This is a genomic window from Streptomyces sp. NPDC020801, assembly GCF_044334385.1.
In the GTDB taxonomy this organism is placed as follows: Bacteria; Actinomycetota; Actinomycetes; order Streptomycetales; family Streptomycetaceae; genus Streptomyces.
The window spans coordinates 112,673-170,343 of sequence record NZ_JBIRST010000018.1 but is presented as its reverse complement, the minus strand read 5'-3'; the positions used below and the strand labels follow the sequence as shown (position 1 = coordinate 170,343).

The 57,671-nt window shown below is 70.9% G+C and carries 45 protein-coding genes and 3 pseudogenes (2 of these 48 running past the window's edge); 21 read left to right on the top strand and 27 right to left on the bottom strand.

Features of this window, described 5'->3' with window-relative positions:
• A protein-coding gene (locus ACH4UM_RS31020) for a GH92 family glycosyl hydrolase (protein ID WP_398186465.1) crosses the window boundary here: on the top strand, positions 1-1,446 show its final stretch. 1,839 nt of this gene lie to the left of the window's left edge; the window shows 1,446 of its 3,285 coding nt (coding positions 1,840-3,285); the start codon falls outside the window, past its left edge; the stop codon is at positions 1,444-1,446.
• A 78-nt stretch (positions 1,447-1,524) separates the two neighbouring features.
• Here ACH4UM_RS31020 and ACH4UM_RS31015 read toward each other — a convergent pair whose 3' ends face one another.
• Positions 1,525-5,328 carry a GH92 family glycosyl hydrolase gene (locus ACH4UM_RS31015; RefSeq protein ID WP_398186463.1) on the bottom strand — a complete coding sequence of 1,268 codons (3,804 nt, stop codon included), beginning with the start codon at positions 5,326-5,328 and terminating at the stop codon, positions 1,525-1,527.
• A 467-nt stretch (positions 5,329-5,795) separates the two neighbouring features.
• Between ACH4UM_RS31015 and ngcE the strand changes: the two genes are divergently transcribed.
• The 9 genes from ngcE (at position 5,796) to ACH4UM_RS30970 (ending at position 18,068) form a co-directional block, all read left to right on the top strand.
• Positions 5,796-7,256: an N-acetylglucosamine/diacetylchitobiose ABC transporter substrate-binding protein gene (ngcE, locus tag ACH4UM_RS31010; protein ID WP_398186461.1), complete on the top strand. Its 1,461-nt coding sequence runs from the start codon at positions 5,796-5,798 to the stop codon at positions 7,254-7,256.
• Positions 7,257-7,383: 127 nt separating this feature from the next.
• On the top strand, positions 7,384-8,319 hold the full coding sequence (locus ACH4UM_RS31005) for a carbohydrate ABC transporter permease (protein ID WP_398186458.1): 936 nt from the start codon (positions 7,384-7,386) through the stop codon (positions 8,317-8,319).
• Between the two features lie 17 nt (positions 8,320-8,336).
• Complete coding sequence (locus ACH4UM_RS31000; protein WP_398186455.1) at positions 8,337-9,272, top strand: carbohydrate ABC transporter permease; 936 nt, start codon at positions 8,337-8,339, stop codon at positions 9,270-9,272.
• Between the two features lie 208 nt (positions 9,273-9,480).
• Positions 9,481-10,680 carry an ROK family transcriptional regulator gene (locus ACH4UM_RS30995; protein ID WP_398186452.1) on the top strand — a complete coding sequence of 400 codons (1,200 nt, stop codon included), beginning with the start codon at positions 9,481-9,483 and terminating at the stop codon, positions 10,678-10,680.
• A gap of 134 nt (positions 10,681-10,814) precedes the next feature.
• Positions 10,815-11,918 (top strand): substrate-binding domain-containing protein, encoded by a 1,104-nt coding sequence (locus ACH4UM_RS30990; protein ID WP_398186520.1) that lies wholly within the window; start codon positions 10,815-10,817, stop codon positions 11,916-11,918.
• Positions 11,919-12,109: 191 nt separating this feature from the next.
• Entirely contained in the window at positions 12,110-12,901 is a 792-nt protein-coding gene (locus ACH4UM_RS30985; protein WP_398186449.1) for an ATP-binding cassette domain-containing protein, read from the top strand.
• Positions 12,898-14,190: a sugar ABC transporter permease gene (locus tag ACH4UM_RS30980; RefSeq protein WP_398186446.1), complete on the top strand. Its 1,293-nt coding sequence runs from the start codon at positions 12,898-12,900 to the stop codon at positions 14,188-14,190. The genes ACH4UM_RS30985 and ACH4UM_RS30980 overlap by 4 nt, the downstream gene beginning before the upstream one ends.
• Positions 14,191-14,384: 194 nt before the next feature.
• Positions 14,385-16,349, top strand: a complete 1,965-nt coding sequence (gene dxs / locus ACH4UM_RS30975; RefSeq protein WP_398186443.1) for a 1-deoxy-D-xylulose-5-phosphate synthase — start codon at positions 14,385-14,387, stop codon at positions 16,347-16,349.
• Between the two features lie 192 nt (positions 16,350-16,541).
• Positions 16,542-18,068 (top strand): amino acid permease, encoded by a 1,527-nt coding sequence (locus ACH4UM_RS30970; protein ID WP_398186440.1) that lies wholly within the window; start codon positions 16,542-16,544, stop codon positions 18,066-18,068.
• Positions 18,069-18,086: 18 nt separating this feature from the next.
• Here ACH4UM_RS30970 and ACH4UM_RS30965 read toward each other — a convergent pair whose 3' ends face one another.
• Positions 18,087-18,461 (bottom strand): NTP pyrophosphohydrolase, encoded by a 375-nt coding sequence (locus tag ACH4UM_RS30965; protein ID WP_398186438.1) that lies wholly within the window; start codon positions 18,459-18,461, stop codon positions 18,087-18,089.
• Between the two features lie 299 nt (positions 18,462-18,760).
• Here ACH4UM_RS30965 and ACH4UM_RS30960 point away from each other — a divergent pair.
• Positions 18,761-19,495, top strand: a pseudogene (locus ACH4UM_RS30960) (NlpC/P60 family protein); the annotation flags it as partial.
• A 66-nt stretch (positions 19,496-19,561) separates the two neighbouring features.
• Positions 19,562-20,109 (top strand): annotated as a pseudogene (locus tag ACH4UM_RS30955) (hypothetical protein); the annotation flags it as partial.
• Between the two features lie 81 nt (positions 20,110-20,190).
• Here ACH4UM_RS30955 and ACH4UM_RS30950 read toward each other — a convergent pair.
• The 7 genes from ACH4UM_RS30950 to ACH4UM_RS30920 form a co-directional block, all read right to left on the bottom strand.
• A complete protein-coding gene (locus tag ACH4UM_RS30950; RefSeq protein ID WP_398186522.1) occupies positions 20,191-20,706 on the bottom strand; it encodes a hypothetical protein in 516 nt (171 codons plus the stop codon).
• A gap of 91 nt (positions 20,707-20,797) precedes the next feature.
• Positions 20,798-21,325: a hypothetical protein gene (locus tag ACH4UM_RS30945; RefSeq protein ID WP_398186435.1), complete on the bottom strand. Its 528-nt coding sequence runs from the start codon at positions 21,323-21,325 to the stop codon at positions 20,798-20,800.
• A 292-nt stretch (positions 21,326-21,617) separates the two neighbouring features.
• Positions 21,618-23,747, bottom strand: coding sequence for a 3-hydroxyacyl-CoA dehydrogenase NAD-binding domain-containing protein (locus ACH4UM_RS30940; protein ID WP_398186432.1), 2,130 nt, complete (start codon positions 23,745-23,747; stop codon positions 21,618-21,620).
• On the bottom strand, positions 23,744-24,964 hold the full coding sequence (locus ACH4UM_RS30935) for a thiolase family protein (RefSeq protein WP_398186429.1): 1,221 nt from the start codon (positions 24,962-24,964) through the stop codon (positions 23,744-23,746). Before ACH4UM_RS30935 ends, ACH4UM_RS30940 begins: the two co-directional genes overlap by 4 nt.
• Before the next feature lie 379 nt (positions 24,965-25,343).
• Complete coding sequence (locus ACH4UM_RS30930; protein ID WP_398186426.1) at positions 25,344-26,645, bottom strand: ribonuclease D; 1,302 nt, start codon at positions 26,643-26,645, stop codon at positions 25,344-25,346.
• Positions 26,646-26,906: 261 nt separating this feature from the next.
• A complete protein-coding gene (locus ACH4UM_RS30925; RefSeq protein ID WP_398186423.1) occupies positions 26,907-27,566 on the bottom strand; it encodes a LuxR C-terminal-related transcriptional regulator in 660 nt (219 codons plus the stop codon).
• 385 nt (positions 27,567-27,951) lie between these two features.
• On the bottom strand, positions 27,952-28,626 hold the full coding sequence (locus tag ACH4UM_RS30920) for a DUF3000 domain-containing protein (protein ID WP_398186421.1): 675 nt from the start codon (positions 28,624-28,626) through the stop codon (positions 27,952-27,954).
• A 126-nt stretch (positions 28,627-28,752) separates the two neighbouring features.
• Between ACH4UM_RS30920 and hemE the strand changes: the two genes are divergently transcribed.
• Complete coding sequence (gene hemE, locus ACH4UM_RS30915) at positions 28,753-29,823, top strand: uroporphyrinogen decarboxylase (RefSeq protein ID WP_398186418.1); 1,071 nt, start codon at positions 28,753-28,755, stop codon at positions 29,821-29,823.
• A 21-nt stretch (positions 29,824-29,844) separates the two neighbouring features.
• On the opposite strand, the gene ACH4UM_RS30910 is transcribed toward hemE, so the two are convergent.
• Positions 29,845-30,669 (bottom strand): rhomboid family intramembrane serine protease, encoded by an 825-nt coding sequence (locus tag ACH4UM_RS30910; RefSeq protein ID WP_398186415.1) that lies wholly within the window; start codon positions 30,667-30,669, stop codon positions 29,845-29,847.
• Positions 30,670-30,803: 134 nt separating this feature from the next.
• On the opposite strand from ACH4UM_RS30910, the gene ACH4UM_RS30905 reads away from it, so the two are divergent.
• Positions 30,804-31,118 carry a hypothetical protein gene (locus tag ACH4UM_RS30905; RefSeq protein WP_398186412.1) on the top strand — a complete coding sequence of 105 codons (315 nt, stop codon included), beginning with the start codon at positions 30,804-30,806 and terminating at the stop codon, positions 31,116-31,118.
• A gap of 13 nt (positions 31,119-31,131) precedes the next feature.
• On the opposite strand, the gene ACH4UM_RS30900 is transcribed toward ACH4UM_RS30905, so the two are convergent.
• Positions 31,132-32,559, bottom strand: coding sequence for an FAD-dependent oxidoreductase (locus ACH4UM_RS30900; RefSeq protein WP_398186410.1), 1,428 nt, complete (start codon positions 32,557-32,559; stop codon positions 31,132-31,134).
• 27 nt (positions 32,560-32,586) lie between these two features.
• Positions 32,587-33,582, bottom strand: coding sequence for a DUF4349 domain-containing protein (locus tag ACH4UM_RS30895; protein ID WP_398186407.1), 996 nt, complete (start codon positions 33,580-33,582; stop codon positions 32,587-32,589).
• A gap of 160 nt (positions 33,583-33,742) precedes the next feature.
• Here ACH4UM_RS30895 and hemG point away from each other — a divergent pair, with 160 nt between their 5' ends.
• Together hemG and hemQ are read left to right on the top strand one after the other, a co-directional pair.
• Positions 33,743-35,212, top strand: coding sequence for a protoporphyrinogen oxidase (hemG, locus tag ACH4UM_RS30890; protein ID WP_398186404.1), 1,470 nt, complete (start codon positions 33,743-33,745; stop codon positions 35,210-35,212).
• Positions 35,213-35,216: 4 nt separating this feature from the next.
• A complete protein-coding gene (gene hemQ, locus ACH4UM_RS30885) occupies positions 35,217-35,948 on the top strand; it encodes a hydrogen peroxide-dependent heme synthase (protein WP_398186402.1) in 732 nt (243 codons plus the stop codon).
• Here hemQ and ACH4UM_RS30880 read toward each other — a convergent pair whose 3' ends face one another.
• From ACH4UM_RS30880 to ACH4UM_RS30855, 6 genes are all read right to left on the bottom strand, one after another.
• Positions 35,949-37,628 (bottom strand): alpha/beta hydrolase, encoded by a 1,680-nt coding sequence (locus ACH4UM_RS30880; protein WP_398186399.1) that lies wholly within the window; start codon positions 37,626-37,628, stop codon positions 35,949-35,951.
• Between the two features lie 180 nt (positions 37,629-37,808).
• On the bottom strand, positions 37,809-38,594 hold the full coding sequence (locus ACH4UM_RS30875) for a TIGR04222 domain-containing membrane protein (protein WP_398186397.1): 786 nt from the start codon (positions 38,592-38,594) through the stop codon (positions 37,809-37,811).
• 97 nt (positions 38,595-38,691) lie between these two features.
• The gene (locus ACH4UM_RS30870; RefSeq protein WP_398186395.1) at positions 38,692-39,471 is read right to left on the bottom strand and encodes a DUF4142 domain-containing protein; all 780 of its coding nucleotides are present in this window, start codon (positions 39,469-39,471) and stop codon (positions 38,692-38,694) included.
• Positions 39,472-39,769: 298 nt separating this feature from the next.
• Positions 39,770-41,101 carry a DUF692 domain-containing protein gene (locus tag ACH4UM_RS30865; RefSeq protein WP_398186392.1) on the bottom strand — a complete coding sequence of 444 codons (1,332 nt, stop codon included), beginning with the start codon at positions 41,099-41,101 and terminating at the stop codon, positions 39,770-39,772.
• A gap of 135 nt (positions 41,102-41,236) precedes the next feature.
• Positions 41,237-41,974 (bottom strand): peptidyl-tRNA hydrolase, encoded by a 738-nt coding sequence (locus ACH4UM_RS30860; RefSeq protein ID WP_398186518.1) that lies wholly within the window; start codon positions 41,972-41,974, stop codon positions 41,237-41,239.
• A 420-nt stretch (positions 41,975-42,394) separates the two neighbouring features.
• Complete coding sequence (locus ACH4UM_RS30855) at positions 42,395-44,230, bottom strand: endonuclease/exonuclease/phosphatase family protein (RefSeq protein ID WP_398186389.1); 1,836 nt, start codon at positions 44,228-44,230, stop codon at positions 42,395-42,397.
• Between the two features lie 276 nt (positions 44,231-44,506).
• Here ACH4UM_RS30855 and ACH4UM_RS30850 point away from each other — a divergent pair, with 276 nt between their 5' ends.
• Positions 44,507-45,985 (top strand): hypothetical protein, encoded by a 1,479-nt coding sequence (locus tag ACH4UM_RS30850; protein WP_398186386.1) that lies wholly within the window; start codon positions 44,507-44,509, stop codon positions 45,983-45,985.
• Between the two features lie 81 nt (positions 45,986-46,066).
• Here the strand turns inward: ACH4UM_RS30850 and ACH4UM_RS30845 are convergent, their stop codons facing one another.
• The 3 genes from ACH4UM_RS30845 to ACH4UM_RS30835 all read right to left on the bottom strand — a co-directional run bounded on the left by ACH4UM_RS30845 (position 46,067) and on the right by ACH4UM_RS30835 (position 48,073).
• Complete coding sequence (locus ACH4UM_RS30845; protein WP_398186383.1) at positions 46,067-46,513, bottom strand: hypothetical protein; 447 nt, start codon at positions 46,511-46,513, stop codon at positions 46,067-46,069.
• Between the two features lie 111 nt (positions 46,514-46,624).
• Entirely contained in the window at positions 46,625-47,785 is a 1,161-nt protein-coding gene (locus ACH4UM_RS30840; protein ID WP_398186380.1) for a hypothetical protein, read from the bottom strand.
• Between the two features lie 57 nt (positions 47,786-47,842).
• Complete coding sequence (locus ACH4UM_RS30835) at positions 47,843-48,073, bottom strand: hypothetical protein (protein ID WP_398186378.1); 231 nt, start codon at positions 48,071-48,073, stop codon at positions 47,843-47,845.
• A gap of 316 nt (positions 48,074-48,389) precedes the next feature.
• Here ACH4UM_RS30835 and ACH4UM_RS30830 point away from each other — a divergent pair, with 316 nt between their 5' ends.
• The 4 genes and pseudogenes from ACH4UM_RS30830 (at position 48,390) to ACH4UM_RS30815 (ending at position 51,319) form a co-directional block, all read left to right on the top strand.
• Positions 48,390-49,832 carry an alkaline phosphatase PhoX gene (locus ACH4UM_RS30830; protein ID WP_398186375.1) on the top strand — a complete coding sequence of 481 codons (1,443 nt, stop codon included), beginning with the start codon at positions 48,390-48,392 and terminating at the stop codon, positions 49,830-49,832.
• A gap of 117 nt (positions 49,833-49,949) precedes the next feature.
• A pseudogene (locus ACH4UM_RS30825) lies at positions 49,950-50,399 on the top strand (GntR family transcriptional regulator); the annotation flags it as partial.
• A 13-nt stretch (positions 50,400-50,412) separates the two neighbouring features.
• On the top strand, positions 50,413-50,688 hold the full coding sequence (locus ACH4UM_RS30820; protein WP_398186372.1) for a hypothetical protein: 276 nt from the start codon (positions 50,413-50,415) through the stop codon (positions 50,686-50,688).
• 49 nt (positions 50,689-50,737) lie between these two features.
• On the top strand, positions 50,738-51,319 hold the full coding sequence (locus ACH4UM_RS30815; RefSeq protein WP_398186369.1) for a TetR/AcrR family transcriptional regulator: 582 nt from the start codon (positions 50,738-50,740) through the stop codon (positions 51,317-51,319).
• A gap of 55 nt (positions 51,320-51,374) precedes the next feature.
• On the opposite strand, the gene ACH4UM_RS30810 is transcribed toward ACH4UM_RS30815, so the two are convergent.
• The 6 genes from ACH4UM_RS30810 to ACH4UM_RS30785 all read right to left on the bottom strand — a co-directional run.
• Positions 51,375-52,619: a TerD family protein gene (locus tag ACH4UM_RS30810; RefSeq protein WP_398186516.1), complete on the bottom strand. Its 1,245-nt coding sequence runs from the start codon at positions 52,617-52,619 to the stop codon at positions 51,375-51,377.
• 82 nt (positions 52,620-52,701) lie between these two features.
• Positions 52,702-53,691, bottom strand: a complete 990-nt coding sequence (locus ACH4UM_RS30805; protein WP_398186366.1) for a zinc-dependent alcohol dehydrogenase family protein — start codon at positions 53,689-53,691, stop codon at positions 52,702-52,704.
• Positions 53,688-54,560: a carbohydrate ABC transporter permease gene (locus tag ACH4UM_RS30800; RefSeq protein ID WP_398186363.1), complete on the bottom strand. Its 873-nt coding sequence runs from the start codon at positions 54,558-54,560 to the stop codon at positions 53,688-53,690. The genes ACH4UM_RS30805 and ACH4UM_RS30800 overlap by 4 nt, the downstream gene beginning before the upstream one ends.
• On the bottom strand, positions 54,557-55,501 hold the full coding sequence (locus ACH4UM_RS30795; RefSeq protein WP_398186360.1) for a carbohydrate ABC transporter permease: 945 nt from the start codon (positions 55,499-55,501) through the stop codon (positions 54,557-54,559). Before ACH4UM_RS30795 ends, ACH4UM_RS30800 begins: the two co-directional genes overlap by 4 nt.
• Before the next feature lie 2 nt (positions 55,502-55,503).
• On the bottom strand, positions 55,504-56,871 hold the full coding sequence (locus tag ACH4UM_RS30790; protein ID WP_398186357.1) for an ABC transporter substrate-binding protein: 1,368 nt from the start codon (positions 56,869-56,871) through the stop codon (positions 55,504-55,506).
• A 197-nt stretch (positions 56,872-57,068) separates the two neighbouring features.
• Positions 57,069-57,671: the 3' portion of a DeoR/GlpR family DNA-binding transcription regulator gene (locus tag ACH4UM_RS30785; RefSeq protein ID WP_398186355.1), read on the bottom strand. The gene runs 168 nt beyond the window's last position; 603 of the gene's 771 nt are visible here — the last part of the coding sequence; the start codon falls outside the window, past its right edge; the stop codon is at positions 57,069-57,071.

Genomic DNA, 57,671 nt, shown 5'->3' with positions numbered 1-57,671 from the left:
CTGTTCGCGGCGATGGGCGGCCGCGAAAAGGCCCTCACCCGCCTCGACGCGTTCTTCCACAACGCCGACGGCAGCTGGGCCCTCACCGGCAGCGGCGGCGCCAAGTCCGAGCTCGACAACGAGCCCTCGATCAACGTTCCCTACCTGTACGACTACGCGGGCGCCCCCTGCAAGGCACAGGAGACGGTGCGCGCCGCCATGCGGCAGCTGTGGTCGACCAGCCCGGGCGGCATCCCGGGCAACGACGACCTCGGCGCCATGTCGTCCTGGTACGTCTTCTCCGCCCTCGGCATGTACCCGCAGGTCCCGTCCCGCGCCGAACTCGTCCTCGCCTCACCGCTGTTCGAGCGGGTCGAGATCCGCCGCCCGAACGGGAACGGCATCTCCATCCGCGCGACGGGAGCGGCGGCCGGATCGCCGTACGTACAGTCGCTGAAGGTGAACGGACACTCCAGCGACCGTCCCTGGCTCCCGTCCTCCTTCGTCCGTGACGGCGGCCGGCTCGACTACACCCTCTCCGGCACCCCCGACCGCACCTGGGGCAGCGACCCGTCCGCCGCCCCGCCCTCCTTCCGGCAGGGCGAACAGCCGTACCAGATCGGCGTCGGCCCGACCACGGCGACCCTCGCGCCCGGTGACAGCACGACGATCGGCATCCGCGCCGTGTCGCTGAACGGCGGCACCGGCCCGCAGGTGCGCTTCAAGGTGGAGACCCCGGCGGGCATCACGGCGACACCGGCCGAGGGCACGGTGGCCGGCGGCTCCCAGGAGATCACCCTCACCGCCGGCCGGAACACCGGGCAGGGCTTCCACGACGCCAAGGTCACCGTGACGTCCGGCGGCTCGTCGTACGAACAACCCGTGTCCCTGACGGTCGCGGCCCCCGGCACCCTGCTGGCCGCCTACGACAGCACCGGCATCTCCGACGACGAGGGCGGCCACGACGAGGCCGATTTCGACGGCGGCGGCTGGAGCTACTCCCGCCAGGCCCTCGCGGCGGCCGGCCTCACCCCCGGCGGCCGGGGCACGGTGGACGGCCTGGCCTTCACCTGGCCGGACTCGCCGGACGGCCGCCCGGACAACGCGTCGGCGAACGGCCGGACGATCACCCTGCCCGCACCCACGGCCGCACTCTCCTTCGTCGGCAGCGCGGTGGGCGGCAACCAGCAGACCCGGGCCACCGTCACCTACACCGACGGCACCACCGACACCGTCGACCTCTCCTTCACCGACTGGACCGTCGGCGGAGGCGGTGGCACAGTCCAGTACGGCAACGAGGTGGTCGCCAAGACCGCGTACCGCAACGTCGCGGGCGCCGACAAGGACCCGGTGACGACGTACGTCTTCGCCACCAGGCCGTACGAGGCCCCGGCCGGCAGACAGATCAGGTCGGTGAGGCTCCCGAACAACGCCGACCTGCACGTCTTCACCCTGGCGACGAGGTAGACGGCCGAGCAGCGGGAAGGGGCGGGCCCTCGGGCCCGCCCCTTGCTCATGCCGGGTGTGCCGGCCGCTGTCTGCGCGTCAGGCCAGCAGCTCCACCTCCGCCAGCGTCGAGGCGCCGTCCAGGACCAGCCGGTACTTCTGGTACGTGCCCGGAGAGGCGATCGTGAAGGGGCGGGTCTGCCTGTCCCAGGCGAAGGACTCGCCGGAGCGCTTGTCCACCGTCTTCCAGGTCGTGCCGTCGGTGGACGCCTCGAGGCTCCAGCCGGTCGGGGCCCTGGTGTGGTCGGCGGACGAGGTCAGGGTGTACTGGACGGCCTTGGCGGGGTCGGTGACCGGCAGGTCCACCGTCGTCACCGTGGCCTGCGTCGACGAGGTGTTGTCGAACAGCGCCCCGTCACCCTTCAGCACGTCCGCCTTCGGGCTCGGCACCTTGTCGTCGCTGGTGATCGACACCGGCGCCGCGTCCCTGCCCGTGCCCCACGACGACGGCCGCGGGCCCATGTCGAACTCCAGGACCCCGCCCTTCGACAGCAGGGAGTGGGGGAGGGAGGTCGAGTTCCACGCGCGGCCGTTGAAACGCACGCCCTGCACGTACACGTTCTTGGCGCTGTTCCCCGGGGCCTTGATCACCAGGTCCCGGCCGTTCTCCAGGTGCACCGTGGCCCGGGTGAACAACGGGGAGCCGATGGTGTACTCGCCACTGCCCATGACCAGTGGGTAGAAGCCGAGCGCCGAGAAGACGTACCAGGCCGACTGCTCGCCGTTGTCCTCGTCGCCGTGATAGCCCTGGCCGATCTCACTGCCGACGTAGAGCCGGGAGAGCACCTGACGGACCTTCGCCTGCGCCTGCCACGGTCGCCCGGCCGCGTCGTACATGTAGATGACGTGGTGCGCGACCTGGTTGGAGTGGCCGTACTGGCCCATGCGCACGTCCCGCGCCTCGGTCATCTCGTGGATGACACCGCCGTAGGAGCCGACGAACTCCGGGGACGCCGTCTCCGGGGTGGAGAAGTACTCGTCGAGCTTGTCGCCGAGCCCCTTGCGGCCGCCGTACAGGTTCGCCAGGCCCCGGCTGTCCTGAGGGGCGGTGAAGGCGTAGCCCCAGCCGTCCGTCTCCGTGTAGTCGTAGCCCCACACACGCGGATCGTACTTCGAGGGGTCCAGGCGCCAGTTGCCCTGGGCGTCACGGCCCTGGAAGAAGCCCGCCCTGTTGTCGAAGAGCCTGACGTAGTCCTGGGCGCGGTTGAGGAAGTACTGGGCCTCCTCCCGGTAGTGCCTCTGACCCGTCTTCCTGTACAGGGCCTCGCCCATCTTCGCGATGCCGTAGTCGTTGACGTAGCCCTCCATCGCCCACGACAGGCCTTCTCCGGTGTCCGTGCTGGTGTAGCCGAGGAAGGGTGAGGTGCTCATGCCCTTGCGGCCCACGCCGGAGGCCGGGGGTACGACGGTGGCGTTCTTCAGGGCCGCGTCGTACGCCGCCTTCGCGTCCATGTGCACGCCCTTGACGTAGGCGTCGGCGAAGGCCACGTCGGACGAGGTGCCGGTCATCAGGTCGGCGTAGCCGGGGGAGGACCACCGGGAGGTCCAGCCGCCGTCCTTGTACTGCTGCACGAACCCGTCGACCATCTCGCCGGCCTGGGACGGGGTCAGCAGGGAGTACGCGGGCCAGGTGGTCCGGTAGGTGTCCCAGAAGCCGTTGTTGACGTACACCTTGCCGTCGACGATCTTCGCACCGGTGTGCGTCGGGGTGTCCTGGCCGGGCATCGGCGAGAACGGGGAGGCGTACTGGTCCTTGCCGCCCACCTTCTCGAAGCCCGAGTTCGGGTACAGGTAGAGCCGGTACAGGCTGGAGTAGAGCGTGGTCAGCTGGTCGGGAGTGGCGCCCTGGACCTCGACCTTGCCGAGCAGTCCGTCCCAGGTCCGCTGGGCCCGCGCCTTCACGGTGTCGAAGGAGGTGCCGTCCGGGACCTCCTGGGCCAGGTTGTCCCTGGCCTGGTCGAGGCTGATGAGGGAGGTGGCCATGCGCAGGGTGACCGAGTGGCCGGAGCCGGCGTCGAAGCGGAGGTAGCCCTTGACGCCGGTGGCGGAGCCGTCCTTGACGGGCTTGTCGAAGACGCCGTAGACGAACAGCCGGGTCGCCCCCGTCGACAGGCCGGACTTCACGTCCGAGTAGCCGGTGACGACGCCGTGCTCCTTGTCCAGGGTCAGGCCCGCCTGCTCGGTGACGTTGTCGAACAGCACGCTCGCGTCGTCGCCCGGATAGGTGAAGCGGAGCACCGCCGCGTGGTCGGTGGGCGTCATCTCCGCCTTGAGACCGTTCTCGAACGTGACCCCGTAGTAGTAGGGGCGCGCGGTCTCGTTCTCGTGCCGGAAGGCGAGCGCGCGGGCGGTGCGTCCGGTGCCGGGGGTGCCGGAGGCGGCGGACGGCATCACCTGGAAGGTCTGCCGGTCGCCCATCCAGGGGCTCGGCTCGTGGCTGGCGCTGAACGCCTGGATCGTGGGCAGGTTGTCGTCGTTGTTCGCCCGCGCGTACTCGTACAGCCAGCTCAGCGAGGACGCGTTGGTCACCGGCGTCCAGAAGTTGAAGCCGTGCGGGAGGGCGGTGGCGGGGAAGTCGTTGCCCCGCGAGAAGCTGCCGCTGGAGTTGGTGCCACGGGTGGTCAGCGCGTAGTCGGACAGATGCGCCTCGGGCTTCTCGGGCGCCACCTGCCTGATCGCCACGTCGTCCAGCCAGCCGCGGAACTTCGCCGGGCCCGCGGGGGAGTCGTAGGCGAGCAGTATCCGGTCGACGGTCTTGCCGGCCGCGACCGAACCGATCCTGGACACGACGTTGTTCCACTGGTTGACGTACAGCGTCCTGGCCGCGCCCTGGCCCTGCGGGCTCAGGCCGGAGCCGTGCTGGTCGGTCGCGCCCAGCCCGCTCAGATACGTGCCGTCGGTGAAGGCCAGGTCGACGGAGACGTTCGTGGCGTCGTAGTCGCGGTCGCCGTCGGCCATCGACGGGTAGACGCGGTACGAGAGCCGGGTGTCGCGCGCGACCTTGACGTTGACGTCGAAGATCTTGTTGTACGAGTACGCCCGGCCCTTGGCCGTGTGCCGGCCGGCGTAGCGCAGGGCCCGCTTGCCCGTGTAGCCGGCGCCCGCCTTGGCGGTCGGCGAGCCGCTCGGGCCGCGGTCCACCAGCGAGAGCATGTCCTGCGGGACCGTCCCGCCGCTGTCGCCGGTGGAGAACTGCACGTCGGCGAGCTGGAGTATGTTCGAGGCGCCGTTGTTCTTCGTGACGTCGAGCCGGAAGTGCTGGTACTCGGCCGGCTCGGCGAGGTCGTAGGTCTTGGTCTGGAAGCGTTCGGGGAAGTTCTCGCCGGAGCGGGAGTCGAGGCTCTTCCAGTCCTTGCCGTCGGTGGAGCCCTGAAGCGTCCAGTCCTTCGGATCGCGTTCGGCGGAGTCGTTGGCCGATGTGAGGGCGTATCGGGTGATCTTTACGGGTTTGTCGAAGTCGAACTCGACCCAGCCGGTGGGCTCGAACGTCAGCCACTTGGTGCTCGGCTCACCGTCGACGAGGTTCTCCTTCACCTCGCCGGAGCCCGTGTTCTCGCCGCTCGCCCGCAGGTCCGTGACGTGGTCGTCCACATTGCCCGGAATGCCGGTGCCGTAGCCGCCGTCCACACCCGAGGCGCGCTTGCTGCCGTCCGGTGTGGTGTCGACCGTGTTCAGCCAGTCCGGCGCCGGATCGCCGGTCTCGAACGAGGAAGCGAACTCCCGGTCGGCGGCCGGTGCCTTGCCGGGCAGGGCGACCGCCGCCCCCTGGGAGCCGACGGCCATGACGAAGGCGGCCGTGATGACGACCGCCGGACCCGATCTGTGCCGAACTCTGCGCTGCATACGAGGGCACCCTCCCTGGTCTCCCCGCGCGCCGGACAACGTTGTCACCTTCGGCGCGCAAGGACCAGTAGGGAGTCAAGTGCCCAGTGGTGTCAAGGGCGTTGGGTGTGGCATTCGAGCGCAAAGTCACGGATATTTCCGTCAGGGAACCCACAGCGGGCTCATATTTCCGCGAGGTCTCAACTCGGAAAAGACCGACAGCCAACCTTGCATTCGATCTTGCTCCGCTGGCGGGAAGTGGACTATACCTGTCGGCGTCCGCCAATCCGTTCGACTGGCCGGAAGCGGGCCCGGGGGGAGCCGGAAAGGGTGGTTCGACGTGCGAAACGCGCCAGCCTCCTTGTTTTCCCACCGATCCCGGTAGATGACGCACGAAGTACTTCCTGCACGACCCAGCTTGACCCGACAGCGGTGCCGGGGAGGATCCGGTTCACCGCCTGAGTCCTGGAGAAGGCGAGGACTTGAGCATGGGATCCACTTCCGCCGGGAACCACGGTTCCGGCAACACCGGCGCACCGGGTTTCGGCCGCCGCGATCTGATCAAGCGGTCGGCCGCGCTCGGCCTGGTCTCCGTACCCGCGATGAGCTTCCTGTCGGCGTGCGCCAGCGGTGGCGGCGACAACTCGAACGACACCAACACCAAGGGCAAGACGTCCAAGACCAACCCCTTCGGCGCACAGAAGGGCAGCAAGCTCGACGTCGTCGTCTTCAAGGGCGGCTACGGCGACGACTACGCCAAGGCGTGGGAGGCCGACTTCGGCAAGAAGCTCGGCATCACCTCCACCCACACCGGCACCCAGGAGATCACCGGCAAGCTGCAGCCCCGCTTCAACGCCGGCAATCCGCCGGACGTCGTCGACGACTCGGGTGCCCAGCAGATCAAGATCGACGTCCTCTACAAGAACGGTCAGCTGCTCGACCTCTCCGAGGTGCTCGACGCGCCGGCGATCGACGACTCGAGCAAGAAGGTGCGCGACCTCCTCATCCCCGGCACCCTCGACCCCGGCATCCAGGAGGGCAAGGTCGTCGCCCTCAACTACATCTACACGGTCTGGGGCCTCTGGTACTCCGGCAAGCTCTTCAAGGAGAAGGGCTGGACGGCGCCGAAGACCTGGGACGACTTCCTCGCCATCTGCCAGGACGCCAAGAAGCAGGGCATCGGGGGCCTCGCCCACCAGGGCAAATACCCGTACTACATCAACGTCGCCATCATGGACCTGATCGCCAAGAAGGGCGGTATCGACGCCGTCAAGGCGATCGACAACCTCGACCCGAAGGCGTTCGTCGGCTCCGACGCGGCCCAGGCCGGTGTCGAGGCCATCTATGAGGTCGTGGAGAAGGGCCTGTTGATGCCCGGCACCAACGGCCTGACCCACACCGAGTCGCAGACCCGCTGGAACCAGTACAAGGCCGCCTTCATCACCTGCGGTTCCTGGCTGGAGAACGAGCAGCTCAAGCAGACGCCGTCGGACTTCGACATGAAGTTCATGCCGATGCCGATGCTGGCCGGCAGCAAGATGCCCTTCGAGGCCATCCGGGCCGGCTCCGGCGAGCCCTTCATCATCCCGGCGAAGGCGAAGAACCTGCCCGGCGCCAAGGAGTTCATGCGGCACATGCTCTCCAAGGAGTGGTCGACGCTGTTCGCCAAGGAGGCCAACTCGCTGACCATCCTCAAGGACGGCGTCGACCCGAGCGTCAAGCTGCGCCCGGGCACCCAGTCCACGGTCGAGGCCTCCAAGGCGGCCGGCTCCAACACCTTCCGCTACATCTACCCCGACTGGTACAGCGAGATGGACACGGCGATTCAGAACGCGTCCAATGAGCTCATGGCCAAGCGCATTCAGCCGAAGGAGTGGCTGAAGCGGTGTCAGGCCGCGGTGGACAAGCAGGCCAAGGACCCGGCCAGCAAGAAGAATCACCACGACTAGCTTCGCCGTGCGCCGCGGGGCGCGGGGGATACTGCGAGTGCCGGTCCGGCGCGGCCGGTCGCGCGCGGTTCCCCGCGCCCCTTCGGGGCGCTTGTACTGACCGGAACACCAGGGGCAGGAAAACGCCATGCGTAAGGGGCAGTACCGGTTCGTCGCGGGATTTCTCTTCGTTCCCGTGGCGCTCTATCTGATCTTTGTGATCTGGCCGTACATCCAGACGTTCGGTTATTCGCTGACCGACTGGAAAGGCCAGTCGCAGACCTTCAACTTCGTCGGCCTGGACAACTACCGGGCACTGTTCCAGGACGACGTCTTCCTGCAGGCCATCTGGCACAACATCCTGTTCCTGGTGTTCATCCCGGTGATCACCATTCTGCTCGCCCTGTTCTTCGCGTTCATGGTGAACGCGGGCGGCCGCAGCCGGGCCGGCGGGGTGCAGGGCGTCGCCGGATCCAAGTTCTACAAAATCATCTACTTCTTCCCCCAGGTGCTGTCGCTGGCGATTCTCGCGGTGCTGTTCAACGCGGTGTACCGCAGTGACGGCGGCGGCCTGCTCAACGGCTTCCTGATCAAACTCGGCCTGGTCGACGCGAGCAACCCCGTGGAATGGCTGAACGAGCCGAACATCGTGCTCTGGGCGCTGATCCTGGTCGTCGTCTGGCACGGCGTCGGCTTCTATCTCGTGCTGTTCTCGGCGGCCATGCAGTCCATTCCGAAGGACGTCTACGAGGCCGCTCTGATCGACGGCGCGAGCCGCACCCAGTCCTTCTTCCGCATCACCCTGCCCCTGCTGTGGGACACCGTGCAGACCGCCTGGGTCTATCTGGGCATCGTCGCGATGGACATGTTCGTGCTGGTCTCCTCCATGACCCAGAACATGGGTGCCTACGGCGGCGGCCCCGATCACCACAGCGACGTGATGTCGACGGTGATGATGCGCAACTTCCTCTACTACGGCAGAAGCGGCTACGCCTGCGCGATGGGCGTGGTCATGCTGCTGCTCACCCTGATCCTGTCCGTGGTCACGCTGCGCGCCACCCGCCGCGAGCGCATCGAGTTCTGAGCGGGAGAGACGACGACATGAGCGCACCCCTCAAGGAGACCGCCTCCGCCCCGGGCCCCGTCCCGGCCGGCCCGGTGGTGAGCAGGCCCGCGGACCGCCCCGGCCAGAGCCGCGGCGAAGGCGTGGTCCTGAACGTCTTCTCGCACGGCTTCCTCGCCCTGTGGGCCCTGCTGATCGTGCTGCCGCTGCTGTGGCTGGTGATCAGTTCCTTCAAGACCGACGCCCAGATCGGCGGCTCGGCCTTCGGCTGGCCGCACAACTGGTCCCTCGACGTCTTCCACCGTGCCTGGAACAAGGGCATCGGCGACTACTTCCTGAACACCGTCATCGTGCTGGTGTTCTCCGTGCCGCTGACCATGCTCTTCGGCTCGATGGCCGCGTACGTGCTGGCCCGCTACCAGTTCTGGGGCAACCGGCTGCTGTACTACTTCTTCGTCGCGGGCGCGATGTTCCCGGTGTTCCTGGCCCTGGTCCCGCTGTTCTTCATGGTCAAACGCCTGGACATGCTGAACACCTACCAGGGCCTGATCCTGGTCTACATCGCCTACTCGATGCCGTTCACGGTGTTCTTCATGCACGCCTTCTTCCGGACCCTGCCCACGGCGGTCTTCGAGGCGGCCATCCTGGACGGCGCCTCGCACACCCGGACCTTCTTCCAGGTGATGCTGCCGATGGCGAAGCCGGGCCTGATCAGCGTGGGGATCTTCAACACGCTGGGGCAGTGGAACCAGTTCATCCTGCCCACGGTGCTGATGCAGCCGCAGAGCGGCGACGACCCCGAGCGCTATGTCCTCACCCAGGGGCTGATCCAGCTTCAGCAGCAGCAGGGCTACGCCTCTGACCTGCCGGTTCTGTTCGCGGGTGTGACGATCGCGATGATCCCGATGCTGGTGGTGTACCTGTCCTTCCAGCGCCAGGTGCAGGCGGGCCTGACCTCGGCGACGCTGAAGTAGCGCACCGGACCGTCTCGCGGACTGCGCCGCTCCCGGGCTTGGCGGGAGCGGCGTACGCGTGCGCGTACCACGGGTCCGCAAGTGTGTCCAAGGCCCCGGAAACGGTTCAACCTCTTGACGGGAGGCAACCCGAACGGCTCAGCTTAGAGTTCACTAGTTGGACATGGACGGGGCCTCGCCGAAGCGGCCCCGCGCTCAGGAGGTCGTCGTGGAGACTCCAGGGTCGCAGTCGTCGCTGCACCGGGCAAACCTGGAGCGGGTGGTACGTGCCGTGCGCCTGGCCGGATCCCTCACGCAGGCGGAGATCGCGAGGACCACGGGCCTGTCCGCGGCGACGGTCTCCAATATCGTGCGGGAGCTGAAGGACGGCGGAACGGTCCAGGTCACACCCACTTCGGCGGGCGGCCGCCGGGCCCGCAGCGTGTCCCTGAGCGGGGACGCCGGCATCGTGATCGGCGTCGACTTCGGGCACACCCATTTGCGGGTCGCGATCGGGAACCTCGCCCACCAGGTGCTGGCCGAGGAGTCCGAGCCGCTGGACGTGGACGCCTCCTCGACCCAGGGCTTCGACCGGGCGGAGGAGCTGGTCAACCGCCTGATCGCGGCGACGGGGGTCGACCGGTCCAAGATCGCCGGCGTGGGTCTCGGCGTACCCGGTCCGATCGACGTGGAGTCCGGCACCCTGGGCTCCACGGCCATCCTGCCGGGCTGGACCGGCATCAAGCCCGCCGAGGAGCTGCGGGGGCGGCTCGGCGTGCCGGTGCACGTGGACAACGACGCCAACCTCGGCGCCCTCGGTGAGCTGGTCTGGGGCAGCGGGCGGGGGGTCAAGGACCTCGCCTACATCAAGATCGCCAGCGGCGTCGGTGCCGGCCTGGTCATCGACGGGAAGATCTACCGCGGACCTGGCGGCACAGCGGGTGAAATCGGACATATTACACTGGACGAATCCGGCCCGGTCTGCCGCTGCGGAAACCGGGGCTGCCTGGAGACCTTCACGGCCGCGCGCTATGTGCTCCCGTTGCTCCAGTCCAGTCACGGCACCGATCTGACGATGGAAGGCGTCGTACGACTGGCGCGGGACGGTGACCCGGGCTGCCGTCGGGTGATCGCCGACGTCGGTCGCCACATCGGCAGTGGAGTCGCCAATCTCTGCAACCTGCTGAACCCGAGCCGGGTGGTCCTCGGTGGTGATCTCGCCGAGGCCGGTGAGCTGGTGCTCGGGCCGATCAGGGAGTCCGTCGGCCGCTACGCCATCCCCAGCGCCGCGCGGCAACTGTCCGTTCTTCCGGGGGCACTTGGGGGCCGCGCGGAGGTGCTGGGGGCGCTGGCCCTGGCGCTCAGCGAGATGGGTGATTCGACCCTTTTGGACGGCACCCTGCCCATGGCGGTCCCTGCCTTCACTTAGAGAACGGATGGCACCGTTGCCATCTCGTTAAGGATTTACTTCTTGACGTCGCACGTGTGGCCGAGTTGACTTCCAGCCACCTCGGCCGCAACGACGCGGCCTCGTCAGGGAGGTTTGAAGAAGTGAACATGCGTATGCGTCGTGCGGCCTTCGCCGTAGCTGCTGGTGCCATGGCCGTTTCGCTCGCCGCTTGCGGCAGCGCCAAGGAGTCCGGCGGCGGCTCCTCGAAGTCGTCCGGCAGCGAGAAGAAGGGCGACGCGATCACGGTCGGTCTGCTCCTGCCGGAGAACCAGACCGCGCGTTACGAGAAGTTCGACCGCCCGCTGATCGAGAAGAAGGTCGCGGAGCTCACGAACAACAAGGGCAAGGTCGTCTACGCCAACGCCAAGCAGGACGCCAGCCAGCAGAACCAGCAGGTCGACACCATGATCACCAACAAGGTGGACGTGCTGATCGTCGACGCCGTGGACGCCGCCGCCATCAAGAACTCGGTGCAGAAGGCCAAGGACGCCGGCATCCCGGTCGTCGCCTACGACCGACTGGCGCAGGGTCCGATCGACGCCTACACCTCGTTCGACAACGAGACCGTCGGCAAGACCCAGGGCGAGGCCCTGCTGAAGGCCCTGGGCTCCAAGGCCAAGTCCGGCAAGATCGTCATGATGAACGGTTCCTCCACCGACCCGAACGCCGCGCAGTTCAAGAAGGGCGCCCACGAGGTGCTCGACGGCAAGGTGAATATCGGCAAGGAGTACGACACCAAGGAGTGGAAGCCGGAGAACGCCAACTCCAACATGGAGGGTGCCATCTCCGCGCTGGGCAAGAAGAACATCGTCGGCGTCTACTCCGCCAACGACGGCATGGCCGGCGGTATCATCACCGCCCTCAAGGCCGCGGGCCTCTCCAACGTCCCGGTCACCGGCCAGGACGCGGAGCTCGCGGGTGTGCAGCGCATCGTCGCCGGTGAGCAGTACATGAGCGTCTACAAGCCGTACGCCCCCGAGGCCGCTGCCGCCGCCGAGATGGCCGTGGACCTGGCTCAGGGCAAGTCGCTCGACTCCGTCGCCAAGGACAAGGTCGACAGCCCCACCACCAAGGGCGTCCCCTCGGTCCTGGTGCCCGTCACCGCGCTGACCAAGGACAACATCAAGGACACCGTCATCAAGGACGGCGTCTACACGCTCCCCGACATCTGCACCGCGCAGTACAAGGCCGCGTGCGACAAGATCGGTCTGAAGTAATCGACCCACAGCGCCTTTCCAACCAGGGGGATTCGCACTTGAATTCCCCTGGCGGGACAAAGGGTCAGGCGCCCCAAGGCTCCTCCGGTGCCCCGCGTATCAGACAGCCCCGCAAGCTCGTCGCGGGGCGCCGGATGGAACATCCCCCTAAACTTCTGCACAACCTCCCGCCGGGTCAGGCGGCGAAGGAGATGGTTCACGTGTCCGCTACGCCCGTGCTGGCGTTGCGCGGGGTCTCCAAGCGGTTCGGTGCCGTCCAGGCGCTCACCGACGTAGAGCTTGAGGTCCACGCCGGTGAGGTGGTCGCCCTGGTGGGCGACAACGGCGCCGGAAAGTCCACGCTGGTCAAGACGATCGCCGGCGTGCACCCCATCGATGAGGGCGTCATCGAATGGGAAGGCAAGACCGTCCAGGTCAACAAGCCGCACGACGCCCAGAACCTCGGCATCGCGACGGTCTACCAGGACCTCGCGCTGTGCGACAACATCGACGTGGTCGGCAACCTCTACCTGGGCCGGGAGATCCGCCGGCGCGGTGTCCTGGACGAGGTCGAGATGGAGCGGCGCTCGCGCGAGCTGCTCGAACAGCTCTCGATCCGCATCCCCAGCGTCCGTATCCCGATCGCCTCGCTCTCCGGCGGTCAGCGCCAGACCGTGGCCATCGCCCGCTCCATGCTCGGCGAGCCCAAGCTGGTCATCCTCGACGAGCCCACCGCCGCCCTCGGCGTGGAGCAGACCGCGCAGGTCCTCGACCTGGTGGAGCGGCTGCGGGAGCGCGGCCACGCCGTGATCCTCATCAGCCACAACATGGCCGATGTCAAGGCCGTCGCCGACAAGGTGGCCGTGCTGCGCCTGGGTCGCAACAACGGCGTCTTCGAGGTCAAGTCGACCTCGCAGGAAGAGATCATCTCCGCCATCACCGGCGCCACGGACAACGCCGTGACCCGTCGTGCGGCGCGCACCAATGGGGAGATCAAGAAGTGAGCATCGACAAGACCTCCACGCCCCCCGGGGACAACGTCGTGGAGAACCCCGAGGCAGCGCGTGGCTCCGACGTCGCCGTCGACCCCCGCCTGCTGGTGCGCGAACAGGGCCTGGCGGGCTACGTCACCGAGTTCAAGCGCAAGATGAAGGCCGGTGACCTGGGTTCCCTCCCGGTCGTCATCGGTCTGGTGATCATCTGGATCATCTTCCAGAGCCTGAACTCCAACTTCCTCACCGCGGGCAACCTCTCCGACATCTCCGTCGCCATGGTCGGCACGGGCATGATCGCCGTCGGTATCGTGTTCGTGCTGCTGCTGGGCGAGATCGACCTGTCGGTCGGATCGCTCTCCGGTGTCGCGGGCGCCACCTTCGCGGTGCTGAACGTCACCCATGGCATGAACGAGGTGCTGGCCTTCGTGCTGGCCATCCTCACCGGCACGGTCGCGGGTGCGATCCAGGGCTTCTTCTTCGCGAAGATCGGTGTGCCGGCGTTCGCCGTCACCCTGGCCGGCCTGTTGTTCTGGAACGGCTTCATGCTCAAGATCCTGGGCGACAACGGCACGATCAACCTGAACAGCGACGGTCTGGTCGCCAAGCTGACCAGCTACTACTTCTCCGATGTGGCCGCCGCCTACGGGCTGGCCGCCGCGGTGACCGTGCTGTACTTCCTCAGCGCGTTCTTCGGCAACAAGCGCCGTGAGGCCGCCGGTGTGCCGTCCCGCCCACTGAGCGAAACCATCCTGCGCACCGTGCTGCTGGCCGTCGTCGCCTTCGCCGTGGCGATCGTCTTCAACCAGTACAAGGGTCTGCCGCTGGCCGTCGTGATCTTCGTCGCCGTGCTGCTGCTCACGGACTTCGTGCTGCGCCGCACCGCCTACGGCCGGAAGATCTTCGCGCTCGGCGGCAGCGTCGAGGCCTCCCGGCGTGCCGGTATCAACGTGGACATGGTCCGGATCTCGGTCTTCTCGATCTCCGGTACGTTCGCGGCGATCGGCGGTCTGTTCATCGCCTCCAAGATCGCCTCGGCCAACCAGGGCGCCGGCGGCGGTGACCTGCTGATGAACGCCATCGCGGCGGCCGTCATCGGTGGCACCTCCCTCTTCGGCGGCCGCGGCCGCACCTGGAACGCGCTCCTCGGTGTGCTGGTGATCGTCTCGATCCAGTACGGCCTCGCCCTGGAGGGCATCGCCTCCCCGGTCCAGTACATGATCACCGGTGGTGTCCTGCTGGCGACCGTCGTCATCGACGCGGTCACCCGCAAGACCCAGAAGACGGCGGGCCGCGCCTGACCCCGGCTCACGCAAGGACCGTGCCCGGCACCGACGGCGGTGCCGGGCACGGTTGTGCCATGACCCGGGCCGTACCGGGGTACCGCCGTTCGCGTGACCTACGACGCACCGCCCGGACACCGGGCGCTCAGGCGGAACATTAGACTCGACAGGCCCGGCAACAGCTCGATCAGCTCTACTGCAAGGAGGCACGGGTGCCGCTGCTGACCCGCATCAGGGGACCGCGCGATCTGGACCGGCTCAGCCTGGATGAGCTGGAAAAGCTGGCAGAGGAGATCCGGACCTTCCTCGTCGACGCGGTCTCCAAGACCGGCGGCCACCTCGGCCCCAACCTCGGTGTGGTGGAGCTGACCATCGCGCTGCACCGGGTCTTTCAGTCCCCGAAGGACAAGGTGCTGTGGGACACCGGCCACCAGTCCTACGTGCACAAGCTGCTGACCGGCCGGCAGGACTTCTCCAGGCTGAAGATGAAGGGCGGCCTGTCCGGCTACCCCTCCCAGGCCGAGTCGGAGCACGACGTCATCGAGAACAGCCACGCCTCCACCGTGCTCGGCTGGGCCGACGGCATCGCCAAGGCCAACCAGCTGCTGGAGCGGGACAGCCACGTCGTCGCGGTCATCGGCGACGGCGCGCTGACCGGCGGCATGGCCTGGGAGGCGCTCAACAACATCGCCGACGCCAAGGACCGCCCGCTGGTCATCGTCGTCAACGACAACGAGCGCTCCTACGCGCCCACCATCGGCGGCCTCGCCAACCACCTGGCCACCCTGCGCACCACCGACGGCTACGAGCGCTTCCTGGCCCGTACCAAGGAGGTCCTCGAGCGCACCCCGGTCGTCGGCAGGCCGCTGTACGAGACGCTGCACGGCGCCAAGAAGGGCCTAAAGGACTTCATCGCCCCCCAGGGCATGTTCGAGGACCTGGGCCTGAAGTACGTCGGCCCCATCGACGGCCACGACATCGAGGCCCTGGAGTCCGCGCTGGCCCGCGCCAAGCGGTTCGGCGGCCCGGTCATCGTGCACTGCCTCACCGAGAAGGGCCGCGGCTACCAGCCCGCCCTGCAGGACGAGGCCGACCGCTTCCACGCCGTCGGCAAGATCCACCCCGACACCGGCCTGCCGATCGCCAGCTCCGGCGCCGACTGGACCTCCGTCTTCGGCGAGGAGATGGTCAAGCTCGGCAAGGAGCGCAAGGACGTCGTCGCCATCACGGCCGCCATGCTCCAGCCGGTCGGCCTGGACAAGTTCGCCAAGGCCTTCCCCGACCGGGTCTACGACGTCGGCATCGCCGAGCAGCACGGCGCCGTCTCCGCGGCCGGCCTGGCCCACGCAGGCGTGCACCCCGTCTTCGCCGTCTACGCCACCTTCCTCAACCGCGCCTTCGACCAGGTCCTGATGGACGTGGCCCTGCACAGGTGCGGCGTCACCTTCGTCCTGGACCGGGCCGGCATCACCGGCACCGACGGCGCCTCCCACAACGGCATGTGGGACATGTCGATCCTCCAGGTCGTGCCGGGCCTGCGCCTGGCCGCCCCGCGCGACGCCGACCAGGTCCGCGCCCAGCTGCGCGAGGCCGTCGAGGTCGACGACGCACCGACCGTGGTCCGCTTCTCCAAGGGCGCGGTCGGCCCCGCCGTACCCGCCGTGGGCCGCGTCGGCGGCATGGACGTACTGCGCGAGCCCGGCACCGACCGCCCGGACGTGCTGCTGGTCTCCGTCGGCGCCCTCGCGCCCATGTGCCTGGAGATCGCCGGCCTGCTCGACCGGCAGGGCATCTCCACCACCGTCGTCGACCCGCGCTGGGTCAAGCCCGTCGACGAGGCCATGGCCCCGCTCGCCGAGCGGCACCGGGTGGTCGTCACGGTCGAGGACAACTCCCGCGCCGGCGGTGTCGGATCCGCGATCGCCCAGGCCCTGCGGGACGCCGGTGTCGACGTACCGCTGCGCGACTTCGGCATCCCGCCGCGCTTCCTCGACCACGCCTCGCGCGCCGAGGTCATGGCGGAGATCGGCCTGACCGCGCCGGACATCGCCCGCCAGGTCACGGGTCTCGTCTCCAAGCTGGACGGCCTCCCCCACTCCCGGCTTCGCCCGAGCGGGGGGACCCCCACCGGGCGCACGGCCGGCGAGGTCGGCTCGGTGCAGCCCGCGCGCGACTGAGGCCTTCACCCGTTCACCGGAAGGCGCGCCCGTCCACGAGAACCCATGAACCCATTGGGCCGGTTTCGCCACCTCCACCGGTGGCGGAACCGGCCCGACTGCGTGAACCTGCCAGTGCCGGGGCATACGCATCCCCAGCCCTCTCGATCATGTCGAGCCATGTCGAGGACGACAAGCAGGGGAGGTAGGCCCGTGAGCAACACGCTCTTTAGGACGAAGAACGTCGAGCAGTCGATCCAGGACACCGAGGAACCGGAACACGCGCTCAGGAAATCCCTGTCCGCGCTGGACCTGACGGTCTTCGGCGTCGGTGTCATCATCGGCACCGGCATCTTCGTCCTCACCGGCACGGCCGCGAAGAACAACGCCGGTCCGGCCGTCTCCCTGTCGTTCGTGGCGGCCGGCGTGGTCTGCGCGCTCGCAGCGCTCTGCTACGCCGAGTTCGCCTCCACGGTCCCGGTGGCCGGGTCGGCGTACACCTTCTCCTACGCCTCGCTCGGCGAGTTCCCCGCCTGGATCATCGGCTGGGACCTGGTGCTGGAACTCGCGCTCGGCACGGCGGTGGTCGCCGTCGGCTGGTCCGGCTACATCCACTCACTGCTCGACAACGCGGGCTGGCATCTGCCCGAGGTGATCGGCGGCCGGGACGCCGCCTCCGGGTTCGGCTTCGACGTCCTCGCCGCCGCCCTCGTCCTGGTCCTCACCGCCATCCTCGTCCTCGGCATGAAGCTCTCCGCGCGGGTCACCTCGATCGTGGTCGCCATCAAGGTGGCGGTCGTGCTCGTCGTGATCATCGCGGGCTCCTTCTTCATCAACGGCAGCAACTACCACCCGTTCGTACCGAAGGCGCAGTCGGTGGCGGCGGAGGGCAACCTCAAGGCACCGCTCATCCAGCTGATGTTCGGCTGGGCACCCTCCAACTTCGGTGTGATGGGCATCTTCACCGCCGCGTCCGTGGTCTTCTTCGCCTTCATCGGTTTCGACGTCGTGGCCACCGCCGCCGAGGAGACCCGCCACCCCCAGCGCGACGTGCCGCGCGGCATCCTGGGCTCGCTGGTCATCTGCACCGCGCTGTACGTTGCGGTGTCGATCGTCGTGACCGGGATGCAGAAGTACAGTTCGCTGTCCGTGGACGCGCCGCTGGCCGACGCCTTCAAGGCCACCGGGCACCCGTGGTACGCGGGCCTGATCAGCTTCGGGGCCGCGGTCGGTCTGACCACGGTGTGCATGATCCTGCTTCTGGGCCAGGCCCGGGTCTTCTTCGCGATGAGCCGCGACGGGCTGCTGCCGAGGTTCTTCTCGCACACCCACCCGCGCTTCCGCACCCCCTACCGGCCGACCATCCTGCTCGGCGTGATCATCGCCATCGTGGCGGGCTTCACCAGCCTCAGCGCACTGGCCGAACTGGTGAACATCGGCACACTGTTCGCCTTCGTCGTCGTCGCGATCAGCGTGATCATCCTGCGCAACACCCGCCCGGACCTGCACCGCGCCTTCCGGACCCCGCTGGTGCCCTGGGTGCCGATCCTCTCGGTGCTCGCCTCCCTGTGGCTGATGCTCAACCTCCCCGCCGAGACCTGGCTCCGCTTCGCCATCTGGATGGTGATCGGTTTCGTCGTTTACTTCCTCTACGGCCGCTCCCACAGCCGCCTGGCCCTGAGCGGACAGCCGGACGCGATGGGCGGGGCACCGGGGACGAGCGGCGCCGGCAAGCCGTAGCGGAGCGGCCCCGGCCGCTCAGTCGCGCACCGCCCGTGGCCCGGTGACCTCGGCTCCCCGCTCCGTCACCCGGCGCCGGAGCTCCCGGTCGGCCGTAACGACCAGAACGGAACGGTCCCCGGCCTGTGCGACCAGTTCGACGATGCGGTCGTCGCCGCTGCCGGGGGCCGTCTCGACGCACACCCCCGGCACCGGCTCCACCCCACGCGCCGCGCCCTCGACGACCAGGACGATCTCCGTGCGGTCCGGCGGCAGGCCCGGCACGCCGTCCGTGGCCAGCCGGTTCCGCAACCGCTCGGCCGCCCCTCGCCGGTCCCGCCACCAGCCGTCGGGCACCGATCCGACCACGTTCGCACCGTCGACGATCACGAGCAGGGGGGTGTCCTGGTCCATGGGCCAAGGGTCCCACGGCACACGCTCGTGACCATCCGGGCGGTGGTGGTGATGCCGCCCGGACCGCCGTGGCGCTGCCGGCGATCCCGCCGGCGCTCCTGTCGCCCAGGAAGATCGTTCCCCCGGTGCACGACGTCCGGCCGTGACCACGTCCGCCGCGCTGTCGCCGTCGACGCCACCGGCGACCCGGGATGGGGGACTCAGGCTCCCCGCGCCCAGCTTGCGGTGATCGTGTCCACGGCCGTCACGGCCCGCGCCATGCGCGCGGTGTCGGCGCGCACCGCGTGGGCGAACTCGACGTCGTCACCGACGACTGGGTCCGGCTCATGCCCGAACCCTGGACCAAGGGATCCGAGGAGGAGCAGTGGTTCAAGGACTGGTTCAAGGAGTACTACGGCAGTCAGGAGGACGACATCTTCGCGATCGCCTTCCAGTACGTGCAGGGTGCTCCGGTCAAGAAGGACTCCTCGGGCGTCCCGTACGCCGGTGACGCGGTGTTCGGCCCCTTCAAGGCGGACGGCGTGGACCGCCTGGAGCAGAACGACTTCTACGACTACCTCGGCATCCCGTACACCTTCCGCAACGGCACCACGGTGTACCCGCGCAAGGAGCGCTACCGGGCGCTGGACTGCTCCGGCTTCATGCGGATGGTGTGGGGCTACCGGGCCCGCTATCCGCTGATGGCGTCCAACACCCTCGGCGACGGGCTGCCCCGCACCGCGGACGGCATCGCCCGCTCCAAGGCCGGCGTCGACATCATCAAGATCCAGGGCCCGTCCCCCTGGTACGTCCGCCCGCAGAACATCGACGTGCTCCAGCCGGGCGACCTGCTGTTCTTCAAGATGGACCACCGCACCGGCAACCACATCGACCACGTCGGCCTCTACCTGGGCCTGGACACCGACGGCCACCGCGTCTTCATATCCAGCCGCAAGGAGGTCAACGGCCCGACGATGGGCGACAAGGGCGGCGCGTCCCGCATCGACGGCGACGGGTTCTACGCCCAGCTCCTGCGCAGCGCCAAGCGCCTGTGACCAGGGTCCGGGCCGGGGCGCCCGCCCGGCCCGGAATACGGTGAACCGGGGAACGGCGACTGGCCCATGCGCGGCCGGGACGGCCGGCTCGGTGTCCATCTCCCGTCGGGCGACGGCGTGTCGTGCCGGGCCGAGCGGTGGCCGGGCGGACCCTGGGACGCGCCGCGCAAGGTGGGCGGCGGCCAGAAGCTGTGTCCGGTGCTCGCCGTCGGCCAGGGCCCGGACCGCTACGCCCACCTGGTCTCCTGGCGGCCCACCGCGCCCGGCGAGGCGGGCCTGGTGCACTCCACCCACTTCCGGCCCCGGCTCTCCGCCCCGGACTGGACCCCCGTCGGTCACCCCGGCAGGAAGGGCGACCGCACCGGCACCCCGGCAGGAAGGGCGACCGCACCGGCACCCCGGCCGTGGCCGTCGACGCCGGGGGACGCGCCCATGTCCTCGTCCGCAACAAGGGCGGCGGAGTGAACATGCTGGCCCACAAGGAGAAGGGCGGCTGGGATGCCTGGAGCGACCTGAAGGGCCGTGATGTGCAGGACGGCCTGGCCGCGGTGACGGGCGAGTCCGGGCGTGTGGGGCTGTACGCGGCCGTACCCGGCGGCCTGTTGCACCGGCGCCACGCCGTCGTGCGCTCCTCGGTGACCTCGGGAGATCCCCCGGGGCGCTCGCGTACCGGCAGGTGCGCGAGCGGCGGGTGCTCAGGTGGGCGGTGGCCCGTCCCGGTGTCCGTTCCCCGTGCCGGCGCCGAGCCGCTCCACGAGCGGCTCCAGCGCCAGCCCGGCCGTGGCCACCACGACCGCCGGCAGCAGGGAGTGGGCGCGAACCCCCGGCGTCCACTCCAGCAGCATCACGCCGACCAGGAAGGCCGACAGCCATCCGAAGACGGCGTCCAGCACCCGGGCTCCGGCCGGAGCCGGCCGGAGCCGGGCGTGGGCCAGCCGGCGCGCGGGCACCGTGATCGCCGCGGCGACCGCAGCGCACGGGGACAGCAGCAGCAACGCCCAGAACACCGGTGCCACGCCGTCGAACTCGATCGCCGCGGGGAAGAGGGCCGCGGTGACCAGCAGGACCAGCAGGAAGACCAGGCCCACGAGCACGGCCACGAACAGGACGAGCCCACCGACGACGGCCCGGGCGAGCCGCTTCTCCCCGGGCGTCGACGGACGGTCGGCCCCGCCGTCGCCCCCGGCCCCCGGAGCAGATCGTGCGTCCATGCCGGACGTCACCTCCTGTTCTCCCCACGCTCCGGTCCGCGGGACGCCGACCGGGCCGGCCGGGCCCCGCGAACCTGGCGCGCCGTGGGAATCACGCCGCGATGAGAATGATGGCCTTGGCGAGGTCGCTCGCCACGTCGTACGGGATGCCGGCCTTCACCAGGGCGATGGTCAGCGCGTGCTCGCCCCAGTTCTCCACCGCCTCGATCGCGTCGGCGATCTTGTTGCCGTACCGGCCCGCGTACTTGGCGGCCTTCGGCGAGACGCGCTTGAGCACCTTGCTCAGCCACACCCCGCCGTGCCGGAAACCGGCCACGACCAGCTTGCGGACGATGGTGCTCCAGCCGAAGCCGGGCATCGGCCTGCTCGGTCCCTTGCCCTCCAGGGTCCTGGCGTAGGCCTCGAACTCGGCGATCTCCGCCGTGTCCGAGCCACCGTCGGCCTTCATCCGCTGGATGAGATCGCGCACGTCGGTCGCGGTGAAGGCCAGGCCGGAGGCCTCGTTGCCGGCCCCGGCGGGCAGTGCGGACACCGGCGCCGCCGTGCGGGCACCACGCGCCTCGGCCGCCTCCGCGAGCGGTGCCGCCGCCCCCAGCGCCACCGCCGCGGCGGCCACCACCGCGGCCGTCCTCAGGCCGTTCCCCCGTCGGCCGGTCCCCGTGGCCGCAGCGCGTATGACTGTCGACGATCTCACGTCGTGTTTCCCCTTTGATGTTGTTCATCCCGGTCCGTTGGTCGGACGGACCTGCCGCCTGCTGGTCGGGCAGGCGGCACAGAGTCGATCTTGCCGATCCGGAGGCGATCACGGCAACGGAGTTGAGGAAGAACTGAGGAAAAGGGATCTTTCATGACGAAGCCGGCGCCCGGCACACCGTCGAGTGTGCCGGAACCGGCCGTGTCACGCGGGGAAGTTACGCCGGGACGCTCGCCACGCCCGGAGCCAGGAACTTCTTGCCGTTCACGCGCTCAGAGACGCCCTCGCGGTCCAGGTACGGCGTGATGCCGCCCAGGTGGAAGGGCCAGCCGGCGCCGGTGATCAGGCAGAGGTCGATGTCCTGGGCCTCGGCGACGACGCCCTCCTCGAGCATCAGGCCGATCTCCTGCGCCACCGCGTCCAGGACGCGGTCGCGGACCTGCTCCTCCGTCAGGACCACGTCGCCCTGCTTCAGCAGCGCGGCGACCTCCGGGTCCAGCTCGGGCTTGCCGCTGTCGTAGAGGTAGAAGCCGCGCTTGCCCGCCTCGACGACCGCCTTGAGGTTCGGGGAGACCTTGAAGCGGTCCGGGAACGCCCTGTTGAGGGTCTCCGAGACGTGCAGGCCGATGGCCGGGCCGACCAGTTCGAGCAGGACCAGCGGGGACATCGGCAGGCCGAGCGGCTCGACCGCCTTCTCCGCGACCTCGACCGGGGTGCCCTCGTCGATGACGTTCTGGATCTCGCCCATGAAGCGGGTGAGGATGCGGTTGACCACGAACGCCGGGGCGTCCTTGACCAGCACCGCGGTCTTCTTCAGCTTCTTGGCCACCGCGAAGGCGGTCGCGAGCGAGGCGTCGTCCGTCCGCTCGCCGCGGACGATCTCCAGCAGGGGGAGGACCGCGACCGGGTTGAAGAAGTGGAAGCCGACGACCCGCTCGGGGTGCTTCAGCTTCGACGCCATCTCCGTCACCGAGAGGGAGGAGGTGTTGGTCGCCAGGATCGCGTGCGCCGGGGCGACCGCCTCGACCTCGGCGAACACCTGCTGCTTGACGCCGATCTCCTCGAAGACCGCCTCGATGATGAAGTCGGCGTCCGCGAAGCCCTCGGCCTTGTCCAGGACACCGGAGACCAGCGCCTTGAGGCGGTTGGCCTTGTCCTGGTTGATCCGGCCCTTGCCGAGCAGCTTGTCGATCTCGGCGTGGACGTAGCCGACGCCCTTGTCGACGCGCTCCTGGTCGATGTCGGTCAGGACGACCGGCACCTCCAGACGGCGCAGGAAGAGCAGGGCCAGCTGGGAGGCCATCAGGCCCGCGCCGACCACGCCCACCTTGGTCACCGGGCGGGCCAGGTTCTTGTCCGGGGCGCCCGCGGGCCGCTTGCCGCGCTTCTGGACGAGGTTGAACGCGTAGATGCCGGCGCGCAGTTCGCCGCCCATGATCAGGTCCGCGAGGGCCTGGTCCTCGGCGTCGTAGCCCTTCTGCAGGTCGCCGTTCTTGGCGGCGGCGATGATGTCGAGGGCGCGGTAGGCGGCCGGGGCCGCGCCGTGCACCTTGCCGTCCGTGATGAAGCGGCCACGCGCGACGGCCTGGTCCCAGGCCTCGCCGCGGTCGATCACCGGGCGGTCCACGACGATCTCGCCCTTGAGGACGGACGCCGTCCAGATCAGCGACTGCTCCAGGAAGTCCGCGCCCTCGAACAGGGCGTCGGCGATGCCCAGTTCGTAGACCTGCTTACCCTTGAGCTGCTTGTTCTGGTTGAGGCTGTTCTCGATGACGACCGAGACGGCCCTGTCGGCGCCGATCAGGTTCGGCAGCAGCGTGCAGCCGCCCCAGCCCGGCACCAGGCCCAGGAAGACCTCGGGCAGGGAGAAGGCGGGGAGGGCCGCCGACACCGTGCGGTAGGTGCAGTGCAGGCCGACCTCGACGCCGCCGCCCATCGCCGCGCCGTTGTAGTACGCGAAGGTGGGCACGGCCAGCTTCGACAGCCGCTTGAAGACCTCGTGGCCGCCCTTGCCGATGGCGAGGGCGTGGTCGTGCTGCCTGAGCAGCTCGACGCCCTTGAGGTCGGCGCCGACCGCGAAGATGAACGGCTTGCCGGTGATGCCGACGCCGACGATCTCGCCGTCCGCGGCCTCCTTCTCGACCTGGTCGATCGCGGTGTTGAGGTTCGCGAGCGACTGCGGGCCGAAGGTGGTCGGCTTGGTGTGGTCGAAGCCGTTGTCGAGGGTGACGAGGGCGAAGCGGCCCGCACCCAGCGGCAGGTCGAAGTGGCGCACGTGCGCCTGCGTGACGACCTCGTCCGGGAACAGCTCGGCCGCGCCCTTCAGGAGTTCAGCGGTGGTGCTCACTTGTCGCCTCCGTCGAAGTGCGGGTTCTCCCAGATGACCGTCGCGCCCATGCCGAAGCCGACGCACATGGTGGTGAGGCCGTAGCGGACCTGCGGCTGCTCCTCGAACTGGCGGGCCAGCTGCGTCATCAGCCGGACGCCGGAGGAGGCGAGCGGGTGACCGAAGGCGATCGCGCCGCCGTACTGGTTGACGCGCTCGTCGTCGTCCGCGATGCCGTAGTGGTCGAGGAGGGCCAGGACCTGGACGGCGAAGGCCTCGTTGATCTCGAACAGGCCGATGTCGGAGATGGACAGGCCGGCCTTGGCCAGGGCCTTCTCCGTGGCCGGGATCGGACCGTAGCCCATGACCTCCGGCTCCACGCCGACGAAGGCGTAGGAGACCAGGCGCATCTTGACCGGCAGCCCGTTCTCGCGGGCGAAGTCCTCGCTCGCGATGACCGAGGCGGTGGCGCCGTCGTTCAGGCCGGCCGCGTTGCCCGCGGTGACCCGGCCGTGCACGCGGAACGGCGTCTTGAGACCCGACAGGTTCTCCAGGGTGGTGCCCGGGCGCATCGGCTCGTCCGCCGTGACCAGGCCCCAGCCCGTCTCGCCGCCCTCGGGGTTGGTGCGGCGTACGGAGATCGGCACCAGGTCGGCCTGGATCTTGCCGTTGGCGTACGCCTTGGCGGCCTTCTCCTGCGAGCGCACCGCGTACTCGTCGGCGCGCAGCTTGGTGATCTGCGGGTAGCGGTCGTGCAGGTTCTCCGCGGTCATGCCCATGAACAGGGCCGACTCGTCGACCAGCTTCTCGCTCACGAACCGCGGGTTGGGGTCGACGCCCTCACCCATCGGATGGCGGCCCATGTGCTCGACACCACCGGCGATGGCGACGTCGTAGGCGCCGAAGGCGATCGAACCGGAGACGGAGGTGACGGCGGTCAGGGCGCCCGCGCACATCCGGTCGATCGAGTAGCCGGGGACCGAGGTGGGCAGTCCCGCGAGAATGCCGGCGGTGCGGCCGATGGTCAGGCCCTGGTCGCCGATCTGCGTGGTCGCGGCGACGGCGACCTCGTCGATCTTCTTCGGGTCGAGACCGGGGTTGCGGCGCAGCAGCTCCCGGATCGCCTTCACGACGAGGTCGTCGGCGCGGGTCTCGTGGTAGATGCCCTTCGGGCCCGCCTTGCCGAACGGGGTGCGGACGCCGTCTACGAAGACGACGTCCCTGACGGTACGAGGCACGATGGCTCTCCTCCAGGGTGCGGGATGGCACTGCTGCGTTGCGCTGAGCGCGCGCTCAGGCCCATGCTACTTACGAGTAACGTAACTGCCCAGTCCCCACGGCTGGAGCGGTGAACGTCACACACCCGGGCGGCGGGATCTTGGCTCGATCTCGACGTGCTTCTACCGCGTGCGGGCTGGAAAAGGGGCCGGGAGAGCTCTCGAATCACGACGTCCGGCCCGCGGCCCAGGCCCACGTCGACGCCCGGCCGGCGTGCGGTACCGCACCGACGACCGGCCGGCGTGCGGTACCGCACCGACGACCGGCCGGCGTGCGGTACCGCACCGACCACGAGCACGCACGCGGTGCCGCAGCGACCGGCTTGCGGTACCGCGGCCACTACTCGCCGTTCGTCGTGCCCTTCGCCGTCAGCGCCTCCACCAGAACCGGCGTCACCTGCTCCACCTGCCAGGGCCTGGCCCCGTACCCGGCGAGGGCGGCCGCCACCGACTCGGTGTCGACCGTCCCGGGCGGCTCCCAGCACACCCGCCGCACGGTGTCCGGCGCGACGAGGTTCTCCTGCGGCATGTTCAGCCGCTCGGCCAGCCCCGAGACGGCGGAGCGGGCCGCCGACAGACGGGCCGCGGCGGCCGGGTCCTTGTCGGCCCAGGCCCGGGGCGGCGGGGGCCCGGTCACCTGCTGTCCGGGCTGGGGCAGCTGGGAGTCGGACAGGGCCTTGGCCCGGTCCACCGCGGCCTGCCACTGCTCCAGCTGACGGCGGCCCATACGGTGCCCGAAGCCGTTCAGCGCGGCGAGGGCGTGCACGTTGGCGGGCAGGGCGAGGGCGGCCTCGACGATGGCCGCGTCGGAGAGCACCTTTCCCGGCGACACGTCCCGCCGCTGGGCGATCCGGTCCCGGGTCTGCCACAGCTCCCGTACGACCCCCAGCTGCCGCCTGCGACGCACCTTGTGCATACCGGACGTACGGCGCCAGGGGTCCTTGCGCGGCTCGGCCGGCGGCGCCGAGGCGATGCCGTCGAACTCCTGCCTGGCCCACTCCAGCTTGCCCTGCCGGTCCAGCTCCTTCTCCAGCGCGTCGCGCAGGTCGACGAGCAGTTCCACGTCGAGGGCCGCGTAGCGCAGCCAGGGCTCGGGCAGCGGCCGGGTCGACCAGTCGACGGCGGAGTGGCCCTTCTCGAGGACGAAGCCGAGGACGCCCTCGACCATCGCGCCGAGCCCGACCCGGGGGAACCCGGCCAGCCGGCCCGCCAGCTCGGTGTCGAACAGAGAGGTGGGCACCATGCCTATCTCTCGCAGGCACGGCAGATCCTGGGTGGCGGCGTGCAGCACCCACTCGACGCCCGACAGCGCCTCGCCGAGGCCGGACAGGTCGGGGCAGGCGACCGGGTCGATCAGCGCGGTACCGGCGCCCTGGCGGCGCAGCTGCACCAGATAGGCGCGCTGGCCGTAGCGGTAGCCGGAGGCACGCTCGGCGTCGACGGCGACGGGGCCGGAGCCGGCGGCGAACGCGTCGATCACGCGGGCGAGCGCCGACTCGTCGGAGATCACCGGCGGAACGCCCTCGCGGGGCTCGAGCAGCGGGATCGGCGCCCCCGTGTCAGAAGATCCGCCGTCGTCCGGAGGGGCGCCTCCGGTGGTTCGCAGTGAGCTGTCTGCTGCGGTCTCTTGGGCGTCGGTCACCTGTCAAGGGTATCCGTGGATGGACGGCGCCCGCCGACGGAACGTTCCGTCGGCGGGCGCCGGGGGGTCGTAAACCGGTCAGGTCGGTGACACGTCCGGTTCACGACCGGCATGTGGGACGACGTGGGGCGACGGGGGGAGGAGGGGACGGCTCGTCGTGCCGGAGGATCCGGCGAGGGGCGGGACCGGCGGGACTGGGCGGGCCGGAAGGAGAGGAGGGGACGGGGGGTGCGAGGGGGACGGGTCAGGTGCGGACGGGGTTCAGTGGATGATGCCGGTCCGCAGGGCGACCGCGACCATTCCGGCCCGGTCACCGGTGCCCAGCTTGCGGGCGATGCGGGCGAGGTGGCTCTTGACGGTCAGCGCGGACAGGCCCATCGAGACGCCGATCGCCTTGTTCGACTGCCCCTCGGCGACCAGCCGCAGTACCTCGACCTCGCGGCCGGACAGCTCGCGGTAGCCACCCGGGTGGCTCGGGGCACCCGGGGGACGGCGGTGCATACGGGCGGCGGCGCCGATGGGGGCGGCGCCCGGCCGGGTGGGGAGCCCGACGTTGGTACGGGTGCCGGTGACGACGTAGCCCTTCACACCGCCCGCGAGGGCGTTGCGGACGGCACCGATGTCGTCGGCCGCGGACAGCGCCAGGCCGTTGGGCCAGCCGGCGGCACGGGTCTCGGACAGCAGCGTGAGCCCGGAGCCGTCGGGCAGGTGGACGTCGGCGACGCAGATGTCGCGCGGGTTGCCGATGCGGGGACGGGCCTCCGCGACGGACGACGCCTCGATGACGTCACGGACTCCGAGCGCCCACAGGTGACGGGTGACGGTGGAACGGACGCGCGGGTCCGCCACGACGACCATGGCGGTCGGCTTGTTCGGGCGGTAGGCGACCAGGCTTGAGGGCTGCTCGAGGAGAACGGACACCAGGCCTCCTGGGGGGGGTGGGGGACGGGGCCGGCTTGTGGGGATCAAGCCGGGACGAACCGTGCTTGCAAGGTCACAGTCGTCTTCGGCACCAAACCCGGTGTCCTTTAGAGAATGATCACGATCTGGTGAGTAACAATGCGTGCAATTCGGACAGGCTGTCGATCATCCGAAGGTCGAATCGGTTCGCTCGGGGTCGTTCGGCGTCGATACGTGCCCGAAAGTGGCCGTATCGACAAAGACACGGCAAGGAGTCGGTAAGGCGCCCGGACAGGTGTCCGCGACCGGTGGAGGACCGGTGGGCGGCAGGTGGCGGCCGGTGGCGGCCGGTGGGTGACCGGTGGGCGGCCGGTGGCGGCCGGTGGGCCCCGGGGAGCGCCCGGCTTCAGCGCGACTGCGGGTCGCGTCGCTGCGGCAGCGTGACCACCGAGGCGTCGCCCGGGCCGGCCGGCGGAAGCCCCGCGACCTGGGCGAGCAGATCGCACCAGGAGGCCAGATGGGCCGCGGTGTCCGGGACCCCGCCCAGGCCCTCGCGCGGCGTCCAGGAGGCGCGGATCTCGATCTGCGAGGCGGCCGGCCGCGCCGACAGGCCACCGAAGTAGTGCGAGCTCGCGCGTGTGACGGTGCCACTCGGCTCGCCGTACGTCAGACCGCGCGCCTGCAGCGCCCCGGTCAGCCACGACCAGCACACGTCCGGCAGCAGCGGATCGGCGGCCATCTCCGGCTCCAGCTCCGCGCGCACCAGCGTCACCAGCCGGAAGGTGCCCCGCCAGGCGTCGTGCCCGGCCGGGTCGTGCAGCAGCACCAGACGGCCGTCGGCGAGGTCCTGCTCGCCGTCGACGACCGTGGCCTCCAGCGCGTATGCGAAGGGGGCGAGGCGTTTGGGCGGGGGCACCTGCTCGATCTCCACCTGCGGCCGCAGCCGCGCGGTCCTCAGTGCCTCGACGGCGGCCCGGAAGGGCAGCGGCGCTCGCTCCGCCCTGCTCCCATGCTCGTCCCCCTCCTTCTCGTCGTCCATTCCGCCAGCGCCGTCCGACAGTCGTCCCTGAGCCGCAGCCATGCCGGGAAGATTAAGGGGAACGGGGGCTTCGCGCAGGGCAAGACACCCCGCCGTCGGCGCCCGGGCCATCCGGGGGCCGCACACCACGGCCGTCGCGCCCCCGGGGGGCGTGCGAGACTTGCCACCGTGAGTGCCAACGAGACGCCCGCCAGCCACCGGCCGCCGACAGCAACCTACGACTCCGCCTTCCTCAAGGCGTGCAGGCGTGAACCCGTTCCGCACACTCCCGTGTGGTTCATGCGGCAGGCCGGGCGCTCGCTGCCGGAGTACCGCAAGGTGCGCCAGGGCATCCCGATGCTCGAGTCCTGCATGCGGCCCGAGCTCGTCACCGAGATCACCCTCCAGCCGGTCCGCAGGCACAACGTCGACGCGGCGATCTACTTCAGCGACATCGTCGTGCCCCTCAAGGCCATCGGCGTCGACCTCGACATCAAGCCCGGCGTCGGCCCGGTCGTCGAGAACCCCGTGCGCACCCGGGCGGACCTGGCGCAGCTGCGCGACCTCACCCCCGAGGACGTCTCCTACGTCACCGAGGCGATCGGCCTGCTCACCGGCGAGCTCGGCGCCACCCCGCTGATCGGCTTCGCCGGCGCGCCCTTCACCCTCGCGAGCTACCTCGTGGAGGGCGGCCCGTCCCGCACCTACGAGAACGCCAAGGCGATGATGTACGGCGACCCCGAACTGTGGGCCGACCTGCTCGACCGCCTCGCGGACATCACGGCGGCCTTCCTCAGGGTGCAGATCGAGGCGGGAGCGAGCGCCGTCCAGCTCTTCGACTCCTGGGCCGGCGCCCTCGCCCCCGCCGACTACCGCCGTTCGGTGCTGCCCGCCTCGCGCAAGGTCTTCGAGGCCGTCGCCGGGTACGGCGTGCCGCGAATCCACTTCGGCGTCGGCACCGGCGAGCTGCTCGGCCTGATGGGCGAGGCCGGCGCGGACGTCGTCGGAGTCGACTGGCGGGTCCCGCTCGACGAGGCCGTCCGCCGGGTCGGTCCCGGCAAGGCGCTGCAGGGCAATCTCGACCCCACCGTCCTGTTCGCCCCCCGGGAGGCCGTCGAGGCCAGGACCCGCGAGGTCCTGGCCGCCGCGGCGGGCCTGGAGGGCCATGTCTTCAACCTCGGCCACGGCGTCATGCCGTCCACCGACCCCGACGCCCTCACCCGGCTCGTCCAGTACGTCCACACGCAGACCGCCCGCTGAGCCGGCCCGTTCCGCCGGGCCTCACCAGGTGTGCCGGGGCCGGGCCTGCCTGCCGAACAGCAGGCGGCGCGGTTCCGGCGGGGGCGTGGTGCCCGGACGCAGCGGCAGCGCGATCAGCATGCCCACGATGAAGCCGACGATGTGCGCCGTGTACGCGACGGTGCCCGCGTCCGAGACGGCTCCGCCGGACGAGTAGAAGGCCTGCAGCACGAACCAGAAGCCCAGCACCAGCCAGGCCGGCAGCCGCAGCGGCAGAAAGACCAGGAACGGTACGAGGACCCACACGCGGGCCTTCGGATACAGCACCAGATAGGCGCCCAGCACTCCGGCGATCGCGCCGGACGCTCCGATCAGGGGCTGACCGGAACCCGCGTTGAGCAGCGCGAAGCCGTACCCCGCCGCGTAACCGCAGACCAGGTAGAACAGCAGGAACCGCACATGGCCCATGCGGTCCTCGATGTTGTTGCCGAAGATCCACAGAAACAGCATGTTGCCCAGCAGGTGCAGCCAGCTGCCGTGCAGGAACATCGCCGTCAGGACCGACAGCACCGGCGACTTGTCATAGCCCGGCGGCGCCAGCACACAGCCCGGTCCGTGCGCCCCGAGCCCGACGTCGCCCGTCGGCACCAGCCGCGGCATCTGATGGTGGATCAACTCGCGTGGCACGAGTGCGTAGTGCTCCGTGAACGCCTGCAGATGGCACAGCTGCGCCAGCACGCCGCCGCCCGTCACGGAACCGGCGACGCCGGGCGTGGCCAGGAACACGACGAGGTTCGCTGCGATCAGGGCGTACGTCACCCAGGGGGTGCGCCGCACCGGGTTCACGTCATGGACGGGTATGACCACAGGGAAGTACTGCCCCGGATGCGCCCGCCGAATCGGCGCACGCGGTGAACACGGCCGTCCCCGGGTCCGTATGTCTCCTCAACCGCCTGCGGCCAGGGGAAGGCTGGCCGCGGGGACGACGTGAGGAACAGGCGATGAACGAACGGGTCACCCCTCCCATGCACGCCCTGCCCGACGGCGAGGCCGAGATATCCCTGGTGGTGCGGCTGCCCTGGGAGGACGTCGCCCGGCTCGGCCAGGAGGCCGGGCGGCTGGCGTCCCAGATGCAGCGCCCGGTGACGCTGGACGAGGCCGTCAGCCACCGGCTGCGCTCCACCCGGCCGGCCGCCGCCCACGCCAAGCCGGCCGGGGAGCAGCCGGCGCCGGCTGCCTCCGGCACGGCGGCCTCCAGCACGTCGGTCTCCTCCGCGTCGGTCTCCTCGCTGCCGCGGCTGAACGGCACGGCCTAGGCCTGCCCGGCCCTCAGGGCGCGCTGCCGCGGATCTTGGCGGCGGCCCTGCGGGCCGCCACGAGCACGGGGTCCCACACCGGTGAGAACGGCGGGGCGTAACCCAGGTCCAGGGCCGTCATCTGTTCCACCGTCATACCCGCCGTGAGCGCGACCGCCGCGACGTCGACCCGTTTCGCCGCACCTTCCCTGCCCACGATCTGGACGCCCAGAAGGCGGCCGGTGCGGCGTTCGGCGAGCATCTTGACCGTCATCGGCAAGGCGCCCGGGTAGTAGCCCGCGCGGCTCGTGGACTCGACGGTGACCGTCTCGAACCGCAGGCCCACGCGGCGGGCGTCCTTCTCGCGCAGGCCGGTGCGCGCGATCTCCAGGTCGCACACCTTGCTGACCGCGGTGCCGACGACGCCCGGGAAAGTGGCGTAGCCGCCGCCCACGTTGGTCCCGATGACCTGGCCGTGCTTGTTGGCATGGGTGCCCAGCGGGACATGGCGCTGCTGCCCGGAGACCAGGTCGAGGACCTCCACGCAGTCGCCGCCGGCCCAGATGTTCTCGTGGCCGCGCACGCGCATCGCACGGTCGGTCAGCAGCCCGCCGTGCGCGCCGAGGGGCAGTCCGGCCGCCCGCGCGAGCCCGGACTCGGGGCGTACACCGATGCCCAGCACGACCACGTCGGCCGGGTACTCGGCGTCCTCGGCGGCCACCGCGCGCACCCGGCCGTCGTCTGCGGTGAGCACCTTGGTCACCTCGGTGTTGTCGACCATGGTGATGCCCAGGCCCTCCATGGCCTCGTGCACCAGGCGGCCCATATCCGGATCGAGCGTGGACATCGGTTCCTCGCCGCTGCTGACGACCGTCACCTCGTAGCCGCGCTTGATCAGGGCCTCGGCCATCTCCACGCCGATGTAGCCCGCGCCGACCACCACCGCACGGGGAGGCGCTGAAGAGCTGCGGCCACGCGCGCGTGCCAGGCTGTCGAGCAGGGCCTCGCCGTCGTCCAGGGTCTGCACGCCGTGCACCCCGGGCGCGTCGACGCCCGGCATGTCGGGGCGGACCGGGCGGGCCCCGGTGGCGATGACGAGTTTGTCGTACGAGGTCCAGGACCCGGCACCGGAGTCGACGTCCCGCGCGCGGACCCGGCCCGCCGCCACGTCGATCTCCGTGACCTCGGTGCGCATCCGCAGATCGATGTGCCGCGCGCGGTGCTCCTCGGGCGTGCGGGCGATCAGCTCGTCCCGTTCGGCGACGTCGCCCCCCACCCAGTACGGGATGCCGCACGCCGAGAACGAGGTGAAGTGGCCGCGTTCGAACGCCACGATCTCCAGCTCGTCCGGCCCGCGCAGCCGGCGCGCCTGCGACGCCGCGGACATCCCCGCGGCGTCGCCGCCGATGACGACCAGTCGTTCCCGCCCACGCGCCGTACCTCTCGAGCCGCTCATGTTCATGCGAACACGCTACGACCGCAGGGGGTTTCAGTCCCGGCCGCCCTGCTCCCCGCCCTGCTCCCCGTCCGGCCGGGAAGCCTGCCGGCCGCCCGGCAGCGGGCCCACCGCGGTCATCACGGGAGCGGGGGCCGCGGCGGTGCGGCGGCGCGGCAGCCGGGGGCGCAGGACCCGCAGCCACAGCGCGCCGAGCAGCCCGGCCGTCGCGGCGAACGGGAGCACCGCGCCGAGGGCCAGCACGATCCAGCGGACCACGGTGACGAACACGTGCCAGCCGCCCGCGAGCGCGTCCGTGAACCCCGGTTCGTCGTCCGCGGCGGCCTTCGGCACCGGCGTCCCGGTCAGCGACAGCGTGATGGTGGCCAGGCTCGTGCGGTCCTTCAGGGACGCCTGCTGGGCGAGCAGCGCCTCCAGGTCGGACTCGCGGCGGCTCAACTCGCCCTCCAGGGTGACCACGTCGCTGAGCCGGGTGGCCTTGTCCATCAGGTCGCGGACCCGGGCCACGCTGGCGCGCTGCGACTTGATGCGGCTGTCGACGTCGACCACCTGGTCGGTGACGTCCTCCGCCTTCGCCGTACGGTCGATCAGCTTGCCGGTGCCGGCCAGGCCGGCGAGGACCTCGTCGTACCTGCCGGTGGGTACGCGCAGGACGACACGGGTCTGCTCATGGCCCCCGTCGTCGCGGGTGGTGGTCTCGTCGCCGACGTAGCCGCCCGCGTTCTCGGTGGTCGCACGGGCCGCGTCAAGGGCCTTGGGCACGTCCTTGACCTGCACGGTCAGGGAGGCGGTGCGGATGATGTGGCCGGCGGCGGGCCTCGGCGGCGCGGTGGCCCTCGCGCCGGCGGCCGTGCCGCCGCCGCTGCCCGGGGCGCCCTCGTGGAACTCGCTCCCGGCGGCGCTCCCGGCGGCGGCCTTGTCGGAGGAGACGCCCCCGCCGCCCGCGCTGCAGCCGGTGAGCGTGAGCCCGGCGGCCAGCAGCAGCCCGGCCAGGGCGTGAACGGGTCGAACGGAACGTCGTGTGTGCATGTGGGTCTGCCCCCGGGATCGTCGTGACCACTGACGCCTCTTCGACGCCCGGGCCCTGCGGGACGTTGGCCGGAAACGGTCCCGATGAGGTCACGGTCGGGACTCGTGCCGGACACTGGGGTGGGGCGGGAAGGTCAGTGGGATTTGAGAGAGTGGGCACATGAGCGCAACACCTGCAGGCACGGGGCACGTCGTCGTCATCGGGGCCGGGATCGCGGGACTGGCCGCCGCGCACCGGCTGCTGGCGCGCGGGGTGCGGGTGACCGTGCTGGAGGCGGCGGACCGGGTGGGCGGCAAGCTCCTGGCCGGTGAGATCGCGGGCGTCCGCGTCGACCTCGGCGCAGAGTCGCTGCTGGCCCGCCGGCCCGAGGCCGTGACCCTCGCGCGCGAGACCGGCCTCGCCGAGCGGCTCCGGCAGCCCGCCACCGCCGGCGCCTCGATCTGGACCCGCGGCGCCCTGCGTCCCATGCCCAAGGGGCATGTCATGGGCGTCCCCGGCACCGCCTCCGCGCTCGCCGGCGTGCTCTCCGACGAGGGCCTCGCGCGCATCGAGCGCGACGCCGGCCTGCCCCGCACCGAGGTCGGCGACGACGTGGCGATCGGGGAGTACGTGGCGGCGCGCCTGGGCCGCGAGGTCGTCGACCGCCTGGTCGAGCCGCTGCTCGGCGGGGTCTACGCGGGCGACGCCTACCGCATCTCGATGCGCTCGGCCGTTCCCCAGCTCTTCCAGGCCGCCCGGACCCACGACTCCCTGATGGAGGCGGTCCGCGAGATCCAGGCCGGGGCGGCCGCGGCGCAGCAGACCGGGCCGGTCTTCATGGGCGTCGAGGGCGGCGTGGGCCGGCTCCCGCTCGCGGTCGCCGAGTCGGTGCGGGCACGCGGCGGCGAGATCCTCACCGGTGCCCCCGTGACGGAGCTGCGCAGGGAGCGGGAGGACGGACCGGCACGAGCGGCCTGGCGGGTGGTCGCCGGCGACCGGGTGCTGCACGCCGACGCGGTGGTGCTCGCCGCGCCCGCCCCGGTCGCCGCCGGGCTGCTGCGCGCCGAGTCCCCCGAGGCGGCGGCCGAGCTGCGGGCCGTCGAGTACGCCTCCATGGCCCTGATCACCCTCGCCTACCGCCGCGCCGACACCGCCCTGCCCGAGGGCAGCGGATTCCTGGTGCCCCCCGTCGACGGCCGGACCGTCAAGGCCTCGACCTTCGCCTCCCAGAAGTGGGGCTGGATCGCCGAGGAGGACCCGGACGTGGTGGTGCTGCGCACCTCCGTCGGGCGGTATGGCGAGACGGCGATCCTCGAACGCGATGACGCCGGCCTCGTCGACGTCTCCCGGCACGACCTGCGCGACGCCGTCGGCCTCGCCGCCACGCCCGTGGCGACCCGTGTCACCCGCTGGACCGACGGCCTGCCCCAGTACCCCGTCGGCCACCACGCGCGCGTGGCCCGCATCCGCGAGCACGTCGGCAAGCTCCCGGGCCTTGCGGTGTGCGGCGCGGCGTACGACGGCGTGGGCATCCCGGCGTGCATCGCGAGCGCCTACGCGGCCGTGGACCGGCTGAGCGGTGACCCGGGCGCTGTGCAGGAACTCACTGCCGACCCGGTGCGGGGTCCGCAGGGCGGAGCGGGAGAATAGCCCCATGAGCGACGACGTCCCCACCACCGAGTCCGGCAGGATCCCGAACAAGGGCAAGCTGGCCAAGGACCTCAACGAGGTCATCCGCTACACCCTGTGGTCCGTCTTCAAGCTGAAGGACACGCTGCCCGAGGACCGCGCGGGCTACGCCGACGAGGTCCAGGAGCTGTTCGACCAGCTCGCCGCCAAGGACGTGACCGTCCGCGGTACCTACGACGTCTCGGGTCTGCGCGCCGACGCCGACCTCATGATCTGGTGGCACGCCGAGACCAGCGACCAGCTGCAGGAGGCGTACAACCTCTTCCGCCGCACCAGGCTCGGCCGGGCGCTCACACCGGTGTGGTCGAACATGGCGCTGCACCGCCCCGCCGAGTTCAACCGCTCGCACATCCCGGCGTTCCTCGCCGACGAGACGCCGCGCAACTACATCAGCGTCTACCCCTTCGTGCGCTCCTACGACTGGTACCTGCTGCCCGACGAGGACCGCCGCCGGATGCTCGCCGACCACGGCAAGATGGCCCGCGGCTACCCGGACGTGCGCGCGAACACGGTCGCGTCCTTCTCCCTCGGCGACTACGAGTGGATCCTCGCCTTCGAGGCCGACGAACTGCACCGGATCGTCGACCTCATGCGCCACCTGCGCGGCTCGGAGGCCCGCAGGCACGTGCGCGAGGAGGTCCCGTTCTTCACCGGGCGCCGCAAGGACGTCGCGGACCTGGTCGCCGGGCTCGCCTGATCACTTCGGGGCGGCCGGCCGGTCGGCCTTTCCCTTCAGGGCCTCCCGCAGCTGCTGCCTGCGGGTCTCCTGGAAGGAGGGGCCGCCCGGCCGCGGCTCGGGGTGCGGGGCGCAGGCGGCGCGCCGCACCGGGAGCCGGCCCGCCAGGAGGTAGGCGTCCAGGTACGCGTTGATGCAGGCGTTCGCGCCGCCCGCGATGCCGTGCGTGCCCGAGTTCCGCTCGGTCACCAGCACCGAGCCGGCCAGGCGCCGGTGCAGTTCCAGGGCACCGGCGTAGGGCGTGGCCGCGTCCCGCTCGGCGGCCAGGATCAGCACCGGTGGCAGCTCGCCCGGCCCGGTCCGTACGTCCAGGGGCCGCTGTCGGGGGGCCGGCCAGTAGGCGCACGGCAGATTCGCCCACACATTGGCCCAGGTCTCGAACGGCGCCACGCGGGCCAGCCGGGTGTTGTCCCGGTCCCACACCCCGAAGTCGGTCGGCCAGGGCGCGTCGTTGCACTCCACGGCCGTGTAGACCGCCGCTCCGTTCTCCGCCTCGGCGGCTCCCGCGCGGTACGGCGCGGCCAGCGCGACCAGCGGCCCGGAGTCGCCCTTCAGATACGCCGACAGGGCCTGGGCGCTGCTCGGCCAGTGGTCGTCGTAGTACCCGGCCGTCAGAAACGCGCTCTGCAACTGCCCCGGCCCCACGGTGCCGCCCGCCGGCCGCGCGGCGAGCCGCTGCCGCGCCTTCTCGTAACCGGCGAGCACCTTCTGGGCCGTGCGGCCGAGCCCGTACACGTCGTCGTGCCGGGCCACCCACTCCCGGAAATCCGCCCAGCGGGCCTCGAAGGCGGCCGACTGGGCGAGGTTGTCGCGGTACCAGATGTGCACGGGGTCCGGGTCCACCGCCGAGTCGAAGACCATCCGGCGCACGTGCGAGGGGAACAGCGTCGCGTACAGCGCGCCGAAGTACGTGCCGTAGGAGGCGCCCACGAACGTCAGCCGGTCCTCGCCGAGCGCCGCGCGCAGGACGTCCAGGTCACGGGCGTTGTTGAGGGAGTTGTAGTGCCTCAGGGCCGTGCCCGCGCGCCGCGCGCAGCCCTTCGCGTACGCCCTGGCCTCGGCGACGCGCTTCTTCTTGTACGACTCGGAGGGATGCGTCGGAGCGGGCGTCGGCGCCTTGAGGAAGCCCTTGGGGTCCTCGCAGGACAGCGGAGCCGAACGGCCCACCCCTCGCGGGGCGTAGCCGACGAGGTCGTAGGCAGCAGCGATCCGCTTCCACTCGGGCAGCAGCCCGATCAGCGGAAACAACGTGCCGTCGCCGCCCGGCCCGCCCGGGTTGAACACCAGCGCGCCCTTCCCGGGCACCTTGCGCTTGCTGTTGCGCGGGTCCTTGTGGGTGGCCCGCACCCGGCCGACGGTGAGCTCGATCCGCCTGCCGTCGGGGTGCGCGTAGTCGAGGGGCACCGACACCTTGCCGCACTGCATGGTGCGCGGCAGGTCCTGGGCGCCGGGGCAGGTGCCGAAGGCGACACCGGCCGCCCGGGCACGCGCGGCGGCCACGACGGTGCCGCGCAGTTCGGGCTCCGAAGTCCCGCGCGGACCCGCCGCCGCGCCTCCGCCGGCCACGCCGCCGGCCGGGGCGGCGGCGAAGGCGGTCAGGACCAAGGACCCGGCGGCCGTCCACACGGCGGCAGCTCTCATGGCGTATCCCTTCGGCGCACGGCAGCAACAAAAGGGATGTTTCGTTCGCCGCTGGGCGAAGGCAAGCACCGTTCGGCAGGTGTCGGCGCCCGTGCGCCCGATGCGCCCCGCACGGGCGCCGCGTACGGGCGTGTGCTCCGCCGCGTACCGGCGCAACGGCGGCGGTCGCTCCCGCCGGGGTCACTCCCGCCAGGGCTGGTCGCGGTGGGCGAAGGCCGCGCGCAGGTCCGGTTCGCCGATCGCGCGGATGCCCCGTACGGCCACGGAGGCCAGGTACGTGCGGTCGTCACCGCCGTCGTTCGTGCGCCGGGCCAGCGCGCCGAGCAGCCGTTGCCCGGCCGGGGACGCCCAGCGCGAGTACGGGTGGATCTCGACGCGGGCGATGGCGAGGCAGCTCAGGGTGAGGGCCAGGGGGAGGGCGAACCACAGGGCGACCAGGTCGCGCGGCATCCCGGTGGGGCCGGGCAGCAGTAGTGCGGTCGCGCCCAGAGCGAGAACGGCCACCGCCGCGGCCCGCACCGCACGGACCCCGGCCGCGACCGTCGTCGACGCCCCGTCCGGCACCGCGAGACCGGCACTGACCAGGCGGTCCGCGAGGCTGCGCACCGCGTCGGCGGCGGCCGTGGCGGCCCGTACCGGCGCTATCCGGGACTGCCCCTCCGGGCCGATCGCCCCTATGACGGACCGCTCCATCTCGTCCCGCCCACGCGGGTCCACGACCGTGGCCCAGCCGGTGTGCGCGAGCAGCAGCCGGCGCTGGCGGGCCATGGAGACGAGGGTCACCTCGGCGACCCGCGCGGGACCGCCGGACAGGAACGCCGCCTCGTAGAGCGTCAGATCGCGTCCCCGGCCCGCGATCGTGCCTTCCGCGTCGACGGCCGCAGCGCGTACGGCGGCCAGGCACAGCCGCGTGCACGCCGCACCGGCGACGGCCCAGGCCAGCAGCAGGAGAAGGACCCAGAACATGACGCGTTTCTATGCCAGGGGCCTGGGAAACGCCATGCCCTGTTCACATTCCGGACCGAGTGTGGCCGGTGTGTGACGTTCCGTTTGTTCCGTGGGGTCAGGGGGCCGCCGGGGGCGGGCTGGACTCGGCCGGCGGCAGCGAGTACGTCGGCGATCCGGACGGGGTGACGGGAATCACCTGGCCGGGCCCGGCGCCCGGGCCGGTCACCGCGGCCGAGTAGGTGGCCGCGGGACCGGCGCTCGCGGCCAGGTCCCGGGCCAGGGCGGCGAAGTCGACCAACCCGGTGGCCTCCAGGACCTTGATGTGGTCCAGCACGGTGGCGTTCGCGTCGTCGGCGAGGGCGCGCACCAGGGAGTTCTGCGTGCTCGCGCGCACCTGGGCGGAGAGGGAGAAGACCCTGCCGTGCGCGAGCCGTGTGATGTTGGCGAACTCCCGGTCGAAGTCCTCGCCCTGCGCCGCGTTCAGGGCGCCGAGCCACTGGCGCTGCTGGGCGCTGGGCTCGTTGGGCAGGGTCAGGCCCAGCCCGGCGGCGACGTCGCGGACCCGCCCGTCGAGAAAGGTGTGCCCCTGCACCAGGTGCTGCCCGGCCGTCCGTACGGCGCCGGTGGTGCCCTTCTGTTCGGCCTGCTGTCCCGCGGGCAGTTCCCACAGCCCGGCCAGCCGGACCTCGGTGATGAAGTCGCGGTCGAGTTCGGACAGCGGTCCGTACCGCGTCGCCACGGTACGGGCGCTCAGCGGTTCCGCGTCCTGGCCGGGCCGGTGGGCGTACGACCAGAGCGGGAAGAGCAGGGCCACGAGGGTCGCGGCCAGTCCCGAGATGATGATCCCGGTGCCGCTGATGATGCCTCGGCCCTTGACGGGGGGTCGTGGTGGCATGGGTGCCTCCTGTTGCGGCACCGCACGTCAGTGCGCTTCGTGGTGAGGGAGTTGGCATATTACTTCGGAAGGCGGAGTGCTCGCCCGATCGGGAGATGCCGTGCGTATCGGGCAAGGGCTTGCGAAGGGGTCGGTGCCGGCGACGGGGATACGGCTGAAAGCGGATGATAACGGCACGTGAGACGTGACCGGTGCATTCCGGTACATGCCGATCGTTGAACCCGGCACACCATGTCCGGTGTCCGGTGTCCGGTGTCCGGTGTCCGGTGTCCGGTGCTCGTGCGGTGGTGCGCGGGTGTCAGCGCCGCAGCAGCACGCGCCGTGCCGCCCGTACGGCCGGCCGCCGCGCCCCCGGTGCCGGCCCCGACCGCTCCAGCCACCACCCCCGCAGCTTCCGCCGTGCCGCCGCGTCCCCGGGGCGGCCGGCGAGCAGCAGGGTGCCCGCGAAGTCCAGCGCGTCCCGCCGGTAGCCACCGGTCATCGGGTGCGCCTGCGCGTACGCGAGGAACGCGGGCCGGTAGTGCGACCCGAGGATCACCGGCAGTTCCGGGGCCACCCTTGCCACGACGTCCGCCCGCTTCGAGGCGAGCGCCCGCGCCTGCACTCCCAGCCGCACCCGGTCGAAGCCCTCCGGCGCGGGCGTCCCCGCGACCAGCGCCGACAGCAGCGCGGTCTGCGCGAGCGCGAGCCGCTCCCGGGCGGGCTCGACACCGCCCGCCTCCCGGACGGCACCAGCCTCCTCAAGGGGCCCGCAGCCGTTGCCGCGCGCGCCCGACGGCGGCCGTGCGATCCCCGCGTTCCTCGCGCCCCCCGCCGCGACCGCCTCCCGAATCGCCTCCAACTCCTTTTCCAGCTCGGCCGGTTCGGGGAAGTTCTCGTCCCGCTCCAGCAGCACCCCCGGCGGGGACACGCGGGAGGCGAGGTCCGTCAGGATGCCGAGGACCTGCCGCGGAACCGGATGGGCGTGACTGTCGTGCCAGACGCCGTCCCGCTCGAAACCGCCCGCCACATGGACGTACGCGATGGCCTCCAGCGGGAGTTCGGCCAGCGCCTTGCCCGGGTCCTCGCCCCGGTTGACGTGGTTGGTGTGCAGATTGGCCACGTCGATGAGCAGCCGTACTCCCGTACGGTCGGCCAGTTCGTACAGGAACTGTCCCTCGGTCATCTCCTCGCCCGGCCACGACAGCAGCGCGGCGATGTTCTCCACGGCCAGCGGTACGGGCAGGGACTCCTGCGCGATGCGGACGTTCTCGCACAGCGCGTCGAGGGCGTCGCGCGTGCGCGGCACGGGCAGCAGGTGCCCGGCCTCCAGGCGTGGGGAGGCGGTCAGCGGGCCGCCCGCCCGCACGAACGCGACGTGTTCCGTCACCAGCGGCGAGCCGAGCGCCTCGGCCCGTTCGGCGAGGGCGGTCAGCCGGCCCTCGTCGGGCCGCTCTGCGCCGCCGAGGCCGAGCGAGACCCCGTGCGGCACCACGGTCAGCCCACGCTCACGCAGGCGCAGCAGCGACTCGGGCAGATGTCCCGGGCACAGGTTCTCGGCCACGACCTCGACCCAGTCGATGCCCGGCATGCACTCCACGGCGTCCGCGATCTCCGGCCGCCAGCCGATTCCCGTCCCCAGTCGCCTCATCGTCCGCTCGTCCCCCTCCGTCACGCCTGTGTGGCGTGACGGAGGTATGGCCCCGGCGTTCGCGCCCGAACCCCGCCGCCCCCGCCTTCAGAGCAACATTTGAGGTTCGGACGGTGAACCGTCCTGGGCAGGGCACTAGCGCAGCGCCGGGTGGTCGGCGACCACCGTGCAGGAACCGGGGGCGATCTCCGTGAAGCCCGCGTCGCGGACCAACGGCAGCCCGCTGCCGGTCAGTTCGCGCCAGTCGGCTGGGCCGGCGGTGCGTACGGCGAGCGGGAAGCCCGCGTCCCGCCAGGCGCAGCGCTCCGTGTCGGACAGCTCCCACCAGGCGAGCTGGGCGCCGTGCCCCGCCTGGGCCATCGCCTTGCCGGCGGACATGTCCAGATCCGGACTCATCCACAGCACGGGCACGCCGGGGCCGGGCGGGGCGGGCGGTTCCGGGTCGTCGAGGTCGGTGCCCGAGACCTGGAGCTTCGCCAGCTCCCTGGGCCAGCCGTCCAGGGGGACCGGCGGGAAGACCCGGACCTCGGCCGAATTGCCGGTGACCGTGACCCCCGGCAGTGCCTCGGCCCGCCGCCACTCGGCGCCGCGCGCCCGCCGCACCACCTTGCGGATCCGGGCGTCCTGCCAGTCACGCACGGCCTGCGCCCACTCGCCGTCACCGAGCGACCGCTCGTCGCTGAGCATCACCAGCACCGCCCGGGCCGCCGTCTCCAGGGCGTCGGTACGATCCGGAGGCGCGGCCCGCTCGATCCGCACCACCAGCGGCAGGACGAACTGCGGCGCCTGGTCGCGGGGCCCGGTCCCGGACCGGAACGGGCTGTCCCCGGGGGCGGTCGACGCGGTGCTCTCGTCGGTGCTCACGGCCGTCAGTCTGCCAGGCGGGCGCCCGGTCCCGGCATCCCACCAGGCCCACCATGCGCACGTCGAGGCGCCGGCGGTGCCCGCTGCCCGGTGACGGCATCGGCCCGGTGACGGCATCGGCCCGGCGATGGCATCGGCCCGGTGACGGCGTCGGCCGGCGACCGGGCAGTGGGAGCGCGTCCGGACCTGGCCCGGGCCGAAGAGCGGCACGGTCAGCCGCTACGACCATGTGCTGGCCCTGGTGCCCGGCCTGGTGCCCGGCGGAGCAGGCCACCGCCCGGCCACCCCCCCGGCCCCGCCCCTCGGCACAGCGGCGCGGCCGGAGCCCCGCCCGGCAGGGCCGGCTGAACGGCGTGTTCAGCCGGTTCAGCCGGTTCAGCCGGCGGAGACCATCACCCGGCCACGGGTGGTACGGGTGACGGCACCCGGCTACGGGTGGAACCGCAGCACCTGCGGGTCGTGGTCGCTGATCTGGTCGTGGAACTCCGAGTTGACGTGCACGCTGTCGTACGCGAAGCCGCAGCCGCGCCGGATCGACGGGCTGATCAGGATCTGGTCCAGGACCTGCTCGTTGCCCTGGTAGTCGTAGGTGTAACGCTCGCCCTTCGGCAGCGACTTGATCGCCGACCACAGCTCGCCGTCGCCCTCGAGGATCTTGGCGGTGCCGGAGAACTCGAAGTCGTTCATGTCGCCGAGCGCGACGACGTCCGCGTTCTTCTGGACCTTCAGGATGTCCTTGACGAAGGAGTTCACCTCGGCCGCCTGGAGGTGGCGCTCGACCTCCGAGCTGCGCACGGGCGGCTGGTACTGCGAGGTCAGCCCCTGGTCGCCGCCCTTGGAGGCGAAGTGGTTGGCGATCACGAAGACCGTCCGGCCGCGGAAGACGAACTCGCCGGCCAGCGGCTTGCGGCTGGACTTCCAGGCGTCGCCGGCCGGGTCGATCCGGCCGGGGGAGACGGTCAGCGCCGCCCGGCCGTACTCCTTGGTGACGCCGACCGCGGTGGTGGAGTCGCCGCCCGGGCGGTCGGTGAAGGAGACCCGTGCCGGGTTGAACAGGAACACCTGGCGGATGTTCCCGCCGGGCTCGCCGCCGTCCTGGTCGTTGACCGGGTTGATCGAGCGCCAGTCGTACTTCGGGCCGCCCGCCGCGACGATCGCGTCGATCAGCTTGTTGACCGTCAGGCTCGCGTCGACCGTGCCGTCGTCGGTGGCGCCGTTGTCGTCCTGGATCTCCTCCAGGGACACGATGTCGGGCGACTGGAGGTTGTTCACGATCGCGGCGGCATGGGCCGCGAACGTGGTGTCCGACGGGTCGAGGTTCTCGACGTTGTAGGTGGCCACCGCGAGTTCGCCGCGGGACTGCTTGCGGGTCGTCTCGCGCTGCAGGCCGGCGCTCTCGAGCGTGCCGAGCTGCCGGGCGGCCAGGGTGTAGCCGCCGTACTGGTTGTAGTCCAGCGGGCCGGTGGTGGTGCCGGTGAGGGTGTCACCGACGTTCGCGACGGGGAAGCCGGCGGTGGAGCCCAGCGACTGGATCTGCAACCGGCCGGTGTTCTGGGAGTCGTAGGAGCCGTACACCGTGCCGCCGCGGCGGTTGCGGTGCTCCCACGGCTTCACGGTGACCCACAGCTCGCTGTAGGGGTCCGTGGCGGTGACCACGCGGGCGTCGGCGACCTCGACGTTCATGCCCTCCAGGGACTCGTAGTAGTCCAGGGCGTACTTTGCGGGCCGGAGGGTCAGGCCGTTGACCGAGCCGTTCGCGGCGGTGTCGCCCGCGGGGGCGTACGCGGCCGGAACGGACCGGGCATCGACGACCACCGGAGCCGGTACCGGGTTGCCGCTGGAGACCACGGTGACGACCGGCTTGGTGATCTCCGTCACCGACTGGTTGCCGGACGAGGTGCCGCCCGGGACGTACTCCGAGACCGTGCCCGTGACGGTGACGGAGTCACCTACGGCGACCTTCGGGGTGGAGCTGGTGAAGACGAAGACGCCCTCACTGGTGGCCGGGTCGTCGTCCGGGTTCGGATCCTGCAGCCAGAAACCTCTGGAGGAGCCGTAGGCGCGTACGCCGGTGACGATTCCGGCCACGTCCGTGACCTTCTGGCCGGCGTACGGGGATATCCGGGTCGTGCCCTGGATGTCGTGGATGCGCACGGACTCCGCGTGGGCGGGCGAGGGGAGAAGAGTCATCTGTGCGGCCACCGCCGCGGAACAGACGGCGGCGACGGTCAGCGCGGCGAGACGCGCGGAAGACTTGCTCGGCAACTTGAATCCCTCCGGGGACGTGACAGAGCGCCGGGACGAGGGTGGTGCGGATGGCAACGCGCGCAGAAAACAGAAAACAGTGAACAGCTGTCCCCCGAACTTCTACGCGCGTCAATCTCCTGTGGAGTCAGGCCAGTTGTCAAGGTTTCGGCCATGTACGGCGGCTGACGGGGAGATGAACCGGGCGGCATGGGTGGAAATCCGTCTAGGCTGAGCGGTTGAGTCGTAAGGCTTCAAGGCCCTTGGGGCCTCCAGGTCCGCTAGGAGAACCAGCCGATGTCAGACAGGTCCCCGTTGCCGCCGGTGCGGCTTGCTTCCGAACCGGAACTGGCTCGGGATGCCCTCGCCACCCCGCTGCTCGCCCGTGCCGCGCGGCTGGCCCGCTGGGCCGGCCCCGGGACACGGGTCGACCCCGGCGGCGCGCTGGTGGAGGAGCAGCTGCCCGCCGCGGCCGAGGCGCTCTCGCTGGGCGGCGACGACGCTGCCGCCTGCGCGAGCGAGGCCTGGCGGGCCGCCCTGGACGCCGGGCTCGTCGAGATCGTCGACGAGGACGCCGGCACCGTGGCCGCGGGTGCGGACCTGGGGCTGCTCACCGGAGGTTCGCCGCACGACGTGCTCGCGGTGTGGCTGACCGTGCTGGAGGCCGTGCTGGCCGACGCGAGCGTGCCCGACCTGGACGGTCTCATCGACGCGATGGAGGAGGGCGGCGCCGTCGACCTGCCCGCGCTGGACTGGGACCCGAAGGCCGAGGCGGAGTTCCTCGACGGCGTGCTGGCCAACCTCTACCTGCTGACGGTCGGCGACGACGGCCCCGCCGGCGGCCCCGTGCCGCTGCCCGCGCTGGCCGCCTCCATGATCGTGCCCAGTGACATGGGGGAGCCCACCAACGACATACTGGAACAGGTCTCCGACGCGATGATGCGGCTGGACGACCAGTTCCGGCTGCTGGAGCCGGTGGGGCTCGTCGAGTACCGGCCCGTGGACGAGACGCTCATGACGGACGCCGAGGACGCCGAGGAGGCTGGGCAGTCCGGGGAGTCCGGGGAGTCCGGGGACTCCGCAGGGTCGTCGATGCCGGTCGACGAGACGGACGTCAGCCGCTACGGCATGGTGCGGCTCACGCCGCTCGGCCTGTACGGCCTTCGGGTGCGGCTGCTGGAGGCCGGCCACGACGCCCCGGCGGTCGGCGACCTCGCCGACAAGGGGGCGGACGCGCTGCTCGACGGCACGGCCGCGTTCCCGCCCGCGGCGTCGCACGCCGAGACCGAACAGTGGCTGGCCCGCCGTGAACCGCTGGCCGCCGCACGGGAGTTGCTCGCTGCCGCGCGCGGCACGGACGCCGGGGCCCCGCTGCGGCGGCTGCGCTGCCAGCAGGCGCTGTCCCTGGTGGGCGCGGAGGCCGAACCGGCGCTGCGCGAGGTGCTCGACGACGCCGAACTGGGCGGCCTGGCCCGGGTCTGGCTCACCGAGCACGGCTTCGCCGACGTACCGGGGCCGTCCCAGGAGATGATCTTCTGGCTGACCATCGACACGGTCGCCGCGCAGCTGGCGGCCGAAGGCAACTCCGAGGAACTGCACGCGCTCGTCACCGGGCTGGCGCAGCAGCACAGCGGCTTCTTCGCGGCGGCCTGGCGGGTGCACCACCCGCAGACGGCGGACGTGCTGGAGGCGATGGGGCGGCTGCACCCGGACAAGAGGATCGCCAAGGAGGCCAGGAAGGCCGCCTTCAAGGCCCGCTCCGCGCACGCGGGTTGAGCACGGCACGGCGGGGGAGCCGGTCGGCTCCCCCGCCGCGTCCGCTTCGGCGCTCGAGGACGGCACCGTCCTTTCGGCGCCTCAGCAGTGATAGACCGTCGTGTGCTTGAACGAGGACGCCGCTCCGTTGAAGCCGTACGTCCCCCGGTACGCCGGCGGGTTCTGGTACTCACCGACGATGGTGATCGTGTCGGCGCAGGACCCTGTCCCCGACCGTTTGGCGTCGAGCCGGATGGTGTCGCCGACGAAGCCGCCCGTGATGTCCCAGGGGGCGCCGCAGATGCCGGAGGTGATCTGGCCGCCCAGGACGACGTACGGGTAGGTGTTGGGGTCGAACCTGACCTCCATGTCGAAGGTCACCGCGCCGTTGTGCAGCTGAAGCCTCGCCGTCGTGGACAGCGCCTCGGTGGACACGTCGCTCTGTCCGGCGAACGCCTCGTCCCGCGTCTTGACCTCCGCGCCGTGGGCGTTGTGGAAGCGGTGCTCGGCCGCGGCCGCGCCCTTCTGCCTGCGTGCCTGTGTGGTCATGGGAAGGAGCCTTCCCTCGTAGGGACTCGTAGGGACTCGTAGGGACTCGTAGGGGCCCCTGGGGACCCGTGTCTTGCACGGACGGACCCGTGCAGGGACCCGCAGCGGCCGTCAGGCCAGCCGCTCGGCGATCTCGACGCGCAGCAGCGCGCGGACGTTCTCGATGTGGTTGGCGACCGTCACCACCGACGAGCCCGCGAACAGCAGACCCACCGCCACGTCGTCCAGCGAGGTGACCAGGGAGCCCGAGTCGCCGCCCGCAGAGATGTTCGTGGTGAGGATCTGGTCCTTGAAGCGGGCCGTGCCCGCCGTGCCGTAGTTGACGTCGATCGTCGCGTCGACCGCGATGATCCGGCCGAAGCTGATGTTCGTCGTCCGGCCGGTCTTCTTCACCAGGTCGCCGACCGCCACGTTGGCCTTGCGCCGCCAGGCGCGCGGCGCCCCGCTGAAGTACTGCTCCCGTGTGGCGTCCTGGAACTCCACCGCGCCGAGCGCGCAGTCCACCACGTTGTTGTGCCGGTCCAGCGGGATCTGCGGAGCGAACTGGATCGTGACGAACCGGTCCAGGGTCGCGATCCGGTCGGCGGGGTCCGTGCCGCCGTCGAAGACACCCGGCTGCACGATCGGGCTGCCCAGCTGCGCCCGGTTGGAGTCGGCCAGCACATGGTTGTTCGACAGGACGTAGAACCTCGCCGGTACGCCCAGCCCGGGCCCCGGCGGGTCGACCGTCGCGCCCGGCAGGAAGTCGTACACCACGCTGCCGAGCGTGCCCGCGGTCACCCGTACGTTGCCGACCGAGAACCCCGAAGGGCACGGCCGCATACGGCGCTTGAGGATCTGCGGCTCGAACGCCGCCGGGCCGCCGAGCTCCTCGAGCAGCGGCTGCGACAGCCGCGCCAGTTGCTCCTCCACCCCGCCGTCGGGTGCGTAGGCCATCGCCCGCCGCTCCTCGTGGCGCGGGGCCGGCTGGCGCTGCTGCGGCTGGGCCGCGACATGCCCGACCGCCACCACGTCCGTGGGCCTGCCGTCGTCCATCCGGTACGGGATCACATCCCGCTCCGGCAGCATCGACTCCGGGACCTTCTGCGTCACGAACACCAACACGGCTTCCTCGCCGGTGGGTTCACCTCCCGTCCACTTCACGCCGTGGCCAAAGCCGACGACGTTCGCCAGCGGCTGCTCGCGCCGCAGGAAGTCCGACAACGCCTGCCGGCGTGAGCTGTCGCTCAGCTGTCCGCCGGTGGGTCCTCGCATCAGTTCGGTTCGGCTCATCACGCCGGACCACCTCTTCCCGGGTGTGTGTTCCGCGGTCCGGGGGCCCGCTCGCGGCTACTCCTGTGCGGAGATCTCGCCGATCGCGAGCACACGCACGGGCACGCCGTCGAGCTCGTCCGGAACCACGTCCTCTTCCCTGAGCCGGTCCCGGGGCACCTTGCGGGTCACGAAGACGACGATGACGTCCCGGCCCGTGGCTTCGTCCTTCCCGGTTCCGACCCCCGTCACATGGGGCAGGCTCATCAGCCGGCCCTCGTGGAGGCTGCGCGCACGATGTGCGTCCACTTCGGCTCGCCTCCCCCGGGTGCTTCAGGTAGTGGCTGTCTATTGCCGGGGCGCACCCGCGGTCAAGGCGTTCCGCCGTAAATCATCAGAAGGACGCCGATCCATGCCCGTTGACCTTCTTTACGAAGAATCCTCCGAGGTATTCCACGGGCGGGGCGTGGCTTTTGGGTCCCGTGGGGGTGCGTATACGGATTCATGGAACAGAGCCCGGTGAAGTCGTCCGGCGTTCAACTCCCGTTCAGGCGTGGGCGGGACGGTTGCGCCGAACCGAGGTCCGCCACCCTTCACGGCAGCTCCCACCGTCTCAGGAGACACCATGTCGCTCACCCGCAGGGACTTCGCCAGACAATCCGCGCTCGCCGGCGCCGGGGTCGCCCTGGCCGGCAGCGTCGGCGCGCTCGCCACCGCGCCGAACGCCCTGGCGTCCACGGAGACCGAGAGCGCGTCGGAGAGCTCCGATGACACCCGCCACGGCGTCGGCTACGGCCCGCTGCTGCCCGACCCGGACGGCATCCTCGCCCTGCCCGCCGGGTTCTCGTACCGGATCATCACCCACAGCGGCCGGACCAGGCTGGAGTCGGGGGAGTTCACCCCGTCCAACCACGACGGCACCTCCACCTTCGACGGCCCGCGCGGCGCGACCCTGCTCGTCAACAACCACGAGCTGAAGGGCCCGCGCGCCAACTGGAAGTACCCGGTCCCGCTCACCGAGGGCCTTGTCTACGACCCCGCGGCCTCCGGCGGCTGCACGGTGGTCGAGGTGCGCCGCGACCACGTCGCCGAGTGGGTCGGCATCGCCGGCACCTCCACCAACTGCGCGGGCGGCAACACTCCTTGGGGCACCTGGCTGACCTGCGAGGAGACCGAGGACAAGGCCGGCCAGAACGGCATGACCAAGGACCACGGCTATGTCTTCGAGGTCGACCCCGAGGACCGCCGCGCCAACCGCGACCCGAGGCCGGTCAGGGCGCTCGGCCGGTACGCCCACGAGGCCGTCGTCGTCGACCCCGGACGCGGCCACCTGCACCTCACCGAGGACGCCTCCGGTCCCAACGGGCTGCTCTACCGCTGGACCCCGCCGGAGGGCTTCCGCCACGGCCGCGGCCGGCTGCGCACGCTCGCCGACGACGCGGGCGTGCTGCAGGCGTTCAAGTGCTTCGACTCCGGCGGCCGGTTCGTCGACGACCTCTCCCGCGCCACGCGGATCGGCACCGTCTACGGCGTCGACTGGATCGACGTGCCGGACCGTGACGCGAAGACGGTGTCCGTGCGCAGGCAGTTCGGCGCCGGCGAGATCACCCGCGCCCGCAAACTCGAGGGAATGTGGTGGGGCGACGGCGGCGCCTACATCGTCTCCTCCTACGCCCGTGAGGAGAGCCCTCTCCAGCACGACGGCCAGGTCTGGTTCTACGACCCCAAGCGCCGCACGCTGACCCTGAAGGTCCTGCTCGGTGTGAACCCGGACCCGGCCGGGGACGGCAACTTCGACGGCCCGGACAACATCACCGTCTCCCCCTACGGCGGTCTGGTCATCGCCGAGGACGGCGAGGGAGTCCAGCACCTGTTCGGCGCCACCGACGGCGGACGCACCTATCCCATCGCCCGCAACGAGCTGAACATCGGCACCGAGGCGAAGCCCGAGTACAGCGAGTTCACCGGCGTCACCTTCTCGCCCGACGGCAGGACGCTGTTCGCCAACATCCAGGAACCGGGCATCATGCTCGCCATCACCGGACCCTGGAAGCGGCAGAGGCGTTAGCGCGGAAGGCCACCCGGACACCGCTTCCCGCATGGTTCCGGCGCCGCAAGCGGCGAGGGGCACACCGGCCGGCCGTGGACGGCGTGACCGGCCGAGGGCCCGTACTTCGGTACGGGCAAGACGCAGAGCTACACCCGGGTGACCCCGGTCGTCGCCGACGACGTACGCGACGCCGCCGCCGTGGTCGGGGCCATGCACGAGCTGGTCACGCGGGCCGCCGTGCCCCGGCTGCGGGACGCGGACGTGGAGCTGATGCGCGCGGCCAACGAGCGGTTCGCCGCCGCCGTCCGCGCCGGTGACGTGGACGGCGCCCTGCGCGCCGACGACGACCTGCACGACGTCCTGGTCCGCGTCGCCGGCAACCGCGCGGCCGCCGCCACCGTCGCCCGCTACACCCCGCTCATCCGCCGGCTGGAGCGCCGGCGCTTCGGCGAGGGCGGCACCTGCCGCTCGGCCGGGCTGCACCAGCGGCTCATCGAGACCTGCGCGGCCGGTGACGTGGACCGGGCAGTCCATGTCACCGCGGAGATCTGGCGCACCCTCGCAGAGCCGGCCGGCTCCGACTGACCCTGGAGGCCGCGTGTCCCTCTCCCGTCACGAGCGTTACCCGCTGCTCTTCGGGCACAGCACGGCGGACGGGGAGCCGGTCGCGTGCCGGGTCGCGGTGCCGAAGACCATGACCGGCAACGACAGGCCGAGTGTGCCACCGAGCCACCCTGGACGGACCGGTGGCGGAGAAGTGCGGATCCCGCCGGATGCCGGGCAGCGCGGCATTGACGACGGTGGAGTCGACGCCGACCATCGGGTGGACCGCCCGCAGAGAACGGTGCAGTGGGCGGGGATCGTCTTCGCCTAGTGTGGAGTGAGATTCGGGGGGCCGTCTCCGGTTCGCAAGGAGTATCTGGATGACGCAGGTCAGGCCCATGCGCGCGGACGCTCGGCGCAACTACGGGCGGCTGCTGGAGGCAGCGGCCGCCGCCTTCGCCGAGCACGGGGAGAACGCGTCGCTCGACGACATCGCCAAGCGGGCCGGGGTCGGATCCGGCACGCTCTACCGGCACTTCCCCAACCGTCAGGCGCTGCTCGAGGCCGCCTACGTCGACCGGGTCGAGGCGATCGCCGTACGGGCCGGTGAACTCGCGAAGGAACTGCCGCCGGGCGAGGCGCTGGTGGAGTGGCTCAACGAGCTGTGCGCCGGGACGATCCAGGTGCGGGGGATGAAGGCGCTGCTGGGCTCGGCAGTCACGGACGGCAGCTCGGCCGCGGTCACCGCCTGCGGCACCTCGGTCAAGGGCGCGGCGACCCTGCTGGTGGAGGCGGCGCAGAAGGAGGGCACCCTGCGGGCCGACGTCGAGCCGATCGAGCTGCTACGGCTGGCCCACGGGGTGGCCACCGCCTCGGAGCTGGCGAACGGGCGGGGCAAGGAGATCCGCCGGTATCTGTCGCTGCTCACGGAGGGGCTGAGGCCGGCCGGCGGCGGGGACTGAGGAGTGGGGCCGGGCGCCCCCGAGCCGGGGGCGCCCATGACCGTCGTACCTCCGGCTACAGCGCCTGGGCCGCCGGCTTCACCATGTTCCGTACGGTGCGGGCCTTGACGAAGTCGCCGATGGCCGTCATCTCCCACTCGCCCGTGAACTGGCGGATCAGCTTCGCCATCATCACGCCCGTCTGGGCCTCGGCGTGGGTGAGGTCGAAGCGGACGAGCTCTTCGCCGGTGGCGGCGTCGAGGAGGCGGCAGTAGGCCTTGGCGACCTCGGTGAACTTCTGTCCGGAGAACGAGTTCACCGTGAAGACGAGACCGGTCACCTCCTGGGGCAGGCGGCCGAGGTCGACCACGATCACCTCGTCGTCGCCCGCGCCCTCGCCCGTGAGGTTGTCGCCGGAGTGCTTCACCGCGCCGTTCAGGATGGTGAGCTTCCCGAAGTAGCAGCTGTCGAGGTGGTTGCGCTGCGGGCCGTAGGCGATGACGGAGGCGTCCAGGTCGATGTCCGCGCCGCGGAACGCCGGCTCCCAGCCGAGGCCCATCTTCACCTGGGAGAGCAGCGGGCGGCCGCCCTTGACCAGGGACACCGTCTGGTTCTTCTGGAGGCTGACCCGGCCCTTGTCGAGGTTGATCTTCCCGGTGCCGGGAGCGGGCGCGGCGGCGGCCGGGGGAGCCGGGGAAACGGCCGGAGGCGGGGTCACCCGGGGCTGCACCGCGGGCGGCGGCGGGGCCACGGGCTGTGGTTCGGTGCCCGGGTGCGGCGGGGCGGCGGGGGCCACGGGCTGCGGCGGGGCGGACGGGGCGGGCGCCGGCTCCTCCACCGTCACTCCGAAGTCGGTCGCGATGCCCGCGAGCCCGTTGGCGTACCCCTGGCCCACGGCCCGCGCCTTCCACTGGCCGCCGCGCAGATAGATCTCCACGACCACCAGCGCCGTCTCGGTGCCCAGTTGCGGCGGTGTGAAGGTGGCCAGCACCGAGCCGTCGTCCGCGGCGCGGATGGTGGCCGTCGGCTCGATGCCCTGGAAGGTCTGCCCGGCGGCGTCCGGACTGGCGGTGACCACGATCTTCTCGATGCCCGGGGGCACCGCGGCGGTGTCCACCGTGATCGCGTCGGGCGCCGTGCCGCCGCCCGAGCGGTAGGTCACTCCCGGCCCGGAAGGCTGGTTGTAGAAGATGAAGTCGTCGTCGGAGCGCACCTTGCCGTCGCCCGTAAGCAGCAGGCCCGATACGTCGAGCCGCACCGGAGCGGCGACGTCCACCGTCACGCGCGCGGCGGCCAGAGGGATGTTCGAGCCGGGGGTCATAGCTGTCATGTGGGAGGTAACGAACGAGGGCGCTTTACCGTTCCCTTACCCGGCAAACGGGTGGGGCGCCCCCGCCGCCGTCCTACGGCACCACCACGATCTTGCGCCCCACCCCCGCCGCGAACTGCTCCAGCGCCTGCGGGTACCGCTCCAGCGGGATCCGGTCGCTGATGAAGACCTCCGGGTCCAGCACTCCGTTCGCGAACAGCTCCGCCGCCCGCTCGAAGCTGTGCAGCACCGCCATCGAGCCGGTGATGGTGATCTCCTGGTTGTAGATCCGGTACGGGTCGATCGTCACCCGGGTGGCGTAGTCGGCCACCCCGAACTGCAGGAACGTGCCCGCCTTCGCCACCCGGCCGAGGCCGTCCTGGATGGCCGCCGCGTTGCCGGTCGCGTCGACCACCACGTCCCAGCCCTGCGGCCGGTCCAGCTCGTCCGCGCTCGCCGCCGACGCCGAGACGCCCAGCCGGCGGGCCGTGTCCAGCCGGGCCGGGTTCAGGTCGACGACGTCCACGCTCGCCGCGCCGGTGCGCTTGGCCAGCTCCAGCATCATCAGGCCCATGGTCCCCGAGCCGTAGATCAGCACATGCGCGCCGAGGCGCGAATTCAGCACGTCATAGCCCCTTACCGCGCACGACAGCGGCTCCACCAGCGCCGCGTCCTCGGTGCGCACATGCTCGGGCAGCTTCACGCAGTTCGCCACCGGGGCGAGGGCGTACCGCGCCGCGCCGCCGGCCGTCGTCACGCCGATCGCCGCCCACCGCTCGCACAGGTTGTTGTGGCCGGTACGGCAGTAGCGGCACTCGTAGCAGTACAGCGACGGGTCGACGGCCACCCGGTCGCCGACCGCGACCTCCGTGACGCGGGTGCCGATCCCGACCACCTCGCCGGCGAACTCGTGCCCGGGCACGATGGGCAGCTTCGGCGCGAACTCGCCCTGGAGGATGTGCAGATCGGTGCCGCACAGGCCGCAGGCCGCCACCTCGACGACGACCTCGCGGGGCCCCGGCGACGGGTCCGGGACCTCGGTGACCACGGCACGGCCCACGGACTCGATGACGGCGGCCTTCATTTCACGGCTCCCAGCGAAAGGCCCTGGACCAGTTTGTCCTGGGCGGCGAACCCCGCGGCGAGCACCGGCAGGGAGATGACGAGCGACGCGGCGCACACCTTGGCCAGGAACAGGCCCTGGCTGGTGATGAAGCCGGTCAGGAAGACGGGGGCGGTCTCGGCGACGACACCCGTGAGCACCCGCGCGAACAGCAGCTCGTTCCAGCTGAAGATGAAGCAGATCAGGGCGGTCGCGGCGATGCCGGGCATGGCGATGGGGGCCACCACGCGCGAGAGGACCGTCGGCAGCCGGGCACCGTCGATCTGCGCGGCCTCGATGATCGCGACCGGTACCTCGGAGAGGAAGGACTGCATCATCCACACGGCGATCGGCAGATTCATCGCGGTGTAGATGATCACCAGTGCCCAGACGTTGTCGAGCAGGCCGGTGTTCTTGGCGAAGAGGTAGACGGGCAGCAGGCCTGCCACGGCGGGCAGCATCTTGGTCGACAGGAAGAAGAACAGGACGTCGGTCCACTTCCTCACCGGGCGGATCGACAGGGCGTAGGCCGCCGGAAGCGCCAGCAGCAGCACGCACACCGTGGAGGCCACCGAGGCGGTGGCCGAGTTGATGAGCGAGGGCCAGGGGCTCGCGCCGCCGTCCAGACCGAAGAACTCCCGGTAGCTGTCAAGGGTGAGCGGTGCGGCCACCGACGGCGGATTGGTGGCCGCGTTCGCCTCGGAGTGGAGGGAGGTCAGGGCCATCCAGAGGATGGGCAGGGCGAACAGGACGCCCGCCAGCCAGGCGACAACGCCCAGCGCGGTCCCCTTGGCGGAACGCCTGCGCCGGGTGTGCGGGTGCGGCGGGGCGCCGGTCACTACGGTGGTCATGCGCGGGACACCTCCTCCCGGAAGAGCGACGACACGACGCGCAGCGCGAAGGTCGCGAGGACGATCGAGCCGATGACGACGAGCACGCCGGCCGCCGAGGCCAGGCCGTTCTCGTGCGCCTGGTAGAAGGTCTGGTAGACGGTGTACGGGAGGTTCGCGGTGCCGAGGCCGCCGGAGGTGATCGTGAACACCGCATCGAAGTTCTGCACGATGTAGATCGATCCCAGCAGCACGCCCAGCTCCAGGTAACGGCGCAGGTGCGGCAGGGTGATGTGGACGAACACCTGCCAGTCGCTCGCCCCGTCCATGCGCGCCGCCTCGACCAGTTCGGGGTCGCGGCTCTGCAGCCCGGCGAGCAGGATCAGCATCATGAACGGGGTCCACTGCCAGATCAGCGAAGCCTCGACCGCCGACAGCGGCATGTCCGAGATCCAGTCAGGCTGTGGTGCGCCGTTTCCGCCGATCCAGTGCAGCACGCCGTTGAACAGGCCGTACTCGGGGTTGTAGAGCACGTGCTTCCACAGGAGGGCGGCCGCGACGGGAACCACCAGGAACGGTGCGATGAGCATCGTGCGCACCATGGAGCGGCCCGGGAACCTGCGGTCGAGCAGCAGCGCCAGCAGCAGCCCGAGCACCAGGCTGACCAGCACCACGGTGACGGTGAGCAGCACGGTCGTCCACACCGATTTGCGCAGGTCGGGAGTGGTGAGGACCTCGGAGTAGTTGCCGAACCCGGTGAAGTGACGGTCCTTCGGATACAGGGCGTTCCAGTCGAAGAACGAGATCACCAAGGTCGCCACGAACGGCAGCTGGGTCACGATGATCATGAAGACCAGGGCGGGCAGCAGCGGGGCGCGTGTGGCCCAGGCCCGAAGTCGGTTCGACGGCCGGGCCGTCCGCGGCTGAGCCGCGGCGACCCGGGCGGTAGTGGTGGCAGCCATCATCACCGGTACTTCTTCGCGACCGTCTCGGCGAGCGACTGGGACTTCTGCAGGGCACTGTCGACGGACTCCCGTCCGGCGACGGCCGAGCTGATCTCCTGGGAGACCTTGGTTCCCAGATCGGTGAACTCGGGGATGCCCACGAACTGGATGCCGGGCGCGGGCCGCGGCTGGACTCCCGGGTTGCCCGGCTGGGCCGAGGCGATGGCGTCCCGGGTCACGTCCGCGAAGGCCGCGGCCTCCTTGCGGTAGGCGGGGATGTCATAGGTGGAGGTGCGCTTGCCCGCCGGGACGTCGGACCAGCCGGAGGTCCTGCCGACCAGCTGTTCGTAGTCCTTGCCGGACGCCCAGGAGATGAACTTCCATGCGTCGCCGGCGTGCTTGGAGGCCTTCTGGATGCCCCAGGCCCAGGTGTACAGCCACCCGGAGCTCCTGGTCTTCTCGACCGGCGCCGGGACATAGCCGATCTTGCCCTTGACCGGTGAGCCGGCCGCTTCCAGGGACCCGGCACCCGATGTCGCGTCGTACCACATCGCGGACTTGCCCTGCGTCATGTTGTTGAGGCATTCCGCGAAACCGGACTGGGCGGCGCCCGCCTCACCGTGCTTGCGCACCAGGTCGACGTAGAACCGGGTCGCCTGCTTGAACTCCTTCGAGTCCAGGCGCGGCGTCCAGTTCTTGTCGAACCAGGTGCCGCCGAAGGTGTTGACCACCGTGGTCAGCGGAGCGATCACCTCGCCCCAGCCCGGCAGACCGCGCAGGCAGATGCCCTTCATACCGGGCTCGGCGCCGTCCGCCTTGGCCGCGAGGTCCGCCACCTGCTGCCAGGTGGGGTGCGCGGGCATGGTGAGCCCCTTCTTCTGGAAGACGTCCTTGCGATACATCAGGAAGGACGATTCCCCGTAGAAGGGCTCCCCGTAGAGCTTGCCGTCCGCCGCGGTGAGGGCCGTCCGCATGGGTGCCAGGATGTCCTGCTGGTCGAAGCCCTTGTCGTTGCCGACGTACGAGTCCAGCGGGTGCAGCCAGTTGTTCTTGGCGTAGATCGGTATCTCGTAGTTGCTGAGGGTGGCGACGTCGTACTGGCCCGCCTGGTTGGCGAAGTCCTGGCTGATCTTGTCTCTGACGTCGTTCTCCGGCAGGACGGTGAAGTTCACCTTGATGCCGGTGTCCTTGGTGAAGTTGGCGGCGGTGAGCTTCTGCAGCTCCACCATCTGCGGGTTGTTCACCATCAGGACGTTGATGGCGTGGGCGGAGGATCCGCCCCCGGCGCCGCCGGCGCCCGAGCAGCCGGCGAGGACGGGGGTGATCAGCGTTCCTACGGCGGCCACGGCAAACACGGTGCGGGGCGTTCGTCGGCTCTGGGTTCGCATGGGTTGCTCCTGGTCCCTGTGGATCCTTGAAAGCGGAAGTCGGCTGGAATGACTGGAATGGCTGGAATGAACGGCGTGGGGGTGGCGTGGGGATGTGGCGCGAGGGTGTGCGGGGTCCGCCGTGCGGCTCCGGGTGAACGGCGAAGGCACGGTTGCCGAGGCGTTGTGGATGTTGTCCGAAGAGTGCTGTGGATCGGTCAGACCCGGATGACCTGCGGGCCCTGCAGCGAGTAGCGGTGGGCTTCCGAGGCCGGCAGGAGCGTGCTCGTGACGATCGCCTCCAGGTCGCCGACCTCCGCGAAGCGGCAGAAGCTGACCGCCCCGAACTTGGTGTGCACGCCCGCGAAGACCGTGCGGCGGGAGGCGCGGAGCGCCTGGGCCTTGACCTCGCTGACCGCCGGGTCGGGTGTGGTCAGCCCGTGCTCGCGGGAGATGCCGTTGGCGCCGATGTACGCCAGGTCGATGACGAATCCGGCCAGCATCTTCGTCGTCCAGTGGTCGACGGTGGCGAGCGTGCCGGGTCTGACCCGGCCGCCCAGCAGGAGGACGGTCGTGTTCTCGGCCTCCGCGAGCGCGCCCGCGGTGGCCAGGGAGGCGGTGACCACGGTCAGCGGCCGGTCCCGGGGCAGTGCCTCCGCGATGAGCTGCGGGGTGAACCCCTCGTCCACGAAGACGGTCTCGGCGTCCCCGAGCAGTTCGGCCGCGGCGGCCGCGATCCGGCGCTTCTCGGGCACGTGGCTGGTGGCGCGGAACGCGAGGGTCGTCTCGAAACCGGCGCTCTCCACTGGGTAGGCGCCGCC

What these genes read in the sequence shown, in the direction of transcription:
- ACH4UM_RS30840 (WP_398186380.1), bottom strand. Translation starts at nt 47,785, where the DNA reads ATGAGCCGAACCGAACTGATGCGAGGACCCACCGGCGGACAGCTGAGC.
- ACH4UM_RS30810 (WP_398186516.1), bottom strand. Translation starts at nt 52,619, where the DNA reads ATGACCCCCGGCTCGAACATCCCTCTGGCCGCCGCGCGCGTGACGGTG.
- ACH4UM_RS30905 (WP_398186412.1), top strand. Translation starts at nt 30,804, where the DNA reads ATGAACGAACGGGTCACCCCTCCCATGCACGCCCTGCCCGACGGCGAG.
- ACH4UM_RS30870 (WP_398186395.1), bottom strand. Translation starts at nt 39,471, where the DNA reads ATGCCACCACGACCCCCCGTCAAGGGCCGAGGCATCATCAGCGGCACC.
- ACH4UM_RS30965 (WP_398186438.1), bottom strand. Translation starts at nt 18,461, where the DNA reads ATGGACCAGGACACCCCCCTGCTCGTGATCGTCGACGGTGCGAACGTG.
- ACH4UM_RS30790 (WP_398186357.1), bottom strand. Translation starts at nt 56,871, where the DNA reads ATGCGAACCCAGAGCCGACGAACGCCCCGCACCGTGTTTGCCGTGGCC.
- ACH4UM_RS31000 (WP_398186455.1), top strand. Translation starts at nt 8,337, where the DNA reads ATGAGCGCACCCCTCAAGGAGACCGCCTCCGCCCCGGGCCCCGTCCCG.
- ACH4UM_RS30990 (WP_398186520.1), top strand. Translation starts at nt 10,815, where the DNA reads ATGCGTCGTGCGGCCTTCGCCGTAGCTGCTGGTGCCATGGCCGTTTCG.
- ACH4UM_RS30875 (WP_398186397.1), bottom strand. Translation starts at nt 38,594, where the DNA reads ATGTTCTGGGTCCTTCTCCTGCTGCTGGCCTGGGCCGTCGCCGGTGCG.
- ACH4UM_RS30815 (WP_398186369.1), top strand. Translation starts at nt 50,738, where the DNA reads ATGACGCAGGTCAGGCCCATGCGCGCGGACGCTCGGCGCAACTACGGG.
- ACH4UM_RS30850 (WP_398186386.1), top strand. Translation starts at nt 44,507, where the DNA reads ATGTCAGACAGGTCCCCGTTGCCGCCGGTGCGGCTTGCTTCCGAACCG.
- ACH4UM_RS30800 (WP_398186363.1), bottom strand. Translation starts at nt 54,560, where the DNA reads ATGACCACCGTAGTGACCGGCGCCCCGCCGCACCCGCACACCCGGCGC.
- hemG (WP_398186404.1), top strand. Translation starts at nt 33,743, where the DNA reads ATGAGCGCAACACCTGCAGGCACGGGGCACGTCGTCGTCATCGGGGCC.
- ACH4UM_RS30920 (WP_398186421.1), bottom strand. Translation starts at nt 28,626, where the DNA reads ATGGCTGCGGCTCAGGGACGACTGTCGGACGGCGCTGGCGGAATGGAC.
- ACH4UM_RS30895 (WP_398186407.1), bottom strand. Translation starts at nt 33,582, where the DNA reads ATGCACACACGACGTTCCGTTCGACCCGTTCACGCCCTGGCCGGGCTG.
- ACH4UM_RS31005 (WP_398186458.1), top strand. Translation starts at nt 7,384, where the DNA reads ATGCGTAAGGGGCAGTACCGGTTCGTCGCGGGATTTCTCTTCGTTCCC.
- ACH4UM_RS30865 (WP_398186392.1), bottom strand. Translation starts at nt 41,101, where the DNA reads ATGAGGCGACTGGGGACGGGAATCGGCTGGCGGCCGGAGATCGCGGAC.
- ACH4UM_RS30805 (WP_398186366.1), bottom strand. Translation starts at nt 53,691, where the DNA reads ATGAAGGCCGCCGTCATCGAGTCCGTGGGCCGTGCCGTGGTCACCGAG.
- ACH4UM_RS30845 (WP_398186383.1), bottom strand. Translation starts at nt 46,513, where the DNA reads ATGACCACACAGGCACGCAGGCAGAAGGGCGCGGCCGCGGCCGAGCAC.
- ACH4UM_RS30950 (WP_398186522.1), bottom strand. Translation starts at nt 20,706, where the DNA reads ATGGACGCACGATCTGCTCCGGGGGCCGGGGGCGACGGCGGGGCCGAC.
- ACH4UM_RS31015 (WP_398186463.1), bottom strand. Translation starts at nt 5,328, where the DNA reads ATGCAGCGCAGAGTTCGGCACAGATCGGGTCCGGCGGTCGTCATCACG.
- ACH4UM_RS30880 (WP_398186399.1), bottom strand. Translation starts at nt 37,628, where the DNA reads ATGAGAGCTGCCGCCGTGTGGACGGCCGCCGGGTCCTTGGTCCTGACC.
- ACH4UM_RS30985 (WP_398186449.1), top strand. Translation starts at nt 12,110, where the DNA reads ATGGTTCACGTGTCCGCTACGCCCGTGCTGGCGTTGCGCGGGGTCTCC.
- hemQ (WP_398186402.1), top strand. Translation starts at nt 35,217, where the DNA reads ATGAGCGACGACGTCCCCACCACCGAGTCCGGCAGGATCCCGAACAAG.
- ACH4UM_RS30900 (WP_398186410.1), bottom strand. Translation starts at nt 32,559, where the DNA reads ATGAACATGAGCGGCTCGAGAGGTACGGCGCGTGGGCGGGAACGACTG.
- ACH4UM_RS30795 (WP_398186360.1), bottom strand. Translation starts at nt 55,501, where the DNA reads ATGGCTGCCACCACTACCGCCCGGGTCGCCGCGGCTCAGCCGCGGACG.
- ngcE (WP_398186461.1), top strand. Translation starts at nt 5,796, where the DNA reads ATGGGATCCACTTCCGCCGGGAACCACGGTTCCGGCAACACCGGCGCA.
- ACH4UM_RS30830 (WP_398186375.1), top strand. Translation starts at nt 48,390, where the DNA reads ATGTCGCTCACCCGCAGGGACTTCGCCAGACAATCCGCGCTCGCCGGC.